Here is a 55,517-nt window from a genome sequence, read left to right as displayed (position 1 = left end):
TGCAATCTCTGCGTCAACGTTTGCCCGGTGGAAAACTGCATCACGTTGGAGCCGATGGCACCCGGTACGACCGACCCGCGCACCGGGCTTGTGGTTGAGCCCGGCTATGCCAATTGGACGACGCATCCCAACAACCCGAGTGCCGTCGCGGCCGAATGATCAGGGTGCGATCCAGCCACCCGTGAACCCATCGTCGCGCCGGAAGATCGCGCGCCGATGGATATCACCAAGGTGCAGGGTTTCGATGCTGTCGATGATACCGGACAGCACAGCGAACCTGTCGCGGTTCGGGGTGTAGGTGTGGTCGTCAGGGGTGAGCAGCGGTGTCCCGGGCGGCGGTGTTCCGCCATAGGCGCGGCGTGGGCCGTCCGGGATCGCGGTCCAACGATCGGCCACTTCAGCACCCGCCAGAACGGTGAACCGGGCCCGCAGTCGGATCTGCATCTGCGCCTCGGGCAACCAGAACAGCAGTGTCGCGCGGGGTTCGGCGCGCAGTTGCGCCACCTTGGCCGCCGCAAGATCGCTGTGCACCTCGACCGTCCAAGGGGTAAAGGCGCGCAAGATTACCATCCGCGCCGCACCACCATCGCCCACCGTGGCAAGAACCGCCTGCCGGCAGGGCGCGCGGCGGTCGTCAACATCATCGCCCAGAGCCTTGCAAACGAAGGATAAAGTACGGGGAAGGGTGGTCGGATCACTCATATCCGGTCATCTCAAGATACCCCCGCCCGGAATGCGTGCCTTTGATTGTTACCGGCCCTTCCCAGTAAGGCACCAACGTGTCCATCCACGCGTCGCGGTTGATCGCAGAAATCGTCACATCGATTCCACGCTCGGGCAATTCCACCCGCCAGACCACCGGCACGCGCCGTCCGGCAACGCGGTGCCGCTCTTGCGCGGTGAGCCGCAGCGCGCCATCGCCGAAAGGCGCCGCCGTGCCATCCGCCGCAATCCATGTGCCGGATGTAAATCCGTCCGACCCATCGCGCAGCACAAAGCCCATCAGCTTTTCGCCACTGTCGAAATGCAGCGAAATCCAGTCCCAGCCCTGTTGATCGGCATTCAAAAGTTGTGACGACCATTCGCGGTCCAGCCATGCCTGTCCGGTGACGGAAACATCGCCCTCTGGCAGGGTCACAGTGCCCGAAACAGTATAGAACGGCTGTGAATAATACCGGCTGGCCTGACCTGCTGCGGATTTGACCGAAAATCCCCCGTCGCCCTGCGCGACCAAGGGGCCCTTTGCCGCTAGCTTAAGATCATAAGCGAAATCAACGCCTTGTGCGAACATCCTTACGTTGTCTGGCGTTGGCCCGGACAGCTCCCATTCATCGACCCATGCGGCGAAAGGCCGTGCCGTCACCCCGGATTGGCCGGTGCCGTCGCGCCCCAACCGTTCGGCCAGAAAATGCTGCGTCGGGGACGTCAGCGCCGCATGGGCCATCCAGACCTGTGGCCCGTCTGGGCCGAGGGCCGAGCGGAATAATGTCCATTGTGCGCCATAATCCGTACCATTCGCATCCTGCAGATTGGCGGTTACATACCACCATTCGATGCGAAATCCCGGATGCGCCCCATGATCGGCGGGAAAGTCGAAAGGCCCCGGTTGCACCTCGGCAAATCCATCTGCCCCGGTGCCAAGCCCCGCGAACCCCTGCGCCAAGGCCGGTTGCAGCCAGACCAGCGCCAGCAGGCAAAGCACCAGGGGCCAGAATTTCCGCCGCTCACCGTTCATGGGCAAACACCCCCAGCAATCGCGCGGGCGGCATCCGCGCCATGTTTATCGCGGGCCACAGCGCCGCCAGCCCCGCCGCCAGCAATGACAGCACGCCCAGAACCAGCCAGTCGCCCGGGAACAGGAACATCGGCAGACGCCACCCGAAGGCTTCGACGTTGATCACCGAGAGCAGCACCCATGCCAGCAGCAGCCCCACCGGCAGCGCGCATAGCATCGTCAGCCCGGCCAGAACCAACGCCCGCAACAACTCCAGCCGCGCCAATTGCCCCCGTGTGACCCCCAGCGCCCAGACCGGTGCCAACTGCGGCAGCCGCATGGCGGCCAGTGTCAAAAGGCTGGTCAGGATCGCGAAGCCGGCGACCGCCAGTGTCAACACGTTCAGGGCGCGTGAGACGGTGAAGGTTCGCTCAAAGATCTGCAACGAGAATGCCTTGATCGACGCCTGATCCACCATATTGTCGGCGGGAAGGCCAAATTCAGAGCCAAGAGCGACCATCAGCGGCCCGACCTCTTCGGGCGGCAGGCGCAGGCTGAATTGCAGCCGCTCGGCCGTCGGGAAAAGGGCTTCCAGCGTATTCAAATCCATCAGGACCTGACCCAGAGGATTGCCATAATCGCTGTACACGCCCAGCACCGGCGCCTCCTCCCATCCGGGCAATGACAGGGTGTCGCCGGGCCAGATCACCTCTCGCCGGGCCAGTTGTTCGTTGATCAGCACGCCGTCGCCAGCCGCAATCCTGTCCCAGACCTGTGGCAGGGCGGCAATCAGCGGCCAGTGATCGCGATAGGTCGGATGATCGGCCAAACCGAAGATCTCACCGGGCAGACCGGCAATCCGTGCCGAAGCCCTCCGGATCGGCAGCACAGCATCCACCCTTGGGGTCACCCACTCGACCAGCCGCAGGGCCTGTTCGGGGGTTTCGGCGGTGACGTAAAGCTCGCTCGCCAGCCGCTGATCCAGCCAGCCGGTAAAGGTCAGGCGGAACGACGACACCATTGTGCCGACGCCGATATTGGCGGCCAGCGCCAAAAGCAGCGCCATCAGAGCAAGACTGAGACCGGGAAGCTGTTGCCGGGTGTCGGCCCAGAACCATTGCGCCAGTGGCCCGCGCGACAGCCGCGCCCCCAGCGCCATCGCGCCATAAAGCACGACCGGCAGCGCCAAAGCGGCGGCCACCAGCAATGCGCCCAGCATCACGAAGGCGGCAAACAACCCGCTGCTCCAGACCATCAGCCCGAGCGATGCAACCGCCAGAGCCAGCGCCGTAATCCCCTGCCAAACCACCGCGCGTTCCGATGCCCGCGCCCAGGCCCGCGGCTGTGCCGGGGCCAGAAGCGGCAGCCGCGCCACCTGCCAAAGTGACCCGATCCCGGCCAGCGCCGTGCCCAGAACCGCAATGGCCAGCCCGCCAGCCCACCAAACCGGTCGGATCGACAGCGCCCCATCCACCGAAGCGCCGTAAAGCCCGCGCAGGGTGGCCGCCACGTCGGGGATCAGCAGGCTGGCCACACCATACCCCATGACAATCCCCAGGATGCCGGAGATCAGCGCCAGCACCAACAGCTCCCCCATCAGCAGCGCCAAAAGCGCCCGGGCGGGCAGACCCAGCGCGCGCAGGGTGCGAAACACCGTCCGGCGCTGTTCAAACGCCAGCCCGATGGTGCCGCGCACGATGAACAGCCCCACGGCAAAGGACAAAAGGCCAAAGGCAGTCAGGTTCAGGTGAAAACTGTCGGTCAGGCGCGCCATATCGGCATTGTCGCGGCGCGGTTCCTCAAGGGTCAGGCCGGGGGCGATCTCGGACAACGGTGGGCGGTTCAACGGCTGATCGTCCAGCAGAATCAGCCGGTCAAACCTGTCGGGCCGATCCAGCAGCCTCTGCGCCAGCGCAATGTCGGCATAGGCGATCCCCGGCGCGACTCCGTCCACTGTGACAAGCGGTGGCAATCCGGCCTCACTCAGTTGCGCGGCGGTGCCGGGGGAAACAATCAGCCGACCGGGTTCGCCCAGAAATGCAGCATCAAAAGTCGCCGTTTCGCCGCCCTTGGGCAGATCCCCGGCAGGGAGGGTGAAGGGATCAATGCCGAATATCCGCAGCGGACCTGTCGGCGTGGCCAGCCTGCCTTCAACCACCGGCGTCACCATCCAGCCCGCCCGGCGCATGTGCACATATGTGGCCATGGACAGGGGAACATCGCCCTCGCTGATCAGGTACGGGCGGGGTTTTGGCCCCAGAACCATGGCTGCCCGGTCATAGCTGTCGCGGGCCTCGGCGTTGATCGCCTGTACCCCCGACCACAGGCCGGTGGCAGTCGCCAATCCCAGCACCAGCGTCAAAAGCTGGAACGGACGTCGGCGCCAATGGGACAACAGGGCGTGCAGTGCGGCGCGGTACATCAGGCGTTCACGCGGATAAGTCCGCGCTCCAGATGCAGCCGGCGGTCGAGACGGGCGGCCAGACGCTGGGAATGTGTGACCATCAGCAGCGCGGCACCGGTATCGGCGGCCAGTTCCTGCATCAGGGTCAACACCCGTGCACCGGTTTCCTCATCCAGATTACCGGTGGGTTCGTCAGCCAGAACCAAGGCGGGGCGCGCCGCCAGAGTGCGCCCGATGGCGACCCGTTGTTGCTGACCGCCCGACAGTTGTTCGGGGTATTTGCGCAAATGATCCGCCAGACCCAAGCGCTCGGCCAGCGTTGCGCACCACGCGCGGTCATGCCGCCCGCCCAGACGCGCCTGAAATGCGATGTTGTCGGCGATGGTCAGCGACGGGATCAGGTTGAACTGCTGAAACACCGTACCGACCCGGGTGCGCCGCAGCGCCGCGCGCCCGGCGTCGTCCAGTTGCGTCACCTCGGCGCCATCAAACAGGATCGAGCCGCCATCGGCACGGTCAAGTCCTGCGATCAGATGCAACAGCGTGCTTTTACCCGATCCGCTTTCCCCGGTCAGCGCCAAGGTTTCGCCCGCAGCAAGGTCAAGACTGACGCCGCGCAGAACATGCACCGGGCCATCGCCACCGGGAAAGGATTTTGTCAGATCGCGAACTGTCAGCACACCGGTCTCCATTTGCCCCTAACTAGCATGGCGGGACCAAAGGGACAGGGGGCGCGGCGACGTGTCTTGGGGGATGACGGCGGGTTATGGAGTGAGCGTCAGGGACGGCGCATGACGCCGTGTCAGCCGACTGTCGCCATCGCGCCGTATCGCCCGCCCGCGAACAACAAGGGGGCGCCGTCGCCATGGGCGGCATGCAGAACCCTGCCGACGATAATCGCGTGATCGCCGCCATCGTGCACCGCATGCCGGACACATTCGAACTGCGCCAGACAGCCCTCTATCAGGGGCGCACCGGTCTTGCCCGGCGCCCAGACCAGATCTCCGAAGGCCGCGCCGTCACTCACGAAGGCCTCGCAGACCGAGCGCTGATCGGCGGACATGATGTGGATGGCGAAATGCTCGGCTGTGACAAAGGGCGCAAACCGCCCCGCGGCCCGTGCCGGCGACCACAGAACAAGCGGCGGATCAAGAGACACGGCGGCGAAACTGTTCGCGGTGATCCCCAGCGGACCGTCCGCTGTTTGTGTCGTCACCACGGTGACCCCCGTCGCAAACCGGCCCAATGCGGCGCGAAATTCGCGGCTGGTGTCGGGGCCGGGGGTGAAAGGGCGCAGGGCGGGACCAAAGGAATCGCCGGACGGACCGTCAGAAGAACCCATATCAGGCGACCTCGCGCCCCAGAGCGTGGGTGTAGAGTTCGAACCATGTCTGCCGATCGATTTCTACATCAAACGCATCCGACAACGCCTTGATCCGGTTCAGGTTATTTGTGCCCATCACCGGAATGATACGCGCTGGGTGGGCCAGCAGCCAGGCGACCGCGATGGCAGCCATATCGGTGTTGCGCTCTTTCGCCATGGTGGCCAGTGTGGTGCGCAGGGCGCCGTGCCCGCCTTTGCCGGTCATCAGGCTGCCACCGCCCAGCGGTGACCAAGCCATAGGCGCAATGCCGTTTTCCTGAAGAAACCCCAGATCGCCATTGGAAAACGGTTCAACATGGCCAAGGCTCAGCTCGATCTGATTGGTGACCAGCCGGGTTTGCAATGCGGATTGCAGCAGCGTCAAATCGTGCGGTTTGAAATTGCTGGCACCGATGGCGCGCACCTTGCCCGATTTCACCAGCCCATCCAGCGCCGTGCCGGTTTCATGGTGGTCCATGAAGGGATCGGGACGGTGGATCAGCAACAGATCGATGCGATCAGTGCCCAAGAGTCGCAGCGATGCATCGACCGAGGATTCGATATGCGCGCGGGATGTGTCGTAATGCTTGATCCTGGCGTCCGAGTGGCGACCGGTGGGGGCGACAATGCCGCATTTCGTCACGATTTCGATCCGATTGCGCAGCGAGGGTGTCAGCGCGGCGCCCATGATCTCTTCGGCCATGTAACCGCCATAGATATCGGCCTGATCCACCGTGGTGATGCCCTGATCCAGACAGGCTTCGAGCTTGGCGCGGATGTGTTCGGGCGAGGTGTCGCCACCATCGCCCGAGCGCCACATCCCATAAACGATGCGCGACAGGCTTAAAACGGGGTTCAGGTCGATACGTTTCAACGGCGGTCTCCTGTACCAAGCCGGGTAGCGGGCGAGGTTTCTGGCACACTGCCATAAACATAGGGCAAGGAACAGGTTTTCAACCGGAGCAGAACCCGCTGAGCGAAGGATATGCATTCACCCATATGGGTATAGCCCGAAATGATCAAGCTTCGGATGCCAAGTCTCTAGTATCTTTCAATCTTTCTCAGAACCTGATCCGTCGATCCGATCGGTGCCGCCCGCACCCCGCAAGTGCGCGACCGATGCCTGTCCACAGATGCCAAACCGATCGGCCACATCACGCGCCCGCGCCTGATGGCAGAGCAAGAGCGTTTCAAAGAACCTTGCTATGATCCCGCCGGCGAGCATTTTTGCGAGAAGTCCCAATTATGGAGAAGGTTGAGGACAAGCCCAGTCCGTTTCGGTCAGGGTGAATTGCGCCGGCAGGCGATGGGTGATGACCGTGCCGGCATTGGGCAGATCATTCTCGCGCACCTTGGCAAAGGCGGCTTCACTGTCCATCCCTTGCTGGCGCCAACGCTGCATCAGCCGCTCGCGCAGGGTCTTTTCGGGCACGTCAAGAAACACGGACAGCGACCAGAGCGCGGCCAGATCACGCCAGACCGGTGCATCAAACAGCAGGTAATTGCCTTCAACAATCACCAGTTCCGTGTTTGCTGCAAGTTCGCCAGCCCCCGCAACGGCCAGATCGCGATTGCGGTCGAACAGCGGATAGATGACCGCGCCGCCCTTTGCGATATCCTGCATCAGCCGGACAAAACCGCGTGCGTCGAACGTATGTGGAGCGCCTTTGCGCGCCCTGTCACCACGGGAATCCAAAAGCGCGTTGTCCAGATGAAACCCGTCCATCGGCACCACCTGCGCCCTGCGTCCGATCTGGGTGAGATCTCGCGCCAGCGTTTCGGCAAAAGTCGATTTACCGCTGGCAGGTGCTCCGGCGACCGCGATCAGGTGGCGTCCGGGCGCCAGGTTCAAGGCCGCGCGCTGGATGTCGCTGACGGTGGTCATCGGGCACCTATCACTTCCGGCCTGTCCGCATGGCCGGGTCGCGGCAGGCTGTCCGGCAAGGCATTCCGCCTGACCGGATCTGTGCCGGAGTAAGTAGGGTGCACGTCGTTCATACCGAAACCTTTTTCCAGTTTTGCCGAACCTTTTGCCGGATCGGCTGTTGCAATATATTGACACCTTTTGCGCCAGCCCGTCCACGGTCTCTGTCAGGCAGCTATTCTCGATGGCTATCGAAATGTGAGACGGGCGGTTTGATCAGCCCCGGTGCCTGTTTTTCGATCTGCCTTCAGTGTTTCCTGATTCCGACTGGACGCGCATTTTTGCATCCATCGGCACCTGATGAAGCCAGAGAACTGCATTTCGGGGGCTGGTCCGCGACAGTTGAGATTGAATGAGCCCGGTTCGGAAACGGGCGGGGTTGAACATCCTTGGCGGGCGCTTACCATTGGCAACAACACCGCCTGTCAGGGCGGCATGAAAATGCGGGACGTGCAGCGCACGGTTCCTGAAAGGCGTAGAATGACCCAGACCCTGCCCGATGCGGCAACCGTCGATCTGTTCATCATTGGCGGCGGGATCAATGGCACTGGAATTGCGCGCGATGCGCAGGGCCGGGGCCTGTCTGTGGCGCTGGCCGAGATGAACGACCTTGCGTCGGCAACCTCAAGCGCGTCGACCAAACTGTTTCATGGCGGGCTGCGGTATCTTGAGTTTTTTGAGGTCGGTCTGGTGCGCAAAGCGTTGATCGAACGCGAGACATTGCTCTCGGCGATGCCGCATATCAGTTGGCCTATGCGGTTCGTTTTGCCCTATTCGCCCGACATGCGGTTCGAGGGGGAAACGCCGACATCAAGGCTGCTGAACCTGTTCATGCCATGGATGAAGGGGCGTCGCCCGGCATGGCTGATCCGCTTCGGGCTGTTCCTTTATGACAATCTGGGCGGGCGAAAGTATCTTCCCGGGACCCGGACCCTGAATCTGAGAACCGCACCCGAGGGCGGGCCGATTCAGGAGCGTTTTGCCAAGGCGTTTGAATATTCCGATTGCTGGGTCGAGGATGCACGTCTTGTGGTGCTGAACGCCCGCGATGCGGAACAGCGCGGTGCGAGGATCATGACGCGCACAAAAGTCGTATCGGCCCATCGTGAAGAAGGGCGTTGGCATGTCACGGTCGAACGCGACGGCGCGCAAGAGGTGATCGTCGCGCGTGCTCTGGTCAACGCAGGCGGGCCATGGGTCGAAGAGGTGATCCGCAACGCGATCCGGATCAACAGTTCCGAAGGCGTTCGTCTGGTGCGCGGCAGCCATATCGTGACCAAACGACTGTATGACCACGACAAGGCGTATTTCTTTCAGGGTGAGGACGGAAGGATCATCTTTGCAATCCCTTACGAGACGGACTTCACCCTGATTGGGACCACCGACAAGGATCATGGCGGCGATCCGTCGCGCCCGGCAGTATGCACTCAGGAAGAGGCGGATTACCTTCGCGCCTTCGCGTCAAATTATTTCCGCAAGCCAGTGACGCGCGAAGATGTGGTCTGGACCTATTCCGGCGTGCGCCCGCTGTATGACGATGGCGCGAAATCGGCGACGGCGGCGACGCGCGACTATGTGCTTTCGCTGGACGCCGGGCCGGCGACAGATGGAGGCGTGGGGAGCGAGCCGCCGCTGCTCAATGTGTTTGGCGGCAAGATCACCACCTATCGCAAACTGGCCGAACAGGGCTTTGCCCGGCTGCGGCCGTTTTTCCCGCAAGCCGGAGGTGACTGGACGGCAGGGGTCGCATTGCCCGGCGGCGATTTCCCGGTTGACGGAGTGGCACGGTTGACAGAAAAGTTGAAGGCCGCGCACCCCTGGTTGGACGATTATTGGGCCGGGAGGCTGATCCGCGCCTATGGCACCGAGGCGATGACCGTTCTGGGAAATGCCGGTTCCGCCGCAGATCTGGGGCAGGGATTCGGCGGCACTCTGACCGAAAGGGAGGTGCGATGGCTGATGGACCGCGAATATGCGCGCACCGCCGAAGACGTGGTCTGGCGCCGGTCCAAACTGGGACTGCGGATGAGTGCAGACGAGATTGCCTTGCTGGACCAATGGATGACTGCGCAAACAGGGGCCGAAAACTTTTAAAGCAAAAGTTTTTCACGATTTCCGTTTTCGGAAATCGGTGTCGCGACGGGAGGAACACCAAATGAGCCATATTCTGGCCATCGATCAGGGCACAACATCCAGTCGGGCGATTCTGTTCGATGCCAAGATGAGGATCGCGGGCAGTGCGCAGGAAGAATTCGCGCAGTATTATCCCGCTTCTGGATGGGTTGAACACGATCCCTCCGATCTGTGGTCAACCGTTGCTGGTACCTGCCGCGCGGTGATTGAAAAGACCGGCGTGGACGCGGTCGACATCGCCGCCATCGGTATCACCAACCAACGCGAAACAGTCGTTGTCTGGGACCGGATAACGGGCCAGCCCATTCACAACGCCATCGTCTGGCAGGATCGTCGCACCTCGGATACCTGCCACTCGCTCAAGGCCGACGGCCACGAAGAGATCGTGACCGCGCGGACCGGACTGCTGCTTGATCCGTATTTCTCGGCGACCAAACTGAAATGGATCCTCGATCATGTGGATGGTGCGCGCGATCGCGCCAAAAACGGCGAACTTCTGTTTGGCACGGTCGACAGCTTTCTGATCTGGAAACTGACCGGCGGCGCATCCCATGTCACCGATGCCACCAACGCCTGTCGCACCATGCTGTACGACATTCACAAGGGGCGTTGGTCGACGACAATCGCTGCGCTGCTGGATATCCCGATGGAGATGCTGCCCGAAGTGCGCGATTGCGCCGCGGATTTTGGCATGACCCGGCCCGACCTGTTCGGGCGTGAAATACCTATTTTGGGTGTAGCCGGCGATCAGCAGGCAGCGACGGTGGGGCAGGCCTGTTTCGCGCCGGGTATGTTGAAGTCTACTTATGGCACCGGTTGTTTTGCTTTGCTGAACACCGGGAGTACTCCGGTCCGATCGACCAATCGCATGCTGACCACGATTGCTTATCAATTGGACGGCGTGCCGACCTATGCCCTTGAAGGATCGATCTTTATCGCCGGTGCGGTCGTCCAATGGTTGCGCGACGGGCTGAAGATCATCCGCGAGGCAAAGGAGACCCAGGCGCTGGCCGAGGCGGCGGATGCCGGGCAGGGCGTGATCATGGTGCCTGCCTTTACCGGGTTGGGCGCGCCTTACTGGAACGCTGAATGTCGCGGCGCAGTCTATGGTCTGACCCGCAATTCGGGGCCCGCCGAATTTGCCCGTGCGGCGCTTGAATCAGTCGGCTATCAGACGCGTGACCTGCTGACGGCGATGCAGGCCGACTGGAGTGATAGCGGCGACGCGACCCAAGATATTGGCGGCAACGCTACCCTTAAGTTCGACCGTAATCCGACCCTTAGGGTCGATGGTGGAATGAGCGCGAGCGACTGGACGATGCAGTTCCTGTCCGACATCATCGGTGCGCCGGTGGATCGGCCGCAAGTGCTTGAAACCACTGCATTGGGTGTGGCCTGGTTGGCGGGTATGCGCGCTGGTATCTATCCCGATCAGGCGGAGTTTGCTGCGGACTGGGCGTTGGAGCGACGGTTTGAACCGGCAATGGATAGCACGACCCGCGAGGCGAAGGTGGCGCGGTGGAGCCGTGCGGTTCAGGCAACGCTTTCTGTCTGATCGGGACTGGCATTTGTACCGGCATCGAAGTGGTCGCGCGCCAGATCGGCCAGATCGTCCTGACGCAACGATTGCCCGCAAACGCCTTGAGCGCCGAATTTCATCGAATTCCGCCGTCAGGCAGCAGGAATTCTTCGGCACGATTGCGCGCTGATTTCCCCGCCTCCCTTGCGGCCCCCCGGGCGCGACACTAAGACTCTTGCAAGCAGTTTCACGATATTTCCCGGCAACACGAAAAACAGGCAGGCCCAGATGCGAGACCCAGTCGACTTTTACACCAACAACCTTGTTCCCATGGTTGTCGAACAAACCAGCCGGGGCGAACGGGCTTATGACATTTTTTCGCGCCTGTTGAAGGAGCGGATCATCTTCGTCAACGGCCCGGTCCACGACGGGATGAGCCAGCTTGTCGTCGCGCAGCTTTTGCACCTTGAGGCGGAGAATCCGACCAAGGACATCAGCATGTACATCAACAGCCCCGGCGGCGTTGTGACCGCAGGCCTGTCGATCTATGACACGATGCAGTATATCAAACCCAAGGTCAGCACGCTGGTCATCGGGCAGGCGGCATCCATGGGGTCGGTCCTGTCGGTGGCGGGAGAAAAAGGCATGCGGTTCGCCCTGCCGAACGCGCGTATCATGGTGCATCAGCCAAGCGGCGGATATCAGGGTCAGGCGACGGATATCATGATCCATGCGGCCGAGACTCAGAAGGTCAAGGAACAGCTGTACAAGATCTATGTCAAACACACCGGTCAAACGATGAAGGCTGTGGAAAAAGCGCTGGAGCGTGATTATTTCATGAATCCACAAGAGGCCAAGGACTGGGGTCATATTGACGAAATCGTCGAAAATCGCGTCAAGACCGACATCGCTCCCTGACTTATGGGAGGCAGGATGTGATCTTGCGTGACAAGATTCGGGCCAATTTGGCGTTGTGCCCGAAAATTCTCTGCCCTAGGCTGGCGCCCGAGGGCAGAGAGACCGGCACAGGCGCAGATGTCGGCAAAGGCCGGGGCGTTCGTGCGGAACGGTCCACGGTGAAATCCACGACGGGCCCCGGGCCCAGAGGTTAGATGATGGCAAACAATTCAGGCGACAGCAAGAATACGCTCTACTGCTCCTTTTGCGGCAAGAGTCAGCATGAGGTGCGCAAACTGATCGCCGGACCCACTGTGTTCATCTGCGACGAATGTGTCGAATTGTGCATGGATATCATCCGCGAAGAAACGAAAAGCGCATCTCTCAAATCCAGCGATGGCGTACCGACGCCAAAAGAAATCTGCGACGTGCTGGACGATTATGTCATCGGTCAGATCCATGCAAAACGGGTTTTGTCAGTGGCGGTGCACAACCACTACAAACGTCTGAATCACGCGGACAAAACGGATATCGAGCTGAGCAAATCGAACATCCTGCTGATCGGCCCCACCGGCTGTGGCAAGACATTGCTGGCACAGACACTGGCGCGGATCCTTGATGTGCCGTTTACCATGGCCGATGCGACTACCCTGACCGAGGCCGGTTATGTGGGCGAGGATGTGGAAAACATTATCCTCAAGCTGTTGCAGTCGTGCGAATACAACGTCGAGCGGGCGCAGCGCGGGATTGTCTATATCGACGAGGTCGACAAGATCACCCGCAAGTCCGACAACCCCTCGATCACCCGGGATGTTTCGGGCGAGGGTGTGCAGCAGGCGCTGCTGAAGATCATGGAAGGCACCGTCGCTTCCGTGCCGCCTCAAGGCGGGCGCAAGCATCCGCAGCAGGAATTCCTGCAGGTCGACACGACGAACATCCTGTTCATCTGTGGTGGTGCATTTGCCGGCCTGGAAAAGATCATCGCCATGCGGGGCAAGGGCAGCGCAATGGGATTTGGCGCTGACGTCAAGGACAACGACAGCCGCGGCGTGGGCGAGATGTTCGGCGAGCTTGAGCCCGAGGATCTGCTGAAATTCGGATTGATTCCCGAATTCGTCGGCCGTTTGCCGGTGATCGCCACTCTGACTGATCTCGACGAAGAAGCTCTGGTCACCATTCTGACCCAGCCGAAGAACGCGCTGGTGAAACAGTATCAGCGCCTGTTCGAGCTTGAGGATGCGAAACTGTCGTTTACCGAAGACGCGCTGCAATCCATCGCCAAACGTGCGATCGCAAGAAAGACGGGTGCGCGGGGGTTGCGTTCAATCATGGAGGACATCCTGCTGGATACGATGTTCGATCTGCCGGGATTGGACAGCGTCGAAGAGGTTGTCGTCAATGACGAGGCAGTAAATTCCGGAGCTGCACCGCTGATGATTCACTCGGATGCCAAGAAGAAACCGGTGACCACGGCAGGCTGATCCCTTGCATTTTACCCGCGGGAAATCAGCATTTCACCGCAACGCTGCGATGATTCTGCGGTTTGGGAAATACGGGCTGGCGGCACCGGTGCTGAATGCACTGGTCCGCCACACACCGCTGCTGGACGGTGACGGGCAGGGCGCACCACCCCGCGCGATCAACTATTCCGCAGACGGGCAGTTCATCATTCAAGGCGATCTGCTGGTTGGCGACATCTCACGCCGGACACCTCTCGATCCCGGGCTGCGAATTCTTGATATCGGTTGCGGCATCGGACGACTGGCGACGGCGCTGCACCGGCATCGCCCGGGTGTGATCTATACCGGTTTTGACGTGGTGCGGTACGGGATCGAATGGTGCCGCAAGCGGCTGCGCGATGCGCCGGATTTCCGATTCGATCATGTGGATGTGCGCAATCGATTCTATAATCCGTTGGGTCGGATCAATGCGGAATCATTTCATTTCCCCTATGACGACAACAGTTTCGATCTGGCCGTCGCCATTTCGGTGTTCACTCATCTGTTGGAAGACGACACGCGGCGGTATTTCGCTGAAGGCATCCGGACATTGCGCCCCGGTGGCCGAGCCTATTTCACCACATTCCTGCCACCTGACACGATTCCGCAGGCGGCCCATTTCGAATTTCGCCACAGGATCGGTGCGGCCATGGTCGAGCGTCTGGAGGAGCCTGAGATGGCCGTCGGTTATCCGCTTGAGTTCTGGGAGGGGCTGGCGGCAGAACACGGGGCGCGTATCGCGTTTCTGGATCGCGGCAGTTGGACCGGCCAGGCCGGGTTGCCGGATTATCAGGATGTGCTGATTTTCGAGAAACTTCGGTGAGACGGCTGATCACCACCGGGTCGCCGTTTGAGGAACAGATCGGATATTCCCGCGCAGTGGTTTGTGACGGCTGGATCTTTGTCGCCGGAACCACTGGATTCGACTATGATCAGATGATCCTGCCCGAGACGATTGAAGAGCAATGTGGCAATACGCTGGCCACCATCGGGCGTGCATTGGCTGAGGCTGGTGCGGGGTTCGATGATGTTGTGCGGGTGCGTTATATTCTGCCAGAGCGGAATGACTGGCCAGCCTGCTGGCCGCTGGTATCGGCAGCTTTCGGCACCGCGCGTCCGGCGGCGACGATGATTGTCGCGGGCCTGCAGGATCCGGCAATGAAAATCGAGATCGAAGTGACCGCGCGTTTGCCGGCCTGAGGGTTGCGCCGCGCTTGCGCGCGTCGCGAGACGCGCCCGACCCCTTGCGGGGGCGGGCGCGATTTTGAGTATTTATGCAAAGAAGAAGCCGTTAGCTGGCGGCGGCGCCGGCTTTGGCGCTGCGCTTGCGTTCGTGGGGGTCGAGAAAGCGTTTGCGCAGGCGGATCGCGTTCGGCGTCACTTCGACCAGTTCATCGTCGTCGATATAGGCGATGGCTTGCTCGAGCGACATCGTGATCGGGGTGGTCAGGCGCACGGCTTCGTCGGTACCGCTGGCCCGGACGTTGGTCAGCTGTTTACCCCTGATCGGGTTCACCTCAAGATCGTTGTCGCGGCTGTGTTCGCCGATGATCATCCCGGTATACACGGCTTCCTGCGCGCTGATGAAGAACTTGCCACGGTCCTCAAGCTTCCACAGGGCATAGGATACAGCGACACCGTTTTCCATCGAGATCAGAACGCCCTGACGGCGTCCGGGGATCGGGCCCTTATGCGGTGCCCAGGAGTGGAACACGCGGTTCAGAACGCCGGTGCCGCGGGTATCGGTCAGGAATTCGCCGTGATAGCCGATCAGACCCCGCGAGGGCACATGGGCGATGATCCGTGTCTTGCCGACGCCGGCTGGTTTCATTTCGACCAGCTCGCCTTTGCGAAAGCCGGTGATTTTTTCGATCACGGCGCCGGAATATTCATCGTCGACGTCGATCGTCGCCTCTTCGATCGGCTCATTCACCACGCCGTTGATTTCGCGCAACAGAACCTGTGGACGTGACACCGACAGTTCAAAGCCCTCGCGGCGCATGTTTTCGATCAACACGCCCATCTGGAGTTCGCCGCGGCCCGCAACCTCGAAGGCTTCGCCGCCGGGGGTGTCAGTGACCTTGATCGCGACGTTCGATTCCGCCTCTTTCATCAGGCGTTCACGGATCACGCGCGACTGCACCTTTTTGCCATCCTTGCCGGCAAGCGGGCTGTCGTTGATGCCGAAGGTGACGGTGATCGTCGGCGGATCAATCGGGCGCGACGGAAGCGGTTCATCCACCGCCAGCGCGCAGATGGTGTCGGCAACGGTGGCTTTGGTCATGCCGGCCAGGGACACGATATCGCCTGCGGTCGCTTCTTCGATGTCCTGGGAAACCGGGCCGCGGAAGGCTGAGATCTTGGTGACGCGGAATTGCTCGATCTTTTGACCGATGCGCGACAGCGCCTGAACCGTCGCACCGACCTTGATCGTGCCGGATTCCACCCGTCCGGTCAGGACGCGCCCGACAAACGGGTCTGCCGACAGGGTGGTGGCCAGCATGCGGAACGGATCGTCCTTGTGTTTCATCTGGGCGGGGGGCGGCACATGGCGCAACACCAGATTGAACAGCGCATCCAGATTCTTGCGTGGCCCGTCCAGTTCGGCGTCACACCAGCCATTCCTGCCGCTTGCATAAAGATGCGGGAAATCCAGCTGGTCGTCGTCGGCGTCGAGGTTGGCGAAAAGATCGAACACCTCGTTCAGCGCGCGGTCGGGTTCGCCGTCGGGTTTGTCGACCTTGTTCAGCACGACGATCGGCCGCAGCCCCAGGGCCAGCGCCTTGGATGTCACGAATTTCGTCTGCGGCATTGCGCCTTCTGCGGCATCGACAAGCAGGACGACACCGTCGACCATCGACAGGATACGCTCCACCTCGCCACCGAAATCGGCGTGGCCGGGTGTGTCGACGATGTTGATCCGTGTGCCTTTCCACTCAAGGCTGGTGGCCTTGGCTAGAATAGTAATGCCACGCTCACGCTCCAGGTCATTGGAATCCATCATCCGTTCGGCGACAGCCTGATTGGAGCGGAATGAGCCTGATTGTTTCAAAAGCTCGTCCACCAAAGTGGTCTTGCCGTGGTCGACGTGGGCGATGATAGCGATGTTTCGCAGGTCCATGAGTAGCGCAGCCTTTTTCGGGGTTGACGCGCTTTACCGTGCAGACGCAGAAAATACCAGAGGTAATGCGCGCGCAGCGTCAGTGCCCCGACGTGAAAAAGCCCCCGGCGTGCACCGGGGGCTTTTTCGTTCGTTTACATCGATCAGAAGCTGCGGAAGCCCGCGAACAGCCGTCCTTCGTCGCGATGACGTCCGCCAACCGCTGCACCCCAGATGGCGGCCGCTGCGGCAATCAACAGAGCAGCAGCAAGGGCAAACCCTGACAGAACCGCAGCTGTGCGCGCCGCATCTGCGGCTTCGCGTGCAGTTGCTTCGACCTCGTCAATCTTGGCTTGTGCCGTGTCGCGCAGGGCGACAACTTCGGCGGCGGCCTGATCGACACGCGCTTCGGCCTCGGTCTGGCTGAGGTTCGAATTCGCGGCCAGCGTCGTTGCCAGATACGCCCTGTCGTCTTCGGTGATCTCACCCGTGCGGGCGACATCGCCAAGAACGGCCATTGCGCCATCGGGCAGGGTCGGATCGTTGTCAAGCTGAACACCGGTTCCACGCAACAGACGGTCGTTAACGATCTGCAGGGGATTGATGTTCATCCCATCGACCGCGCCACGCGCTGCGCCAGCCGCGCCGCCGATTCCCTGAACCGCGCCACCAACTGCACTGGCGGCACCCTGTGCCACGTCCCCGGCCACTTTGGCCGCAGACCCAAGCGCACTTGCGGCCAGAAACGCGCTGAGCAGGACGCCAAGACCCCAGACAACCGCGCCGTGCATGCTGTCACGGGCCGCGACCTCATCCGCCTTTGCGGCGGCGTCCATCCGGCGGCGCATCCGCCCGGCAATATAGCCGCCCGCGCCATAGGCGGCGACCGTCGTGATCAACAGCCAGGCACCGACGATGATCAGTGCGAAGCCGCCCGATCCCTCTCCGGACAGCGGCGAAACGGCGGACAAGCCGACCGCAGCACCAAAGCCCGAGAACAGAATGCCGATAGCCGCTGCGACCACAGCACCGCCGAACATGGCGGGCCAGTCGAAATAGCTGCCTTGATGATTGGATGCCGGTGCCGAAGCATCGGTCAACGCTTGTGTGCGCTCAACCATTTCAGCCAAGCCCCAAAAGCGACAGGATCGCCAAAACGATCACAATCAGCCCCACGAGATAAATAATACCGCCCATCTTCAGTCCTCCGGTTTTGAATTGACCCGACGCTCCATCGCCGATCAGCAACGCGCGCCGTGTTCGATGACATAACCGTGTTCAAACCGGAAAGTTCCGGACGGACCGCGTTTCAATGGGTTGCGGTGGAGGAAAATAGATGGATCACAAGGATGCCGATCAGGATCAGCGCCATTCCGATCAATGCGGGAACGTCCAGCCGCTGCCCGAAGACGAAAAATCCAATGGCGGCGATGAACACGATCCCGAGGCCCGACCAGATCGCATAGACAATCCCGACTTGCATCGTCTTGAGCGCAAGCGCCATCAGCCAGAATGATGCGCTATATCCGATCACGACAATGATCGAGGGCCAGAGCCGGGTGAATTGGGCGCTGGCTTGCAAAGCCGTGGTGCCGATGGTCTCGGTCAGGATGGCGAAGAACAGATAGATGTAATGGGCGGGCATGGGAGCGCTTTCAATTGTCGCGCGGTGGTGGTTGCAATGGCGCACCAAGGCAACGGGCGGCGCGCTGTGCCGTCCTTGGGTGCAGGTGAGCCGGGCAACAGCCTGCAATGGTCGTTGCGGGTGGCGTGACCCATTCGGGTCTGACAAGTCACCGGGGGTCCAGGGGCGAAACCGCCCCTGGATAATTGCCTGAAATCAGGTGAGCGCCTTGTTCAGGTTCTCGTCGATCTTTTCAAGGAAGCCTTCGGTCGTCAGCCATTTCTGATCCGGTCCGACCAGAAGCGCCAGATCCTTGGTCATGAAGCCGGCTTCAACCGTATCCACAGTGACCTTTTCCAGCGTTTCGGCGAATTGGATCAGCTGTGTGTTGCCGTCCAGCTTGCCGCGATGCTTGAGACCGCCGGTCCAGGCATAGATCGACGCGATCGAGTTTGTCGATGTCGCCTGACCCTTCTGGTGCTGGCGATAGTGGCGGGTGACGGTGCCATGCGCCGCCTCGGCCTCGACCGTCTGGCCGTCGGGGGTCATCAGAACGGATGTCATCAGGCCAAGGCTGCCGAAGCCCTGAGCAATCGTGTCGGACTGGACATCGCCGTCATAGTTCTTGCAGGCCCAGACATAGCCGCCGTTCCATTTCATCGCGCAGGCGACCATATCGTCGATCAGACGGTGCTCATAGGTGATGCCGGCTGCCTTGAACTTGTCCTCGAACTCTTCCTCAAAGACCTTCTGGAACAGCTCCAGGAAGCGGCCGTCGTATTGCTTGAGAATCGTGTTCTTGGTGGACAGGTACACCGGCCAGCCGAGGTTGAGACCATAGTTCATGCTGGCGCGGGCGAAGTCGATGATCGACTTGTCCAGGTTGTACATCGCCATGACAACGCCAGAATCGGGCGCGTCGAAAACTTCATGTTCGATCTCGGTACCGTCCTCACCAACGAATTTGATCGTCAGCTTGCCTGCACCGGGGAATTTGAAATCGGTCGCGCGGTACTGGTCGCCAAAGGCGTGGCGACCGACGACGATTGGTTTCGTCCAGCCGGGAACAAGGCGCGGCACGTTCTTGCAGATGATCGGCTGGCGGAAAATCACGCCGCCCAGAATGTTGCGGATCGTGCCGTTCGGGCTGCGATACATCCGCTTGAGGCCAAACTCTTCGACCCGCGCCTCGTCCGGAGTGATCGTGGCGCATTTGACGCCGACGCCGTATTTCTGGATCGCATGGGCGGCATCGACGGTGATCTGGTCGTCCGTCTCGTCACGGGCCATGATCCCGAGATCATAATATTTCAAATCGATGTCGAGGTAAGGCAGGATCAGCTTTTTCTTGATGAAATCCCAGATAATCCGGGTCATTTCATCGCCGTCCAGCTCGACAACGGGGTTTTCGACTTTGATCTTAGACATCTTGCGGCCCTCAGATGGATTCGGTTGACGGTGGTGTAGCCTACCGCGCCGTTGGGGGAAAGATGTATGCGAGAGTATACTGAAACGCCGAGCGGAAGTCGCGCGCGCCGTTTCAGGTGATTCTTGAAAACGGCCGGGCCTGAACAGCCCGGCCGTTCTATCAGCGGGTGGTTTCAGTGAGGCGGCGCTTCACATAGGTTTCGACTTGGCCGATCATCTGTTCCATATGCGGATCTTCAAAGAAGTGCCCGGCGCCCTCAATCTCGGAATGGGTGACCGTGATGCCTTTCTGCTCGTGCAACTTGTCAACCAGAGTGACCGTATCACGGGGCGGCGCCACGCGGTCGGCGGAACCGTTGATCACAAGACCCGACGCGGGGCAGGGCGCAAGAAAGCTGAAGTCATACATGTTCGCCGGGGGCGATACCGAGATGAACCCCGAGATTTCGGGACGCCGCATCAGCAGTTGCATGCCGATCCACGCACCAAATGAAAACCCGGCGACCCAGCAATGTTTGGCGTTCTGGTTCATCGACTGCAGATAATCCAGCGCGCTGGCCGCATCGGAAAGTTCGCCGATCCCTTGATCGTATTCCCCCTGCGACCGCCCGACGCCACGGAAATTGAACCGCAGAACGGTGAACCCCATGGCGTGAAACGCATAGTGGAGGTTGTAGACGACGCGATTGTTCATCGTGCCACCGAACTGCGGATGGGGATGCAGAATGATGGCGATTGGGGCGTCGGATCTCTTTTGCGGGTGGTAACGACCTTCCAGGCGGCCCTCTGGACCGGGAAAAATGACTTCGGGCATGACGCTCCCTGACGATTGGCAGGCCCGGACCGCTCCGCCATGTTGACGGTGACGGCCAGAGACCTTAGAAAGATTCTAATCTACGGTGGGATACCGGATTCCCTCGTGACGTAGTTGTCCGGACCCCTGCCGTCAACTGTCCTGCGCTTTTGGCGCACGGACTTCCGGAATGGATGGCTCGCGATGAAGCTGAGTACGAAGGGCCGATACGCGATGGTGGCGCTGAGCGATCTGGCGTTGGCAGAGGTCGGCACGCTGGTTTCCCTGAGCGAGCTGAGCCGTCGCCAGGACATATCGCTGCCCTATCTGGAGCAGCTTTTTGTCAAGCTGCGGCGGGCGGGTCTGGTCGAATCGGTGCGCGGTCCGGGCGGTGGTTACCGGCTGGCGCGTATTCCAAGTGAGATTCGCGTGGCCGACGTTCTGGTTGCGGTGGACGAAACAGTGAGTGCGATGCATACCGGAGCGGGGGCCAGCGGCGGTGTGTCAGGCAGCCGGGCGCAATCCCTGAACAACCGTCTGTGGGAGGGGCTTTCGGCCCACGTTTATGTCTTTTTGCACCAGACGCGGCTGTCGGATGTGGTCGAGAACGCGCTTGTGCCGTGCCCGGCAGTGCCAAGCCTGTTCGAGATGGTGGATGAAACATGAACGCAGCCTGCACATCGCCTGTGTCTGCGCCGGGCCGGGATTTTAAGCATCAGGATGGGACGTGACGTGAGCCATACCGGACGTGTCTATCTTGACTGGAACGCGACCACGCCCCTTCGCCCCGAAGCGCGTGCCGCGATGATTGCGGCGATGGATGTTGTGGGCAATCCCTCGTCGGTTCACGGCGAAGGCCGTGCGGCACTGTCGTTGATCGAGCGGGCGCGGGCGCAGGTCGCCAAGGCTTGCGGTGCGACGGCGGCGGATGTGGTGTTTGTCTCATCGGCGACCGAAGGCGCGGCGCTGTGCCTTGCCGGTGCCGGAATCAGCTGTGGCGGTATCGAACATGACGCGGTCACAGCCTGGTGTGATTCGGCTCTGCCGGTGACGCGGGATGGGCAGGTCGCGGTGGCAGACCCCGAAAAAACGGCGCTGCAACTGGCCAATTCCGAAACCGGTGTGATGCAGGATCTGCCGCCCGGTCTGGCGTTTTGCGATGCGACACAAGCCTTCGGCAAGGTGCCGTTTGCCTTTGACTGGAGCGGCGCAAATGCGGCGGTGATTTCGGCGCATAAGTTCGGCGGACCAAAGGGTGTGGCGGCGGTTCTGTTGCGCCGCGGCATGGATGTGACCGCCCAAATCCGCGGCGGCGGGCAGGAAATGGGCCGCCGGGCCGGGACCGAGAACGTGATCGGTATCGCCGGAATGGGCGCCGCAGCCGAGGCGGCGGCGCGCGATCTGGACGCCGGAGAGTGGGAGCGGGTTGCACAACTTAGAAATATTCTAGAGAACACTCTGGCATCCGGCGAAAAAGAGACTATTTTTGTCGGACACTCTGGAAGACGTCTGCCGAACACGTCGTGCATCGTTTTTCCCGGCTGGAAGGGCGAGACTCAGGTGATGCGGATGGACCTTGCGGGGTTCGCGATATCAGCGGGTTCGGCCTGTTCCAGCGGCAAGGTACGGGCAAGCCGGGTCTTGCACGCGATGGGGTATGACGACGCAGCGGCCAGCAGCGCGATTCGCGTATCGCTGGGTCCGGATGTGACGCGAGAACAAATTTCGCGCTTTGCCGATTCTTGGCTGGCGCAACAACGGAAATATCGGGCGCATGCTGCCTGAGGGACTTGAGGGGATGACCATGAACGCAATGGATGTCGACGTTAAAGAAGGTGTCGATCGGGAGACGGTCGAAGCGGTGAAATCCCTGTCGGGCACCTATAAGCACGGCTGGTCCACGGATATCGAGATGGAGTACGCCCCCAAGGGTCTGTCCGAAGATATCGTGCGGCTGATTTCGGAAAAGAACGAAGAGCCGGAGTGGATGCTGGACTGGCGTCTCGCTGCCTATCGCCGTTGGGAAAAGATGAAAGAACCCGAGTGGGCGATGGTCCACTATCCCCCGCTGGATTATCAGGATCAGTATTATTACGCCCGCCCCAAAAGCATGGAGGTGAAGCCAAAGTCGTTGGATGAGGTCGATCCAAAGCTGTTGGAAACCTACAAGAAACTTGGGATTCCTCTGAAAGAGCAGATGATCCTTGCCGGGGTTGAGGGTGCCGAAAACGCTGATGAGGGCCGCAAGGTCGCGGTGGATGCGGTGTTCGACTCCGTATCGATCGGCACCACCTTTCAGGACGAGTTGAAGAAGGCCGGCGTGATCTTCTGTTCAATCTCGGAAGCGATCCGCGAACATCCCGAACTGGTGAAAAAATACCTTGGAACAGTGGTGCCAGCGACAGATAACTTCTTTGCCACGCTGAACTCTGCCGTGTTTTCCGACGGTTCCTTTGTCTATATTCCGCCCGGCGTTCGCTGCCCGATGGAGCTGTCGACCTATTTCAGGATCAACGCGGAAAACACCGGTCAGTTTGAACGCACGCTGATCATTGCCGACCGCGAATCCTATGTCTCCTATCTTGAAGGCTGCACCGCACCGATGCGCGACATTGTGCAACTGCACGCTGCGGTGGTCGAGCTGGTGCTGCTGGACGATGCCGAGATTAAGTACTCGACGGTTCAGAACTGGTTTCCGGGCGATGAAGACGGCAAGGGCGGGATCTATAACTTTGTCACCAAACGGGCCGATTGCCGGGGTGACCGCTCAAAGGTGATGTGGACTCAGGTTGAAACCGGGTCGGCGGTGACGTGGAAATATCCGTCCTGCATCCTGCGCGGCGATGATTCGCAGGGTGAATTCTACTCCATCGCGATCGCCAACAACTGGCAGCAGGCCGATACCGGCACCAAGATGGTGCATCTGGGCAAGCGTACAAAATCGCGCATCGTGTCGAAGGGCATTTCGGCAGGTCAGGCGCAGAACACCTATCGCGGGCTTGTTTCGATGCACCCCAAGGCCAAGGACAGCCGTAACTTTACCCAGTGTGACAGCCTGTTGATCGGCAACAAATGTGGGGCTCATACGGTGCCCTATATCGAGGTGCGCAACAACTCGAGCCGCGTGGAGCATGAAGCGACGACCTCCAAGGTGGATGACGATCAGCTTTTCTATTGCCGCTCGCGCGGTATGGACGAGGAAGAAGCTGTGGCACTGGTCGTCAACGGGTTCTGCAAAGAGGTGTTGCAGGCTCTGCCGATGGAATTCGCCATGGAAGCGCAGCAACTTGTTGCAATCTCGCTTGAAGGATCGGTGGGGTGACTTCAGCGGGCGGCATCTGGCGGGGGACGCGGCGCGCGTCTCCGACTGACAGCATCCTTTCCGGGATGATGGTCGGGGGCGCTGTCGGCGTCTGCCACGGTGCTGCCCGTTCTGACCGCGTTCAATCCTTGGCCGTTGCAATGTCGCGGTTCAATGAAAGTGGCAGCGATGACCTTGGATGAGCCAAAACGCCGGAGCCGAATCCGGTTCGGCCATCCATCCCGGATGGCGCCGGAAACGCGTGAGATCACTCTGTTGATCGTCGGGCATTTCATGCTGTTCGCACTGGCCATGAGCCATGATGAAATCGTGGCCGAACTGGTCGCGGATGGCTGGATTTTGGCGCGTTATGGCGAGCGGTTCGAACTGCTGATCGGGCTGGTTCTGTTCCTGTGCTGGAGCGGGCTGACGCTGCGTCTGGCGGGTATCATCAATCACGCACGGGTCGAAAAATGATCGGCGCGGCCATGCTCTTTGCTGCGCTGACCGGTGCAATCTCCGTGACCTTTGTGATCCGGTGTCGCTGATATGGGGGCGCTGTTTGACAGGAAACGGGCGGAAACGCTGATTGACGCGCTTGCGCCGAAACGCCGGACAAGGGTTGTCGAGGTCGGGGCGAATCCGATCAACGCCAACCCTTACGGCGAACTTCTGGCCATGGGGGCCTGCGATGTCTGGGGGTTCGAGCCCGAGGAAAAGGCGTTTGCGCGTCTGACGCCCGGCCCGCACGAGACCTATCTGCAGATCGCGGTGGGCGACGGGAGCGCGGGCGTGTTGCATGTCTGCCGGTCGGTTTCGCTGTCGTCGCTTTTGCCACCCGACCCCGAAACCACGCGGTTTTTCCAGCGTTTGGCAAAGCCGGCGATCGTTGAGCGTGAGGTTGCACTCACGACGGCCCGGCTCGACGATCTGGATGAGATTCCCGATTTCGATCTGCTGAAGATCGATGTGCAGGGGGCAGAATGTCAGGTCTATGCCGGTGCAATGCGGCGGCTGGATCATGTGGCGGCGGTGATATCCGAGGTGGCATTCGTGCCGCTTTACGTCGGTCAACCGCTGCTCGATGCGCAGATGACCGCGCTGCGCGCGCATGGGTTGGACCTGCACAAGTTCCTGTTCCTCAAGGCGTTCTCGCTGCGGGGTGGGATGAACACCGGCCTGCGTAAGAGTGGCCACGGGAATCAACTGCTGGACGGCGATGCAGTGTTCCTGCGGTCGCTGCGCCAGCCTGACAAGATCGGGGATGAAGGGTTGAAGCATATGGCCATCCTCGCCGATACGGTGTTCGAAAGTTTCGATGTGACGGTGCGGTGCCTCGACCTTCTGGTCGGGCGCGGTGCGGTCGGGGAAAATGCAGCACGCGCCTATGTGGCGATGGTGCCAGATCAGGCGGACACAACGGTGGCCGCCAAGGTGAAGAAAGAGAAATAATGCTGAATATCAAAAACCTGCACGTCAAACTTGAAGAAGAGGACAAGCAGATCCTGAAGGGGATCAATCTGTCCATCGGCGCGGGCGAAGTGCACGCCGTCATGGGTCCGAACGGATCGGGCAAATCGACTTTGGCCTATGTCCTGTCGGGACGCGGCGGGTACGAAGTGACCGAGGGATCAGCCGAGTTGCAGGGGCAGGACATCCTTGCGATGGAGCCAGAAGAACGCGCGGCGGCTGGATTGTTTCAGGCGTTTCAGTATCCGGTGGAAATTCCCGGCGTCGGCAATATGACGTTCCTGCGCACCGCGGTGAACGCCCAGCGTAAGGCGCGCGGCGAAGAAGAGATGAGCGCGGGCGAGTTTCTGAAAGTGATCCGCGCCAAGGCCAAGGATCTGCAGATCGACGCAGAAATGCTGAAGCGGCCGGTGAACGTAGGTTTTTCGGGCGGTGAGAAAAAGCGCAATGAAATCCTCCAGATGACGATGCTGGAACCGAAGATGTGTATCCTCGATGAGACCGATTCGGGGTTGGATGTGGATGCGATGCGGTTGGTGTCGGACGGGGTGAACGCGCTGCGCGATGCCGGTCGATCCTTTCTTGTGATCACCCACTATCAGCGGCTTCTGGATCACATCAAACCCGATGTGGTGCATATCATCGCCGATGGTCGTGTCGTGAAAACCGGCGGTCCGGAACTGGCGCTTGAGATCGAACACAACGGCTATGCCGACATTCTTGCCGAGGTGTCCTGATGTCTGTGGCAAATCCCAAGGCCGATACAACGGCGGCGCGGCTGAATGCGCTGACAATGCCAACGGGCGGCTGGTCCGAACCGGCGCGGCGCGATGCGCTGACCCGGGTGCAGGCCATGGGTCTGCCGCACCGGCGTGACGAATACTGGCGCTATACAACCCCCGACAGCCTGAATGCGCCCGAAGCGCCGTCGGCTGCGGTGTTTGACGATGACGAAGCGCCGCTGTTTTCCGCTCACGACCGGCTGAAGCTGGTGTTTGTCGATGGCGTGTTCGATCCGGCGCAATCCGATGACCTGTCCCATGCAGGGGTCGAGATCGGCCGGCTTGCCGATGCCAGCGATCTGCACTGGGCGCGCGATCTTTATGGCGTGCTGGAAGCCCGGGGTCAGGTGCCCGTGGCGCGCCCGCTGGCAGCGCTGAACACCGCCTTTGCGACGGACGGCGTGCTGATCCGGGCAACCGGAACGCCAGAGCGGCCGGTTTCTCTGGTCTATCTGCACAGCGATCCGGAGTCAGACGCGACCCTGCACCATGTCATCCGCGTCGAGGCCGGTGCGTCGCTGACGGTAATGGAACATGGCCCCGCCGCCGCGCGGCTGAACAAGGTGATGGAGGTCGACGTGGCCGATAACGGCGCGTTCCACCATATCCGCGCACAGGGCCGCGATCATGAACGCCGTGCGGTGACGCATATGTTCGCCCGGCTGGGCAGTGAATCGGTGTTCAAATCCTTCACCTTGACGGTCAACGGCGTTCTGACCCGCAACGAATGCGTGATTGAGCTGACCGGCGACGATGCCGTGGCTCATGTGGCGGGTGCGGCGGTGGGTGACGGCGATTTCCACCACGACGATACAGTGTTCATCACCCATGACGCGATGAATTGCGAAAGCCGTCAGGTGTTCAAGAAAGTGCTGAGAAACGGCGCAACCGGCGTGTTTCAGGGTAAGATTTTGGTGAAACAGCAGGCTCAGAAAACTGATGGCTATCAGATTTCCCAGGCCCTGTTGCTGGACGGGGACAGTGTCTTTCTGGCCAAGCCCGAGCTTGAGATTTATGCCGACGATGTTGCCTGTTCGCATGGATCGACCACCGGTGCGATCGATGAAACCGCGCTGTTCTATCTGCGGTCGCGCGGCGTGCCGCGGGCCGATGCCGAGGATCTGCTGGTCCTGTCATTCCTCGCCGAGGCAATGGCCGAGATCGAAGACCCGGTCATTGCCAGTGATCTGACGACCCGGCTGGAAGGCTGGCTGGCAAGGCGGCGCTGACGCGTGGCTTTGACCACTGATATCCTTGCCAGTTATCGCCGGCCCGGTGCTGTTTTGCGGCGTCGGGCCGGTGGCGTTGTGCGCGAGGATCGCGCATTGATTACTCTGATGATGGCCTGTGCCTTGATCTTTGTGGCACAGTGGCCACGATTGTCGCGTGAGGCATTTGTGACCGAACAGGAGCTGAACATGCTCTTGGGCGGTGCTTTGCTTGGGTGGCTGTTTGTTGCACCGCTGGGGCTCTATGCCATTGCGGCGTTCAGCCATCTTGTGGCGCGGCTGTTGGGCGGGCAGGGCACGTGGTATGGCGCGCGGATGGCCCTGTTCTGGGCTTTGCTGGCGGCGGCGCCCTTGTGGTTGCTTTGGGGTTTGGTGGCCGGGCTGATCGGTCCGGGCCCGGCCTTGTCGGCGACGGGCGTGGTGGCATTGGGTGCGTTTCTGGCGATCTGGATCGCCGGGCTTTTTGCGGTGGAACGGGGCGAGCGATGATGAACCTGTCGGTGCTTTTGCCCATGGCGGTGGAAACGGTGCGCGATCCGCGCACGGTTGCCGATCGCCTGATGGGTCTGAATTTGTCACGCGAGATATTGTGGCAGGCGCTTGCGCTGGTCGTCGTGGTGTCGATTTTGCTGGCCGAGGTTGGCAACATATTGCTGACTTCGATGTCCGGCATGTCCGCTCCGGCCTTCTTTGTAAGCCCGTTGCGCATGGGGTTGATCCAGCTTTCGCTGCTGGTTCTGGTGGTTTTCGCGGTGTTCTGGTTTGGGCGGGCCTGTGGCGGAACCGGGCGGTTCCAGGACGGTCTGGTGCTGGTCGTCTGGCTTCAATTCATGATGGTCTGCCTTCAGGTGCTGCAAACTCTGGCGATTCTGGTTTTCCCGGCGCTTGCCTGGATCATCGGTATTTTCGGGCTGGTATTGTTTCTGTGGCTTCTGACCAATTTCATTGCCATCGCACATGGGTTTAAGTCCCATGCGAAGGTATTTCTGATGATCGTGGCAAGCAGTTTCGGCTTTGCCTTCGGACTGTCGCTGATTCTGGCGCTGATCGGCGTCTCTGTCCCCGGCGTGGAGTGAACACGATGTATGACGTCGCAAAGATACGCGCCGATTTTCCGATTCTGGCGCGTCAGGTGAATGGCAAGCCGCTGGTATATCTCGACAACGGGGCATCGGCGCAGAAACCGCAGGTGGTTATCGATGCGATCACCAACGCCTATTCCATGGAATATGCCAATGTGCATCGTGGCCTGCATTATCTGTCGAACCTTGCCACCGATCACTATGAGGCGGTGCGCGGCACCATTGCGCGTTTCCTGAACGCGGCCAGCGAAGATGAAATTGTGATGAACTCGGGCGCGACCATGGGAATCAACATGATCGCCTATGGCTGGGCCATGCCCCGAATGCAGGCGGGTGACGAAATCATCCTCAGCGTGATGGAGCATCACGCCAATATCGTGCCCTGGCACTTCCTGCGCGAGCGGCAGGGCGTCGTGCTGAAATGGGTGGACGTGGACGCCAGTGGTGCGCTTGATCCTCAGGCGGTGCTGGATGCGATCACGCCGAAGACCAAACTGATTGCTGTCACGCATATGTCCAACGTGTTGGGCACCCGGGTCGATATCAAGGCGATCTGCGACGGGGCACATGCCAAAGGCGTGCCTGTGCTGGCCGATGGCTCTCAGGCGGCCGTGCACGGACCAGTGGACGTTCAGGCGCTTGGCGTCGATTTCTATCCAATTACGGGGCACAAGCTCTATGGTCCTTCGGGGTCGGGCGCGATCTATGTCAAAAAGGAGCGGATGGCGGAAATGCGTCCGTTCATCGGCGGCGGCGACATGATCCGGGAAGTTCGCAAAGACGGAATCGACTGGAACGACGCCCCGATGAAGTTCGAGGCGGGCACCCCCGGTATCGTGCAGCAGATCGGGCTGGGCGTCGCGCTGGACTATATGCTGGCGCTGGGGATGGATAATATCGCCGCGCACGAGACGGTCTTGCGCGACTATGCGACCGAGCGTCTGACCGGGTTGAACTGGTTGTCGTTACAGGGAACAACGCCGGACAAGGGTGCGATCTTTTCTTTCACGCTGGACGGTCCGGCCCATGCCCATGACATTTCTACCGTGCTGGACAAACGCGGCATCGCGGTGCGCGCGGGCCAGCATTGCACCGGCCCGCTGATGGAACATCTTGGTCTGACCGCAACCTGCCGCGCGTCCTTTGGCCTGTATAACACGACCGAGGAAGTTGACGCGCTGATTGACGCGTTGGAATTGTGTCGCGATCTTTTCGCCTGAGGACGTCAGTCCAGATCCGCGGCTGAATGACGCTCGGATATCCAGTCGGTGTTGTTGTCCGATGTGCGGTTGATCCGGAGTCCGCGTTTCACCGCGGGGCGCTCGGCGACTGCATCGGCCCAGCGGATCACGTTGGTGTATTCGTGTGCCGACAGGAATTCGACCGCGTCGTAAACCTCACCGCGCACTAGTGCTCCATACCAAGGCCAGATCGCAATATCGGCAATCGTGTATTCATCTCCGGCGATGAAGGCGCGGTCGGCCAGTGTCTTGTTCAGCAGGTCAAGCTGCCGCTTGATCTCCATGGTGAACCTATTGATCGGATATTCATATTTTTCCGGCGCATACTTATAGAAATGGCCAAAGCCACCGCCCAGATAGGGTGCCGAACCCATCTGCCAGAACAGCCAATTCAGGGTTTCGGTACGCGCCGATAGATCCTTGGGCAGTAAGGCTCCGAACTTTTCGGCCAGATACAACAGGATCGAGCCGGATTCGAACACCCGCACGCCGGTCTCGCGATCCAGAAAGGCCGGGATTTTCGAGTTTGGGTTGATTTCGACAAATCCGCTGGAAAACTGGTCACCCTCGCCGATGCGGATCAACCAGGCGTCGTATTCGGCACCGGTATGTCCGGCCGCCAGCAGTTCTTCCAGCATCACGGTCACTTTGATCCCGTTCGGCGTGCCCTGCGACCAGAGTTGCAGGGGATGTACGCCCACCGGCAGGGTCTTGTCATGGGTCGGGCCTGAGATCGGGCGGTTGATGCTGGCAAATTGACCGCCGCTTGGCGCCTCCTCTGTCCAGACCGCGGGGGGCGTATAGATCGGATCGTTCATCTCATCTCTCCTTTTGGCGCGTCGCACCGAGGATAGACATTTCACGCGGCGGCGGGCAGGGCGAAACCACTGCAATTCCGTAAAATTATTGTGCAATTCCTGTGTCGTCGAAAATCTCGGGGGTTTCCTTTGGCCATTTGACCCGCGATCACGGCGCCGTTACTGTTTTTCCGATAGAATGGCATATCGCATTTGCGACGGGGAAACATATGACACTGAGAACGATGGTGAAAACTGCGCTGAGCGCGGCGGCGCTGATTGTGGCGCCGACACTGCTTTCAGCCGGGAATGTCTATCCCTATCCCACTGCCGTCAATTATTGCCCCGCCGGATTGCAGCCGGTGACCGCGAATGGCGTGATCTGCTGCGGCGTGCCGAACCGGAATGTTTCCTATGCCGAAGCGATGCGCCATCCCGTCAAGACGAAAGTTCACAAAGCACGCCGTTCCCATCCCGAGAGGATACCGCGGCAAAAGGGCATTCCTACCGGCAAAGGGCTGGGCGACTGACATCGTTTCGGAGTGATTCGGCGCGGCACCGGTGCGGATGAATGCCGCAGGTTGCGCCGCGCCTGCATTGACTTAAAGCGTTCTAAGATCGCCCGCCGATTGGCGTCCGTCGCGCCCTTCGATCAACTCGTAGCTGACCTTTTGGTCGTCAGCGAGCCCGGAAAGACCGGCGCTTTCAACTGCGGAAATGTGAACGAAAATATCCTTGCCGCCGGTATCGGGCGCAATGAAACCGAACCCCTTTGCGGTGTTGAACCATTTAACGGTGCCAGTAGGCATGCCATCTCTCCTTTGTCGTTGCCCGCGCGCAAAATTGGCACGGATAAGATGCATCCGGCGTCTCTCTGCAAATGCGGCTGCCTCGACCAAGGCGGACGTTCGGAAAGTCGGATGTCATCCGACATTGATACTCCGACATCTGCGGCAAATTTCAAGTGCAACCTTGAAAGCAGCGTTTATCGGGCGTTTTCCGCCAGTTGGGCGTTCAGGCGCGGGGCCGATGACTGGTGCTCTCTGGCGCCGGGCATAGATCCCCGGCGCCCTGTCGCGTCACCCGGTCAGCGCTGATCGGGGGCCTTCGCCTCGGCGGACAGATCGGCGATCACCTGTTCCAGCGAAAGCGTGCGGCTGTGCTTGTCACCCAGCCGACGCATGGAAACGCTGCGCTCTTCAACTTCGCGTGCACCAAGGGCAAGGATCACCGGCACCTTGCCAAGCGAATGTTCCCTCACCTTATAGTTGATCTTTTCGTTGCGGGTGTCCGCCTCGGCCCTGATCCCGGCAGCCTTCAGCGCGGCCACGACTTCGTTGGTATAGCCGTCAACATCCGACACGATCGACGCCACGACAACTTGACGCGGAGCCAGCCAGAACGGCAGCTTGCCCGCCCAGTTTTCAATCAGGATGCCGATGAACCGCTCAAAACTGCCCAGACAGGCGCGGTGCAGCATATAGGGGCGGTGCCTCTGCGAATCCTCACCGATATAGGTCGCGCCAAGCCGTTCGGGCAGATTGGGATCGACCTGAAATGTGCCACACTGCCAGACTCTGCCAATAGCGTCGGTCAATTTGAAATCCAGCTTGGGGGCATAGAACGCGCCTTCGCCCGGTTCCAGTGTGAACTCATGCCCGGTCTTGCGGATCGCGCTTTCCAGCGCGGCTTCCATCTTGTCCCAGCTTTCTTCCGTACCGACCCGTTTTTCGGGGCGGGTGGCGAACATGATCTCGAACTCTTCGAATCCCAGATCCTTATACACCGACGACAGAAATTCGATGAACCCGGCGCATTCCGATTCGATCTGATCTTCGCGGCAGAAGATATGCGCGTCGTCTTGCGTGAAACCACGGACCCGCATGATCCCGTGCAAAGCACCCGAAGGCTCATATCGGGAGCAGGAGCCGAACTCGGCCATGCGCAGGGGCAGGTCACGATAGGATTTCAGACCCTGATTGAAAATCTGCACATGGCAGGGGCAATTCATCGGCTTCAGGGCGTTGATCGATTTTTCGCGGGCGTGTTCTTCGTCCACTTCGACGATGAACATATGTTCCTGATAGTTGTCCCAGTGGCCGGATTGCACCCACAGTTTGCGGTCGACCACTTGCGGGGTATTCACCTCGACATAGCCGGCCGCACGCTGTTTGCGGCGCATGTAATCCTGCAGCGTGGTATAGATCGTCCAGCCGTTCGGATGCCAGAACACCTGACCCGGCGCTTCCTCCTGCATGTGGAACAGGTTCATCTCGCGGCCCAATTTTCGGTGATCGCGCAACGCCGCTTCTTCCAGCATCGTCAGATGCGCCTTCAGGTCATCGCGACTTTTGAAGGCCACGCCGTAAATCCGTTGCAGCATCGGGCGCGTGGAATCCCCCAGCCAATAGGCCCCGGCGACATTCATCAGCTTGAACCCGTCCGCCGGAACCTGACCGGTGTTTTGCAGATGCGGACCACGGCAGAGATCCTGCCAATCGCCGTGCCAATACATCCGCAGGGGTTCGTCGCCCGGGATGCGGTCGATCAGCTCGATCTTGAAGGGTTCATCCTTGGCCTTGTAATGGGCAATGGCGCGCTCGCGGTCCCAAATTTCGGTTCTGACCGGATCTTTCGCGGCGATGATCTGTTTCATCTTGGTTTCGATCGCGCCCAGATCCTCGGGCGTGAACGGCTCGGCGCGGTCGAAATCATAGAACCAGCCATAGTCGCGCACCGGGCCGATGGTGACTTTGACGTCCGGCCAGAGTTCCTGCACCGCGCGGGCCATGATATGCGCCAGATCGTGACGGATCAGCTCCAGCCCCGGCGCAGTGTCGGCCATGGTGTTGATCGCGATGGCCGCATCATTCTCGATCGGCCAGGCCAGATCCCAGTGCGCGCCGTCCAGATTGGCCGAGACCGCCTTTTTCCCCAATGAGGTGGAGATCGATGCGGCAACTTCGGCAGCGGTGATTCCGGCGTCGAACTGCCGTGCGTTGCCGTCGGGAAATGTCAGGGAAATCTGGGTCATGGCCCATGCTCCTCGTCGTTTTGGCGCCTACGAAACGCCCGGTTGCGGGTTTATGATGCGAATTGATCGGATCATGACATGCAGGGCGGCGCGCAGGCTGTCAAGCGCGCGCCAATCCTTCGCCACTTCGGTGATATCGTTTCTGCCGCCAGCTTCGGGTATGCTGACCGTCAGGTGACAGGCAGAAATACCCGGCGCATAGTCGAGCAGGGTGTGGGCTGCGACCGCCAATGGACCAGTAAGCGAGGCTGCATTGACCAGTTCACTGACCGCAAAAACATTTCGCGCAATTTCGGGGCAGGACGCCGATGCCCGGGGTGTTGCGCCGGGTGAGCCGCGAAACCTGCTGTGTCATGCCGGATCGCTGGCGATGACCAAACTGGCCGATGGACTGATTGATCCTAAACTTGTCTTGTCATGGATGCTGGGACAGTTGGGCACCTCGGCGTTCCTTGTCGGGCTTCTGGTGCCGATCCGCGAGGCGGGGGCGCTGTTGCCGCAGATTTTTACCGCGCCCCGTCTGCCCGCAATGGCGCGCCGCAAATGGGTCTGGGTCGCCGGGTCCGTCGGGCAAGCCGTGGCGGCCGCAGGGATCGTGGCCGCCGGTCTGACGCTGACGGGTGCGGCCGCAGGCATTGCCGTCTGCGTTCTGCTGGCCGTTCTGGCAGTGTCGCGCAGCATCTGTTCGGTCAGCTATAAGGACATTCTGGGCCGCACGGTGGGCAGATCGCGGCGCGGCGCGGCGACGGGATTTGCGAGTTCAGCCGCTTCGGTTGGCGTGATCCTGTTTGCGCTGGCGCTGATGACCGGCGCGGTTGACCGGATGGTTCTGGTGCTGGCCGCGATGACCCTTGCCGCCGCTCTGTGGCTGGCCGCGGCCGCATTGTTTTCAACGCTGAACGAAGAGGCCGATCCGGGGGAAACCACAGATACGCCTTGGTCGCAATTTCGGCTGCTGCGCGAAGAACCGCAACTGGTACGGTTTATTGCGACGCGCGGATTGTTGACCGGATCAGCGCTTGCACCGCCATATCTGGTGCTGCTGGGGCAAGAGGCCGGGCAGGGCGGGTTCGACCGTCTGGGGGCGCTGGTGCTCGCCTCGGCGCTTGCATCGTTGCTCAGTTCCTGGGGCTGGGGGCGGTTGTCGGACCGTTCCAGCAGGCGGGTGCTGCAACTTTGCGGCCTGGTGACGGCGCTGGCGCTGTTTGGGGCGGTGGCGTTGCATCTGGCGGGGCTGAGCAGCAGGCTTTGGGCGCTGCCGCTGGTGCTGTTTGTGCTGATGGTGGCCTATCACGGGGTACGACAGGCGCGTTCAACCTATCTGGTCGATATGGCCCCCGCCGAGCTGCGCGCCCCCTATACGGCGGTGACCAATACGGTGATCGGTGTGATCCTTTTGGGGTCCGGGATATTCGGCGCGCTGGCATCGCTTGCGGGGGTCATGGTGACGCTGGTGGTCTTTGCGGTGATGGCACTGGCGGCGGTTTGGATCGGTCAGGGGTTGAACGAGGTGGAGCAGGGGTTCTGATCGCCGATTGCATCCGCGCCGCCCGCACGGCACGATGGGTGCAAAAGGGGAGCCCATGGTCGATTATCTCGAAACAGCCGCAGGTCGGCGGATCGCTTATGAGCACTCTTCCGGCAAGGGGCCGGGGATTGTGTTTCTGGGCGGTTTCAAGTCCGACATGCAGGGAACGAAGGCGGTGCATCTTCAAAGCTTTGCCCGAGAAATGGGCCGCGCTTTCCTGCGCTTTGACTATTCCGGGCACGGTCAATCGTCGGGTGCATTTGAGGAGGGATGTATCGGCGAATGGGCCGAGGATGCCATGGCCGCGATCGAGGCCCTGACCGAGGGGCCGCAGGTTCTGGTTGGGTCATCCATGGGGGGGTGGATCGCGCTGTTGGTGGCACGGTCGATGCCTGACCGGGTTGCCGGGCTTGTCGGTATCGCGGCGGCGCCTGATTTCACAGAAGACAGTATGTGGGTGGGTTTCAGCGACGACCAGCGCGCGGCACTGGTGCGGGACGGGCGCGTGGAACTGCCGTCCGAATACGATGACGGCCCCTATGTGGTCACGCGAAAACTCATAGAGGACGGTCGCTTGAACCTCGTTCTTCGTGCATCACTTGAACTTCGCGGGCCAGTGCGTCTTTTGCAGGGGACGGCAGATGCCGATGTGGATATGTCGGTGGCGTTGCGGCTGCTGGATCATCTGCAATCGCCGGACGCACGGTTGTTGCTGGTGAAAGGTGCGGATCATCGATTTTCCACGCCCGAATGCCTGGCGATGATCGAGACCGCTGTCGCGGATATCACCTGATGGGGCGCCCCGTCCGATGGTTCATGCGTGGCGGTCTGGCGGTCCTGTTGGCTGTGGTGCTGGTATTTCTTCTGGTCCCGCGCGAGCCGGTGGTGACTGCGGTCACCTTTGACGGCGCATCCATCGGCAAGGATATCGACGCCTATCTTGTCGGTGTGGAAAGTGGCTTTGACGATATCACGCCGGGCGTTGAAAAACGCGTGATCTGGGCGAACGGTGCGGGTGTGCGGACGGATCGGGTGATCGTCTATCTGCACGGTTTTTCCGCCACCTCGGAGGAGATTCGCCCGGTTCCCGATCTCGTGGCGGCCGATCTGGGTGCGAATCTGGTCTATACCCGGCTGGCCGGACATGGGCGCACCAGTCAGGCGATGGCCGAACCCCGGGTGGCGGACTGGATGAACGATGTGGCCGAGGCGCTGGAAGTCGCCCGTCGGATCGGCGACCGGATCATCATCATCGCCACCTCGACCGGCGGCACATTGGCGGCCGTCGCGGCGCAAGATCCGCAACTGTCTCAGGGGGTTGAGGCATTGGTCCTGATCTCGCCGAACTTTGGCCTCGCGGCGCCCGCGTCGATCCTGCTGTCCCTGCCCGGGGTGCGCTGGTGGGCGGCACTGATCGCGGGAGCCGAGCGCAACCTCACACCGCTGAACGCGGACCACGCGAAATACTGGACCACCAGCTATCCAACTGTGGCACTGGTGCCGATGGCGGCCTTGGTGCGCTATGCGCGGGGTCTTGACTACTCGGGGGTGACCACGCCCGCACTGTTTCTGTTTTCGGACGGCGACCGGGTGGTCAACGAGAAACAAACCCGCCGGTTAGCGGCGCGGTGGGGCGGGCCGGTGACGCTCAACCCGATTGATGTGCCGTCGGGCAACGATCCGTTCTCGCATGTGATCGCGGGCGATATCCTGAGCCCGGGCCTTACAGATCCGGTGCAACGGATTGCATCAGATTGGATTGCAAAACTGCCCTGAGAATTCGGGATATGTCCAAATTTTTGATGAACAGGCCTGCTTTGCGCGATATGTTCAGGACGTGGCGTTTTTCCGGTTGCGGCGCAAACCGCCACGGGGGGCATTCGGCGCGAATTGACGGCGTAGGCACGAGAGTTTGGCGACTGCGCTGCTGAGCGCCGATGCCACCGAAATCGACCTGCGCAGGTTCGATGTATTGTCCTTTGCGGCTCACGTCCTCGTCACGACCTGAGCGAACCCGCGCGGGAGTTGAGTGCGCCAGACCATGCCACGGCTGCCTAGCGACGGGGTGAATATCGCCACGTCGAACCGGCTGACAGATGCGGTGGCAATACGTTCGATGGCGGCAATGCGGTTGGCGACAAGGTTATGGTTCATCGCGCCCAGACTTCGCCGACGCAGCAGAGCAGGGTCTTCATATTTTGCAATGCGCCAAGGCGGATAGCGGCCAGGTGAAAAATCCTGTCATCGGGCACCCATGCGCCGCTTGCGACCTGTCCGCAGTGATCCTAGGGTGCGCGGGATGCACAATCCTTCAATCATGACGGCAACTCAGGGCCAGACGGACGGATGAGCGATCCTCTGGTCCTTCTTCCCGGATTCGTGGCCGATGTGCGGGTCTGGGGCGCCCAGATCGAGGCTCTGTCCGCCGATCATCCGTTGTATCTGCCCCGCTATGGCGCGGCGGCCAGCATCGAAGCGATGGCCGAGGCAGCTTTGCAGGGTGCGCCCGACCGGTTTGCGTTGGCAGGGCACGGTATGGGCGGCATGGTGGCCGCCGAAATCCAGCGCCGCGCGCCGGAACGGGTCAGCCGTCTGGCGCTGCTTTGCACCAATTGCCTTGCCGAAACCCCGCCCGGTGCCGCGCAACGGGATCTGCGGATCGCTCGTGCCAAGGCCGGGCGCCTGAATGACGTTTTGGCCGAAGAACTGCCGGATGAGTGTTTCGCAGCCGGGGAATACCGCGTGATGATCGGTGAATTCGCCCGCCAGATGGCAAAGGATCTGGGGGCGGAGACTTATCTGCGCCATGCGGCGGCACTGCAACGACGGCCCGATCAGCAGCGCACGCTGCGCGGCGTCAAGGTGCCGACCTTGGTGTTGTGCGGTGCCGCAGACACCCTGTATCTGCCGCGCCGCCACGAATTCATGGCGGGTCTGGTGCCCCGCGCCCGGCTGGTGGTGGTCGAGGGTGCCGGGCATCTGCCGATGGTCGAACGCCCCGATACAGTGACCGAGGCGTTGAAGAGTTGGCTGAGCGACGGAGTGCCGTCGCGGCTTCTGGGCTGAGCGGTTATTTCGCTCGCTTTGTCTTGGCGCGCTTTGATTGTTTTGTCGGAGCCGTTGCGCGAGCCGTGGAAACGTCGGCCTTTGCCGGGCTTGCCACAACTTCAGCCGAAACCGGTTTTGCCGGACTGTCGGCTTTGACCGGAGTTTCAGCCTTTTTCGGATTTACCGGCGTGTCGATATTGGCCGGTTTTTCGGCCTTCACAGGGGTTGGTGGAATATCCGCTTGCGTCGGCTTTGCCGGAGCTTCGGCCTTGGGGGCGGCAGGCGCGACTTTAGGGGTCGCCGGACTTTCCTGAACTTCGGCAGTCGAAACTGATGTCTGGTCGGATCTTGCGGCGACCGGTTGGGCGGCATTCGGCTGGGCCGGGGTCGTTTTGCTGTTTCTATCGATAAAATCGAGCACCAGCGGGCGGATGTTGTTGCGCCAGCTTTTGCCTGCAAAGATGCCATAGTGTCCGGCACCGGGCTCCAGATGGCTGAACTTTTTCGAATCCGGCAGGCCAGTCAGCAGCGGCAAGGCCGCAAGGCACTGACCGGGCGCGGAGATATCGTCATTCTCGCCCTCGACAATCTTGACCGCCACATCGGTGATCTTGCCAATGTCGACCACGCGCCCGGCAACCGTGAAATCGTTGCGTGCGATATCGCGGCTTTTGAACACCCGCTCGACGGTTGAAAGATAGAACTCCGCCGTCATGTCCATAACGGCAAGGTATTCGTCATAGAATTTGTTGTGCTTGTCGTGTTCGCCTGCCTCGCCCTGGGCTATCTTCATGATCTGATTGGTAAACGCCTGCGCATGGGTTTCCGTGTTCATCGAAATGAACGACGACAGTTGCAGCAGACCCGGATAGACCAGCCGCCCTGCGCCCGCGTGGTTGAACCCGACACGCTGAATCACGTACCTCTCAAGTTGACCCATGGTGACGCGACGCCCGAAATCGGTGACATCGGTATCTGCCGCGTCGGGATCAATCGGTCCGCCGATCAGGGTCAGGGTCGCGGGCTGCGCCTCGGGCGAATCCTCGGCCAGCATGGCGGTGGCGGCCAGCGCAAGCGGCGCGGGCTGACAGACGGCGATCACATGGGTGTCGGGGCCCATGTGCCGCATGAAATCGACCAGATACTGAGTGTAATCCTCGACGTCGAACTTGCCCTCGCTGACCGGAATGTCACGGGCATTGTGCCAGTCGGTGATCCAGACATCGGCGTCGGGCAGCAGGCTGACCACGGTGGAACGCAACAGCGTGGCATAGTGCCCCGACATTGGTGCCACCAGCAGGATGCGCCGGCTGCGCGCGGGGCGGCCCGACACATCAAAGCGGATAAGATCGCCAAACGGCAGTCTGAGTTCGGGCTTGGCGGTGACCACCATGTCGCGGCCATCAAAATTGAGAATGCTGTCGATGTCCCAATCAGGCTTGGCCACCATACGCGAGAAGGCGCGTTCGGTCACTTCGCCCCAAGCAGCCAGCATCCGAAAGAACGGATTAGGTACAAGGCCCGTCGCGGGGTTGCTGCCGATCGCCGTTGCCGTCGCGCCCAGCCATTGGTTGGTGTTGCGCATCGTTTCCATGATATCGTAAGTCGGCGTATACCGCATGTTACTCCTTGATACCGGCATGGCCGGTCGTGCTTGTCGGGGACATATTCATCGCTTTTGCACCATCGACCCAAGACAGCTATGATGGAGACATGCGATTTATGCTGCTGTGCAGCAAACTAGGGCGGAAAACTCAACATGACAACAAATGATTCCGGGACCGACGGGCAGAGTGGCGGGCACGAGCACAGCGAACTGCTCACCCGGAACCTTGTCAAGGTCGAAGAACTTTCCAAGCGTCTGCTCGCGGCGATGTCCGATAAACGTCAGGTCCCCAAGGCGTTGCAAGGTCCGGGACAGGATTTGTTTCAAAAGACCGCAGCCGCCTATATCTCTGAAATCATGTCCAACCCGGCCAAGATTTTTGAGAGACAGGTGGGATATTGGGCCCGCACGATGCAACATTACGTAGAGGCACAACAGACTTTGGCGTCGGGAAAGATTGCCGCGCCGGTCGATACCGGCCCCAGCGACAGACGATTTTCGAATCCGATGTGGGACTCACACCCCTATTTCAACTTTCTCAAGCAGCAGTATCTTTTCAATGCCGATGCCATGAGTGAGGCGGTGGCGTCGCTGGATGGGCTGAGCGATGGCGACCGGCGCCGCATCGGTTACTTTACCCAGCAGATCGCGGATATGTTCAGCCCGACGAATTTTCTCGGCACCAATCCCGAGGCGCTGGCCAAGGCGGTGGAGACCGAAGGTCAGTCATTGGTCGACGGGTTGGAGAACCTTGTGCGCGACATCGAGGCGTCGGATGGTGAACTGCTGGTCAGTCTGGCCGACAAGAAGGCGTTTCGCGTGGGCGAAAACATCGCGACTGCCGAAGGCTCGGTTGTGTACCGCAACCGGTTGTTCGAACTGATCCAATATGCCCCGACCACGGAAAAAGTGCGCAAGACTCCCTTGCTGATCTTTCCGCCCTGGATCAACAAATTCTATATCCTCGATCTGAAACCCGCCAACAGCCTGATCCGCTGGATCGTCGATCAGGGCTATACCCTGTTCGTGGTCAGTTGGGTGAACCCCGATCCGTCCTTTGCCGAAACCGGGCTGGGCGACTATATCGAAGAGGGATATCTGACCGCCATCGACCAGGTGAAACAGATCACCGGACAGGATCAGACCAACGTTGTGGGGTATTGCATTGCGGGCACCACCCTGTCGCTGACGCTGGCGCTGATGGAAAAGCGTGGCGATACATCGGTCAAATCCGCCACCTTCTTTACCACGCTTACCGATTTTTCGGATCAGGGCGAGGTGGGCGTCTTCCTGAACGACGATTTCGTCGATGGGCTTGAGGCCGAGGTGACGCGAAAAGGCATCCTTGAGTCATTTTATATGTCGCGCACGTTTTCCTATCTGCGCAGCAACGACCTGATCTATCAGCCAGCGATCCGCAGCTATATGCTGGGCGAAGCGCCGCCGGCGTTCGATCTGTTGTTCTGGAACGGTGACGCCACCAACCTGCCGGCCAAGATGGCGATGGAATATCTGCGCGGGCTGTGTCAGCGCAACGAATTCGCGTCTGGCGGGTTTGATCTGCTGGGCGAAACGTTGCATCTGTCCGAGGTCAAGGTGCCGATCTGCGCCATCGCCTGCGAAACCGATCACATCGCCGCGTGGCCTTCGAGCTATGCCGGGATGCGCCAGATGAGCAGCCGGTCGAAGACGTTCATCCTGTCCCAGTCGGGCCATATCGCCGGGATCGTCAATCCGCCGTCGAAGAAGAAATACGGCCACTATACCAACAGCGCCTGGCCCGAGGATCACGCCGCATGGCGCGCTGACGCCGAATTCACCCCGGGATCATGGTGGCCACGTTGGGAGACATGGCTGCGCAAACGCTCTGGCGCACAGGTCACGGCACTGATTCCCGGCGCTGACGGGCGCGAAATTCTCGCCGCCGCACCGGGAACATATGTGACGTCCGGGACAACCGGCTGATATTCAAAGCCATTCTGCATTGCCGCAAATTTTTATGCTGCGGTGCAGAATAATACTTGAAATGCTGCGCTGCAGCATGCATATTCTCCTTAGAACGACAACGCGGCACAGGCCGCAAGAAGGAGAGTTGATATGGTTACGAAAACACAAGACTACGCAAAGACGATGCAGGACATGATGGGCGCAATGCCAATCGACATGTCGGCCTTCCAGGACGGTTTCAAGTCCTATGCAGCCTTCGGCGAGAAACTGTCGAAAGTGGCGCTGGAAGCCGCTGAAAAGTCGACCGAAATCTCGACCGCTTGGACCAAGGCGACTTTGGCCAAGATGGGCGACGTTTCCAAGCTCAAGACCGAGCCTGCCGAATACGGCCAGTCGGTAAGCGATTTCGCTTCGGCTCAGGCTGAAATGACCAGCGAATCCATGGCCGCTTTCGCCGAAGTTGCGAAAAAAGTGCAGATGGAAACCGTCGAAGTCATGATGGCCGCTGGCAAAGACGCTCAGCAGGACATGTCGACCGCCGCCAAGAAAATGGGCGACGACATGAGCACGGCCGCCAAGAAAGCGACCACTGCAAAGTGATCTGACGATCTGTTCAAGGCTCCTCCCTGCCGAGGACAGGTCTGGGCGAGTGCACTGCACTCGCCCTTTCTTTTTGTGCAGCACTGCCATACGCTGACGCTGCACCGCAAAAACCGGGAGACTTCCTTGGCCGATACATCTTCGCCGCTGCTGATCAAGCGCTATGCCAGCCGCCGCCTCTATAACACCGAGACGAGCGATTACGTCACGCTTGAAGATATTGCCAGGTTCATCCGGGCAGGGCGCGAAGTTCGGATTGTCGACCTGAAATCGGGCGATGACCTGACCCGGCAATACCTTCTTCAGATCATCGCCGAACACGAATCCAAGGGCGAAAACGTCTTGCCGTTGGGCGTGCTGACCGATCTTGTCCGCAGCTACTCGACGCAGGCGCAATCCGTGGTGCCACAGTTTCTGGCAATGAGCTTCGACATGCTGCGCAACGGCCAGTCCAAAGTGATGGAGAACGTCTTGAATCCGATGTCCAGCATGCCGGGTTATGAGGCGATGCGCACGCAGCAACAGGCGTTTATCAAGGCGATGACCGGCGGCATAATCGGAAATGCATCCGCCGAGCCTGCCGAAGAACCGACCAGCGCGACCGAGTTGCAGGAAATCCGCAGGCAACTGGCTGAAATGCAGGCGAAACTGTCAAAGATCGACAAATAGGGCTGTCGCGATACGGGCCTGCACCGCCGACGGCGTTCAGCCCGTGGCATCGTCGCGCAGGGCGCGGCGTTCTTCCTCAAGCGATCCGGTGAAGGGCGCGCGCCCAGCCTGGCGATACCAATAGGCGGCATTTGCATTGTCGCCCTCGGCACGGTGCAGATGCGCATGGAGCCAAGCGGCCAACGCCCCGGATTCATCCTGAGCGATGGTATGGGCGGCTTCCCAATCGCCGGCCTCCAGCTTGTCCAACGCGACGGTTATTGCCTTTGGCATTGCGTCCTCCTGTTTCGCGCCCGGGGTCAACCGACCTCAGGAAACACCTGTTTCAACGCCGCTTCCAACCGTCCGAACATCTGGTCCATCTCGGCGGGTGTCATCACAAAGGCAGGGCACAGCACGATGGCTTGACCCAGCGGACGACAGATCAACCCGTGATCGGTACAGGTGTTGGCGATCCGTTCTGAAACGCTCAGATCACTGTCGAAGGGCGTCTTGGTCGCCTTGTCGTTGACCGCCTCAAGCGCACCCATCAGACCCTTGCCGCGCGCCTCGCCGATGTTGTCCATCTGCGCCAGATGGTTCAGCCCGGCCTCGAACTGCGGTATCAGCGCGCGCACTTGGTCCAGCAACCCGTTTTCCACCAGATCGATTGCCTTCAGCGCGATGGCGCATCCGACGGGGTGGCCCGAGGCGGTGAACCCGTGGGGGAATTCCTCGATCGCCTCGGCGGCGGCCTGCATCCGGTCCGACAGATCGGGGCCAAGAATGACGGCACCCATCGGGAAATATCCCGCAGTCAGCGCCTTGGAGGAAATGATAGCGTCGGGCACGAAATCGTAGGCCTCACTGCCCCACATTTCGCCGGTGCGCCCGAATCCGGTGATCACCTCATCGGCCACCAGCGGGATGCCATGTTTCTTTAGGATCGGCTGGATCGCCTGAAAATAGCCCTTGGACGGCGGAATTACTCCACCGGCCCCCATCACCGGCTCAGCAACGAAAGCGGCGATGGTATCGGCACCTTCGCGGGCGATCATGTCTTCCAGCTCTTGCGCGAGCCGAGCGGTGAACTGCGCCTCGGATTCTCCGTCGCGCCCTTCACGCCAATAATGCGGGCAGGTCAGGTGCAAAAACCCATCCAAAGGCAGACCGAACACCGAGTTATAAGGTTTGCCGGTCATGCTGGCCGATACAATGGTGACCCCGTGATAGCCATTGATCCGGGTGATGATCTTTCGCTTTTGCGGCTGACCTTCGGACGCGCCAAGGAACCACAGCATCTTGACCAGGGTGTCATTCGCCTCGGACCCCGAGTTGGTATAAAAGACCCGGCCCCGGGAAAACGGCGAGACCTGAATCAGCTTTTCCGACAGCATGACCGTCTGGTCCGACATCCGGCCAAAAAATGAATGATAACCCGGAAAGCGATCATACTGCGCCTTCGCGGCGGCAGCCAATTCGGGATGATCAAAGCCGGCGACCATATTCCACAGCCCAGAATTTGAATCGAGGTATTCGCGGCCATGCACATCATAGACGTACGGTCCTTTGCCGTGGGTCAGAACCACGGTGCCGCGTTGTTCCACCGAGGGAAGATCGGTGAAGCCATAGAATGTGTTCGCTTCGGCGCGGGCTTCCCAGCTGTTGGGGGCCCAGGATTTGGCGTCGTCGTGCATGATTTTGCTCCTGTCGGATGTGCAGTGACGCTAGCTCTGTGCGCCGCCGGGTGCAATCTCTTCCCTTGCGGCGCGGTCGGTGCCATCACCGGTTTCTGACGGCTTGCACGCCGCTTGCGCGCCGCCTAGTCTGTGCAAAGTCTTGCAACCGGTGACCCATGCATATTGGCATTCTTCAGACCGGGCTTGCCCCGGACGCCCTGAAACCCGTGACAGGCGATTATCCCGCCATGTTTGCCCGTCTTCTGAAAGGGCACGATTTCACCTTTTCCACTTATCTTGTCTGCGATGGGCAGATGCCTGCGTCGATGGATGACGCCGATGGCTGGCTGATCACCGGATCGCGCCACGGCGCTTATGAGGATCACGACTGGATCGCGCCGCTGGAGCGGTTCATTTGCGATGTTCACGCGGGCGGACGGCCCATGGTCGGCATCTGTTTCGGCCATCAGATCATCGCGCAGGCCTTGGGGGGGCGGGTTGAAAAGTTCTCTGGTGGCTGGGCCGTGGGGCGCACCGCCTATGATTTTGATGGACGCGATGTGGTGATGAACGCCTGGCATCAGGATCAGGTGGTCACTTTGCCGCCCGGCGCGCGGGTTCTGGGGCGTAATGACTTCTGCGAATATGCGGCCCTTGGCTATGGTGACACGATCATGACCGTTCAGGCACATCCGGAATTCGACAATGATTTCATCGGTGGGCTGATCGAACATCGCGGCCGCGGTGTGGTGCCCGATCCGCTGCTGGAACAGGCAATGGCGGTGTTGCACGAACCGGTCGACAACGGGGCGGTCGGCCTGATGCTGGCGCAATTTCTCAAGGCGGCGGCACATGAACAGGCCTGACACCGAATGGACAAGCCAAATCCCCCGGGCCGCGCAGGAGTTTCTCGAAGGGCGGCGTCTGGACGAGGTTGAATGCATCATCTCCGACATCCCCGGAATCGCCCGGGGCAAGGCGATGCCCGCCAGCAAATTCGCGCGGCAAAAGCAGTTTTTCCTGCCCAATTCGATCTTCTTTCAGACAATCACCGGCGGCTGGGCCGAGGCGGCGGGGGCCGAGGGCTTTACCGAGCCCGACATGATCCTGACACCGGATTATTCCACCGCCACAGCCGCGCCATGGACGGCGGACTGGACGTTGCAGGTGATTCACGACGCCTATCTGCAAACCGGTGAACCGGTGCCGACCGCGCCGCGCAACGTGCTGAAACGGGTGATGCAGGCCTATCACGCCAAGGGCTGGAAACCGATCATCGCGCCGGAGATGGAGTTCTATCTGGTCGCCCGCAACATTGATCCCGGTCAGGTGATCGAACCGATGATGGGGCGCACCGGGCGGCGTGCTGCGGCGCGGCAGGCCTATTCCATGTCGGCGGTCGATGAATACGGCCCGGTGATCGACGATATCTATGACTATGCCGAGGCGCAGGGTTTCGAAATCGACGGCATCACGCAGGAAGGCGGCGCGGGGCAGTTGGAAATCAACCTGCGGCACGGCAATCCGGTCAAGCTTGCCGATGAAGTCTTCTATTTCAAACGCCTGATCCGTGAGGCTGCGTTGCGTCACGACTGTTTCGCCACCTTCATGGCGAAACCGATCGAGAATGAGCCGGGCAGTGCGATGCACCTTCACCACTCGGTCGAGGATCTGGTGACGGGAGAGAACATCTTTTCCGATGCCGATGGGGGCGAAACACCGATCTTCCGGCATTTTCTGGGCGGAATGCAGCACCATCTACCTTCCGTCATCGCAATGCTGGCACCCTATGTGAACAGTTACCGGCGCTATGTGAAAGACCACTCTGCGCCGATCAATCTGGAATGGGGGCGCGACAACCGCACCACCGGAATCCGGATTCCGATTTCGGACGCGCAGGGGCGGCGGGTTGAAAACCGTCTGGCGGGCATGGATTGCAACCCCTATCTGGGAATCGCGGCATCGCTGGCCTGCGGATACCTGGGTATGGTGCAAAAGCTTGAACCGACACCGGAATTCGCCGGTGATGCCTATGCCGCGGAAGAGGCAATCCCCCGCGGCATGTTCGACGCGCTTGATCTGTTCGATGACGCGACCGATCTGCACGAACTGCTGGGACATGAATTCGCCCGGGTCTATTCGATCGTGAAACGCAGTGAATACGAAGAATTCCTGCATGTCATTTCACCTTGGGAACGCGAACATCTCTTGCTGAACGTGTGACGGTTTACGCCGCCATCGTGGCTGTATCGCGCTGTTGCGTCCGCCTGAGCGATGCGCGCGCGCCGCAGCGTTCAATCCAGTCGCGGATCACGGGAATGTCCGGCGTGATCTGCGGCATCCACAGATAGGCCGAGACGACGATCAGATCGGCCGCAGTAAAAGTATCGCCCAGCAGATAGGGTTTTTTCGACAGCGCCGTTTCAATCTGCCCGGTCATCTCATCCGTGCCGCCAAAGGTTTTCGCGAGCAACGGATTTTCGACTCCAACCGCATTCATCACCAGAACCGGCTCCATCACGTTGCCGTACCACGCCATCCAGGCCAGGAACGCGCCGCGCGTCGCGTCGCCCGGTTGTGGCGCAAGCCCGGCTTTGGGGAACATTTCGCACAGATACTGCATGATCGCGTTGGATTCGCGGATGCCGACCCCGTCGTGCACCAGATAGGGCACCTTGCCTTCGGGGTGGGGGTTGTTCGGATCGCGCCCGCCACTGCCGTCTTGCCGGCGGATCGTCACCACTTTGACATCCACCTTGTCGAGCGCGCCCAATTCGTCAAGCAGCGTCAGGATGCGTGACGAACGGCTAAGCGGTGCGTGATAGAGGGTCAGCATTTCGTATCCTTTCATATTGACATGCCGCATTTATAGACCGCCACTGCTGACAGTTTCCGTCAGGAGCGTTCATGGCACGATCCGACCGACTTTTGCGGCTTCTTCAGGCACTGCGCAGTCTGCCCGCCCCGGTCACTGCCGCGCGTCTGGCCGATGAAACCGAGGTGTCTGCGCGCACGCTGTACCGCGATATCGACAGCCTGCGCGCGGCGGGGGCGGTGATCGACGGTGCACCGGGCTATGGATACCGCCTGACCGAAGATCCGGCACTGCCACCGCAAAGCTTTACCCGGACCGAAATCGAGGCATTGGCCTTTGGTCTGGCCGAGGTGGGGGCGCGGGGCGATCCTGAACTGGCGAAGGCGGCGGAATCGGCCCTGTCCAAGATCATCGCCACTCTGCCCGAACGCGCCCAGCAACAGGCCGTTCATGCCGTGGTCAAGGTGCATCGTTTCGATCGCCCCCCGGTCGCGTCGATCAATCTGTCGATGCTGCGCCGGGCCTGTTGGGATGAACGCGCGATTGATCTTGGTTATGGCGATGCGAACGGGGTGCAGACCCAGCGGCGGGTGCTGCCGTTGTCCATTGTCTATACCGACCGGGCAGTTGTTTTGCTGGCGTTCTGCCAGCTCAGACAGGATTTCCGCCAGTTTCTCACCGACCGGATACTGTCGTCCGATCTGACGGATGAGACGTTCCGCCCGCGCCGAGCGTCCCTGCTGCGCCAGTATATCGGGTTGCTCCAGCGGTCGGGGCCGCGCTGATCTGGCTGTCAGGCGGCGGAAACCGTTTCGACGCAAAGGATGGCAGGCAGGTGGCGGGCGATCTCGCGCCAACTGTCGCCGCTGTCCTTTGTGGCAAAGACGCTGCCGGTGTTGGTGCCGAAATAGACCGCTCCGGGGTTCGCAGGGTCTGCGACCATCCCTTGCCGCAGGACGGTAAAGAAACAATCCTGCTGCGGCAGGCCATTGCCACAGCGCGCCCATGTGTCGCCGCCATCGCTGGACCGCCAAATGGCGGCCGAGGCATCGGGAGGGAAACGCCCGGCGCTGTCGCCGTTCAATGGCAAGACCCACAGGGTGTCCGGGTCTTCGGGATGCACCGCCACGGGAAAGCCAAAGGTCGATGGCAGACCAGCGGTGATATCGTCCCATGTGCGCCCGCCATCCCGGCTGCGATAGGTGCCGTGGTGGTTTTGCTGGTACAACCGGTCGCCCGGGGAAAGAGCCAGATTATGCACGCATAAACCGGTCTGATTGCCGCAGGGGGCAGCGGGGTGGCTGTGCGTGTCGGGCGGCACCGCGTTCGACAGTCGGTTGCGCCTGTCCCACGTCGCGCCACCATCTTCGCTGGCGAACACTCCGGCGGCGGAAATGCCGATCCACAGTTTCGCCGGATCGCCCGGATCGGACAGGATCGTGTGCAATGTCAGACCCGCCGCGCCCGGCTCCCACCCATCCGAGGATGGGTGATCCGACAGACCCTGCACCCGATTCCATGTTTCTCCCCGGTCCTGACTGGCAAAAAGGGCGGCCGGTTTCGCCCCGGCATAAAGTGTTTCGCCCGTCCGTCCCAGCGACCACAGGTTTACAACTTCGCCGCTGAACGGTGCTGGAGGTGCCGGCGTCATGCCCAGTTGTTCGGCCAATTCGGGGCTTGCCGTCAGCCATTCGTCGGCCTGACCGTTGGCCAGTTTCGACAGGGTCCAGGTGTCGCCCCCGTCGCGTGATCGCCAGACACCCGCGCCCTGCCATTCTCCGCCGCCTGCCGCCCAGAGATCGCCGGTTTCCGGGTCGCCGATCATATGGTTGATCGGCCAGCCGTCGCAAAGCGGCCCTTGCAGGGACCGAACCGCGCCGGTTCTGTCACTGTTAAGAATGAATGCACCTTTGGTGGTGCCGATCAGCACGCGGGTTGGTTCGCCCATCGCATTCTCCGTTTCGTCGAAGAATATCACGATTTCGCGGTTCGGGCGAGCTTGCCGTGAGGGGGAGTGCCGTCTATCTGGCCGGGATGGACCTGTTGACCGCCAATGACCGCCCCGGTGTATATCCGGCAAGCTGGTATGCCGAGACCACGCCGGAGCTGCCGGTTTTTGCGCCGTTGCAGGGGGCGGCGCGGGCCGATGTCTGCGTCATCGGTGGCGGATATACCGGGCTGTCGGCGGCGTTGTATCTGGCACAGGCAGGGTTCTCGGTGACCCTGCTTGAGGCGCAGCGCGTCGGCTTTGGCGCATCGGGGCGCAACGGCGGGCAGGTGGGCAGTGGCCAGCGGCAGGATCAGAACTGGCTGGAGCGTCATGCCCCGGGCGATGCCCGCGCCCTGTGGGAGATTGCCGAGGCGGCCAAGGATACGGTGCGCCAGTTGATCGCAGAACATTCCATCGACGCCGGGTACCGCCCGGGCGTCGCCCATGCGGTGCGCGGCGCAAAGGCGGCAGATCACGCCCGCCGTCAGGCCGACCGGTTGGCGCGCGATTACGGCTATGATCTCTGTACCCCGCTGGACCCTGCCGGGGTCGGTGAACTGACCGGTTCTGCTGCATTCACAGGCGGTATTCTGGACCGGGGGGCCGGACATCTCCATCCGCTGCGGTTCTGTCTCGGGCTGGCGCGGGCGGCGCAGGCGGCGGGGGTTGGTATCTGCGAAAACAGTACCGTGCGCCGCATCCTGCCGGGACCGCGTCACCGTGTTGAGACTGATGCCGGCCATGTTGAGGCAGACCATGTGGTTCTGGCCTGCAACGGATATCTGGGCGGGCTGGACGGGCAGGTGGCGGCGCGGGTGATGCCGATCAATAATTTCATCATCGCGACCGAACCTTTGGACAACCCCGAGATCCTGCCCGGCGATGTGGCCGTGGCCGATGACCGGTTTGTGGTGAATTACTGGCGGATGAGCGCGGATCGCCGGTTGCTGTTTGGCGGCGGCGAAAGCTATGGCTATCGTTTTCCCAAGGACATTGCCGGGCTTGTCTCGCAGCCGATGCTGGCAATCTATCCGCAGCTGAATGGCGTGAAGATCACCCATGCCTGGGGGGGCACGCTGGCCATCACGATGAACCGGATGCCGTATTTTGCGCGTCGCGACCGGGTGTATACCGCGTCGGGATATTCCGGTCATGGGGTTGCCATGGCGGTGATGGCGGGCCGGATGATTGCGGCGGTGGTACAAGGTGATGCGGCGCAGTTTGACACCATGGCCCGGATTCCGGCGCGGCGGTTTCCGGGTGGGGCGGCACTGCGCGCGCCGCTGCTGGCGCTGGCGATGACGTGGTACGGACTGCGCGACCGGCTAGGGGTCTGAGGCAGGTTTGGGCGGAGGCTCTAAACCGTATCCAGATACAGCTCGATTTGTTCGTCGTCGGTCAGTTCGGCCAGATAATGCAGTTCCTGCCGCTTGGTCAGCACGAAGTTTGTGATCAGGCTTTCGGGCAGGATACGTCGCATCAGCGGATCTGCCTCGAAGGCCTCGATTGCGCTTTCCCATGTGGTGGGCATGCGGGGCAGGTCCAGCAGATAGGCGTTCCCGTCGATCGGCGGCGGTGGCATCACGCCGTCCTCGATCCCGTTCAGCGCCGCACCAAGGACACTGGCCAGCATCAGATAGGGGTTCACATCGCCGCCCGCGACACGGTGTTCGATCCGCCGGGCCTTTGGATTGCCGCCGGGCACACGGATCGCAGCGGTGCGGTTTTCATAGCCCCAGGCGATTGCCGTGGGCGCATGCGCACCTGGCACGAACCGGTCATAGCTGTTGCCATGGGGCGCGAACAGCAGCGTCGATCCCGGCATCGCGGCCATGCAGCCAGCGATGGCATGATGCAACAGAACCGAGCCTTCGGGACCGCCATTATCGAAGACATTGTTTCCGTCCCGATCAAGCAGCGAGAAATGCGTATGCATGCCGTTGCCGCTGAAATCGGGATAGGGTTTGGCCATGAAGGACGCGGCGAACCCGTGTTTGCGGGCCATGCCACGCACCAGCATCTTGAACAGGTAGGCGTCATCGGCGGCCTTCAACGGGTCGGCCACATGGGTCAGGTTGACTTCGAACTGGCCGGTTCCCGCCTCGGAGATCACGGTTTCAGCCGGAATATCCATCGCCTCGCAGGCGTCATAAAGATCGGTAAAGAACACATCCCAGGCATCGAGTGCGCGCAGCGACAGGATTTCAGCGCCCGAGCGGCGTTTGCCCGACCGGGGCGCCTTGGGGGCGCGCAGATCCTTGCCTGAATCGTCGATAAGGTAAAACTCAAGCTCGGTCGCGACCACGGGTGTCAGCCCCAATTCGGCAAACCGTCGCTGCACGCCCGCCAGAGCATGGCGCGGATCGCCTGCAAAGGCGCTCCCGTCCTCGTGAAACATCCACATCGGCAGAAGCGCGGTCGGCGCCTCCAGCCAGGGCATTGGGATCCATCCACGTTCAGTGGGAAACAGCACACCGTCAGGATCGCCCGACTGGAACACCAAGGGGCTGTTGTCGACGTCTTCGCCCCAGATATCGAGAAACATCACCGAAAGCGGAAACCGCGATCCTTCCTCCATCATTTTGGAGGCCATGCGGGCGGGCATCCGTTTGCCCCGTGGTTGCCCGTTCAGATCGGACGCGCCGACGCGGATCGTGCGGATTTCGGGATGGTCGTCAAGATTCATCGGATTACCTGTGGGCGAAACCGCAGCTTTGTGCGGCGGTCTTGTGGCAGATGACGGTTCAGGCGTTTGTTCACAAGCCCGAAGATGCCGATCACGCAGAGCGTCAGCAGGATGAAATATCCGGCCAGTATCGGATAGGGAATGAACGGGTTGAAGGTTTTGTCGGCGAAATATCGGGCGTAATACAGGGCATCGCCGCGCTGCTGCCAGGCCGGAAAGCCGCTGAAATAAACCAGCGTGGTCGCGTGAAACAGGAATATCGCCTCGTTCGTATAGGCGGGCCAGGCGAGGCGCAGCATGGTCGGCCATGTGATCCGCCGAAAGCGCGCCCAGCCCGACAGCCCATAGGCATCCGCCGCGTCGATATCGCCCCGGGGGACCGAACGCAGCGCGCCAAAGAAGATCTCGCCGGAATAGGCGGCGGTGTTCAGGAACAACACGATCAGCGCGCCCGCCCATGCCTTGGTCAGAAACCCGGTGGTCAGGGTGATTTCGGTGAACCCCAAGTTCAGGTCATATCCCAGTTTCGGCAGCAGCACGAAGGTTTCATAGGCCAGAAAGAACTGGATGAACAAAGGCGAGCCGCGAAACAGGAAGACGAACCAATCCGCAGGTTTGCGGATCAACGGGTTGCGTGCCGCCTTGCCCAGAGCCACGGCCGTGGCAAGGAAAAATCCGAAGGCAAGCGCGACGATGCCGAAATAGATGTTCCAGATCATCCCCGACCCGATCAGGGTGAACTGATCGCACAGGGTAAAGTCGCTGCGCGGCAACAGACGTTCACCGAACCCGATCGAGCGGAAGGCATAGGCCTGAATGGTGTCAAGACAACTCATGCCGCGCGCCTTTGCGCTTCGCCCGCAAGCGTGGCCTGCCCATGCGAAAGGCGCGTGGTCAGACGGGCCAAAACGATTTCAGAAACTTTTGTAAGTGCGAGATAAAACACCAGGAGCGCCAGAAAATAATACAGCCGCCAGTCGGAGTGCGGATAGTCGTAAACCTGAATTTTCGAACCGCCCAACTCGCGCGCCCAATAGACGATATCCTGAACCCCCAGAAGAAACAGCAGCGGCGTTGCCTTGATCAGGATCATCCACAGGTTCGACAGGCCGGGCAGGGCAAAGATCCACATCTGCGGCACAAGGATACGCCAGAACGTCTGACCGCGCGACAGCCCATAGGCCTCGGCGGTTTCGATCTGGCCCTTGGGGACCGCGCGCATTGCACCATAAAGTACATTGGCCGCAAAAGCGCCGAACACGATGGCAAAGGTAAACACCGCAATGGCAAAGCCATAGGCCTCGTGCACCCATTGCGCACTGTTCGACAGGGGCATCTTGGCCTGTGTGCAAACGACAAAGTCATTGCCCTGACGGATCGGCATATCCCAATCCGGGCATTTGATCTGGTGACGCAGCCATTCGATGCCCTGATCCACCGCGATCACGAAGAACAGGAAAAACGCAATATCAGGTACGCCGCGCACAATGGCAGTGTAACCCTTGCCGAACCAGCGCAGCGGGGCAATCGGCGACCGCGCCGCCATCGCGCCTGCAAAGCCGAAGATCAACGCGGCCGGCGCGGTCACGGCCAGCAGCAACAGCACCGTTCCAAAAGAGCCATAGAACGCCATATGCTTGCCGGTGGTCAGATAGCAGGCAAGCCAGTGCAGACCTTCAAGGGTCTTTGGGTCGGTGCAGGAAAAGATCGGCGGTCACCATTTTGCGGCGTTGAATTTGAGTATTTATACAAAGAAGAAACCGGGGCCGCGTGATCTGGCGGCCCCGGCGCACTTGTTGATCAGAAGGTGAGAGCTTCTTCGCCAAACCATTTGGTGATCATGGTGTTGAGAGTGCCGTCGGCCTTCATTTCACCAATGATGGCGTCAAATGTCTGCTTCAGCTCGGTGTCGGATTCCCGCACTCCAAGGCCGATGCCTCCGCCCAGCATGACATCGTCGCCCATCAGCGCCACATCTTCGCCTTCGTCGGCCACCGGCACGAGGAACGCCTTGTCGGCCAACACCGCGTCCGCCTCACCGTTGCGCACGGCGGCGACGGTTTCATCGGGGGTGGCGAATTCGACCAGTGTCTTGCCCTCCATCGAGGCGACGTGGGAGGCCTGAATCGTGCCGGTCTGGGCCGCGATCACGACGACATCATCCATCATCACGCCTTCCATGGCCAGAAAGGCCGATGGATCGGGCGGCAGATAGTTCTGGGTGAAATCGAGCACCTCGTCCCGCTCAGGGGTGATGCTCATCCCCGCGATGATCGTGTCATAGTTGCCCGACACGAGGTTGGGGATAATGCTGTCCCAGTCGTTGGTAACCCATTCGCAGGTCAGTTTTGCACGGGCGCACATTTCATCGCCCAACTCACGCTCGTATCCGTCGACCTCGCCGGCATCGTTGATGAAGTTATACGGAGGATAGGCGCCCTCGGTGCCCATGCGGATGGTTTTGGAATGGGCATCGGCCATGACCATACCGGCGGAAAGGGCCAGTGCGGCGGTGGAAAGGATGAGTTTCTTCATTGGTTGCTCCCTGATTTAACCTTTTACTCTGTATGATTGACCGGTCAGGCGGCCTGACCGGCTCTGAGAAACTTTTGCAGGCGCGTGCTGGACGGTGCCCCGAAAAGCGCCTCGGGCGGGCCCTGCTCTTCGATTTTTCCAAGATGCAGGAAAACCACGTGATCCGAGACGTCGGCGGCCAGTTTCATGTCGTGGGTGACCAGCAGCATTGTGCGCCCCTCGTCGGCCAGCGCCTTGATCACCTTGACCACTTCCTGCTCAAGCTCGGGGTCGAGCGCGGAGGTGGGTTCGTCGAACAGCAGGGCGCGGGGCTCCATGCAAAGGGCGCGGGCAATCGCCGCGCGCTGTTGCTGGCCGCCCGACAGCATCGCGGGCCAGGCATCGCATTTGTCGCCGATGCCGACCTTGTCGAGATATTCTCGGGCCTTCGCCTCGACCTCGACGGGATTGCGTTTCAGCACCGTCACCGGCGCCTCCATCACATTTTGCAGGATTGTCATGTGCGACCACAGGTTGAACTGCTGGAAGACCATGGACAGGTTGGTGCGGATCCGCGTGACCTGTGCACGGTCGGCGGGGTGACGGTCGGCGCCCGTACCACGCCAGCGGATCGGTTCACCCTCGAACAGGACATCGCCCTGTTGGCTGTCCTCAAGCAGGTTGGCACAGCGCAGAAGTGTGGATTTACCCGACCCCGAAGATCCGATCAGCGATACGACATGGCCGCGTGGTGCGATCATGTCGACGCCTTTCAACACCTCAAGCGCACCATAGCTTTTGTGCAGGTCGCGGATTTCGATGACAGGCGGAGGGGTCAAGGTGGATGCGGTCCGTTCGGTACAAGTTGGCCGCAAGTAGGGCGGATCGTCGCCGGGATTGCAATCCAGAAACGTCGGATGACGCAAGGGAACCGCCAGAGTCTTGCCACCCGGGCCCCCGGAGCGGGGTCAGGACCGGCGCGCTTCGACCCGTTGGCGCGCCAGATTGCTGTCACGGTCGTTCAGCCCCAGCATCGGAGCGACAAGCCGCAGCAGCGCGTTTTCGTCATCGTCGCGCACCCCGTCGGCCAATACGATGTCCCAAAGCGCCTCGACCACGCTG

Annotated in this window: 58 protein-coding genes and 1 pseudogene (2 of these 59 running past the window's edge); 29 read left to right on the top strand and 30 right to left on the bottom strand. The window is 60.8% G+C overall.

Annotation, left to right across the window (positions count from 1 at the left end; all coding sequences use genetic code 11):
- Window positions 1–159, top strand: partial view of an NAD-dependent dihydropyrimidine dehydrogenase subunit PreA gene (gene preA / locus FQ320_RS00790; protein WP_148469065.1) — the final stretch only. Its footprint begins 1,146 nt before the window's first position; the window shows 159 of its 1,305 coding nt (coding positions 1,147–1,305); its start codon lies beyond the left edge, outside the window; its stop codon occupies window positions 157–159.
- On the opposite strand, the gene FQ320_RS00785 is transcribed toward preA, so the two are convergent.
- From FQ320_RS00785 to FQ320_RS00755, 7 genes are all read right to left on the bottom strand, one after another.
- A complete protein-coding gene (locus FQ320_RS00785) occupies window positions 160–702 on the bottom strand; it encodes a pyridoxamine 5'-phosphate oxidase family protein (protein ID WP_148469063.1) in 543 nt (180 codons plus the stop codon).
- Window positions 695–1,735: a lipocalin-like domain-containing protein gene (locus FQ320_RS00780; protein ID WP_148469061.1), complete on the bottom strand. Its 1,041-nt coding sequence runs from the start codon at window positions 1,733–1,735 to the stop codon at window positions 695–697. Before FQ320_RS00780 ends, FQ320_RS00785 begins: the two co-directional genes overlap by 8 nt.
- Window positions 1,725–4,136, bottom strand: coding sequence for an FtsX-like permease family protein (locus tag FQ320_RS00775; RefSeq protein WP_148469060.1), 2,412 nt, complete (start codon window positions 4,134–4,136; stop codon window positions 1,725–1,727). Before FQ320_RS00775 ends, FQ320_RS00780 begins: the two co-directional genes overlap by 11 nt.
- Entirely contained in the window at window positions 4,136–4,810 is a 675-nt protein-coding gene (locus FQ320_RS00770) for an ABC transporter ATP-binding protein (protein ID WP_148469058.1), read from the bottom strand. The genes FQ320_RS00775 and FQ320_RS00770 overlap by 1 nt, the downstream gene beginning before the upstream one ends.
- A gap of 110 nt (window positions 4,811–4,920) precedes the next feature.
- Window positions 4,921–5,460 (bottom strand): flavin reductase family protein, encoded by a 540-nt coding sequence (locus tag FQ320_RS00765; protein ID WP_148469056.1) that lies wholly within the window; start codon window positions 5,458–5,460, stop codon window positions 4,921–4,923.
- A gap of 1 nt (window position 5,461) precedes the next feature.
- Window positions 5,462–6,355 carry an aldo/keto reductase family oxidoreductase gene (locus FQ320_RS00760; RefSeq protein ID WP_148469054.1) on the bottom strand — a complete coding sequence of 298 codons (894 nt, stop codon included), beginning with the start codon at window positions 6,353–6,355 and terminating at the stop codon, window positions 5,462–5,464.
- A gap of 369 nt (window positions 6,356–6,724) precedes the next feature.
- Window positions 6,725–7,366, bottom strand: a complete 642-nt coding sequence (locus FQ320_RS00755) for an AAA family ATPase (RefSeq protein WP_148469052.1) — start codon at window positions 7,364–7,366, stop codon at window positions 6,725–6,727.
- Window positions 7,367–7,885: 519 nt separating this feature from the next.
- Here FQ320_RS00755 and glpD point away from each other — a divergent pair.
- Window positions 7,886–9,499: a glycerol-3-phosphate dehydrogenase gene (gene glpD, locus FQ320_RS00750; protein WP_148469051.1), complete on the top strand. Its 1,614-nt coding sequence runs from the start codon at window positions 7,886–7,888 to the stop codon at window positions 9,497–9,499.
- A 61-nt stretch (window positions 9,500–9,560) separates the two neighbouring features.
- Window positions 9,561–11,093 (top strand): glycerol kinase GlpK, encoded by a 1,533-nt coding sequence (glpK, locus tag FQ320_RS00745; RefSeq protein WP_148469049.1) that lies wholly within the window; start codon window positions 9,561–9,563, stop codon window positions 11,091–11,093.
- Here glpK and FQ320_RS26265 read toward each other — a convergent pair.
- Window positions 11,072–11,197 (bottom strand): hypothetical protein, encoded by a 126-nt coding sequence (locus tag FQ320_RS26265; protein WP_255509323.1) that lies wholly within the window; start codon window positions 11,195–11,197, stop codon window positions 11,072–11,074. The two genes, glpK and FQ320_RS26265, sit on opposite strands and share 22 nt — an antisense overlap.
- Before the next feature lie 148 nt (window positions 11,198–11,345).
- Here FQ320_RS26265 and FQ320_RS00740 point away from each other — a divergent pair, with 148 nt between their 5' ends.
- From FQ320_RS00740 to FQ320_RS00725, 4 genes are all read left to right on the top strand, one after another.
- The gene (locus tag FQ320_RS00740; protein ID WP_148469047.1) at window positions 11,346–11,975 is read left to right on the top strand and encodes an ATP-dependent Clp protease proteolytic subunit; all 630 of its coding nucleotides are present in this window, start codon (window positions 11,346–11,348) and stop codon (window positions 11,973–11,975) included.
- 197 nt (window positions 11,976–12,172) lie between these two features.
- Window positions 12,173–13,435: an ATP-dependent Clp protease ATP-binding subunit ClpX gene (gene clpX, locus FQ320_RS00735; RefSeq protein ID WP_148469045.1), complete on the top strand. Its 1,263-nt coding sequence runs from the start codon at window positions 12,173–12,175 to the stop codon at window positions 13,433–13,435.
- Window positions 13,436–13,484: 49 nt separating this feature from the next.
- A complete protein-coding gene (locus FQ320_RS00730; RefSeq protein ID WP_148469043.1) occupies window positions 13,485–14,276 on the top strand; it encodes a class I SAM-dependent methyltransferase in 792 nt (263 codons plus the stop codon).
- A complete protein-coding gene (locus FQ320_RS00725) occupies window positions 14,273–14,653 on the top strand; it encodes a RidA family protein (RefSeq protein WP_148469041.1) in 381 nt (126 codons plus the stop codon). Before FQ320_RS00730 ends, FQ320_RS00725 begins: the two co-directional genes overlap by 4 nt.
- A gap of 91 nt (window positions 14,654–14,744) precedes the next feature.
- On the opposite strand, the gene typA is transcribed toward FQ320_RS00725, so the two are convergent.
- The 6 genes from typA to FQ320_RS00700 form a co-directional block, all read right to left on the bottom strand.
- Complete coding sequence (typA, locus tag FQ320_RS00720; RefSeq protein WP_148469039.1) at window positions 14,745–16,574, bottom strand: translational GTPase TypA; 1,830 nt, start codon at window positions 16,572–16,574, stop codon at window positions 14,745–14,747.
- A gap of 143 nt (window positions 16,575–16,717) precedes the next feature.
- A complete protein-coding gene (locus FQ320_RS00715; RefSeq protein WP_148469037.1) occupies window positions 16,718–17,674 on the bottom strand; it encodes a hypothetical protein in 957 nt (318 codons plus the stop codon).
- Window position 17,675: 1 nt separating this feature from the next.
- Complete coding sequence (locus tag FQ320_RS26260; protein WP_255509322.1) at window positions 17,676–17,801, bottom strand: hypothetical protein; 126 nt, start codon at window positions 17,799–17,801, stop codon at window positions 17,676–17,678.
- Window positions 17,802–17,862: 61 nt separating this feature from the next.
- The gene (locus FQ320_RS00710; RefSeq protein ID WP_148469035.1) at window positions 17,863–18,198 is read right to left on the bottom strand and encodes a multidrug efflux SMR transporter; all 336 of its coding nucleotides are present in this window, start codon (window positions 18,196–18,198) and stop codon (window positions 17,863–17,865) included.
- Between the two features lie 195 nt (window positions 18,199–18,393).
- Complete coding sequence (locus FQ320_RS00705; protein ID WP_148469033.1) at window positions 18,394–19,605, bottom strand: NADP-dependent isocitrate dehydrogenase; 1,212 nt, start codon at window positions 19,603–19,605, stop codon at window positions 18,394–18,396.
- Window positions 19,606–19,765: 160 nt separating this feature from the next.
- A complete protein-coding gene (locus FQ320_RS00700) occupies window positions 19,766–20,419 on the bottom strand; it encodes an alpha/beta hydrolase (RefSeq protein ID WP_148469031.1) in 654 nt (217 codons plus the stop codon).
- Window positions 20,420–20,602: 183 nt separating this feature from the next.
- On the opposite strand from FQ320_RS00700, the gene FQ320_RS00695 reads away from it, so the two are divergent.
- From FQ320_RS00695 to FQ320_RS00650, 10 genes are all read left to right on the top strand, one after another.
- Window positions 20,603–21,064: an Rrf2 family transcriptional regulator gene (locus FQ320_RS00695; RefSeq protein WP_148469029.1), complete on the top strand. Its 462-nt coding sequence runs from the start codon at window positions 20,603–20,605 to the stop codon at window positions 21,062–21,064.
- Between the two features lie 66 nt (window positions 21,065–21,130).
- Window positions 21,131–22,183 carry a cysteine desulfurase family protein gene (locus tag FQ320_RS00690; protein WP_255509321.1) on the top strand — a complete coding sequence of 351 codons (1,053 nt, stop codon included), beginning with the start codon at window positions 21,131–21,133 and terminating at the stop codon, window positions 22,181–22,183.
- A gap of 19 nt (window positions 22,184–22,202) precedes the next feature.
- A complete protein-coding gene (gene sufB / locus FQ320_RS00685; RefSeq protein ID WP_148469493.1) occupies window positions 22,203–23,720 on the top strand; it encodes a Fe-S cluster assembly protein SufB in 1,518 nt (505 codons plus the stop codon).
- A gap of 168 nt (window positions 23,721–23,888) precedes the next feature.
- Window positions 23,889–24,176 (top strand): hypothetical protein, encoded by a 288-nt coding sequence (locus tag FQ320_RS00680; RefSeq protein ID WP_148469025.1) that lies wholly within the window; start codon window positions 23,889–23,891, stop codon window positions 24,174–24,176.
- A gap of 72 nt (window positions 24,177–24,248) precedes the next feature.
- Window positions 24,249–25,151, top strand: coding sequence for an FkbM family methyltransferase (locus FQ320_RS00675; RefSeq protein WP_148469023.1), 903 nt, complete (start codon window positions 24,249–24,251; stop codon window positions 25,149–25,151).
- Entirely contained in the window at window positions 25,151–25,906 is a 756-nt protein-coding gene (sufC, locus tag FQ320_RS00670; protein WP_148469021.1) for a Fe-S cluster assembly ATPase SufC, read from the top strand. Before FQ320_RS00675 ends, sufC begins: the two co-directional genes overlap by 1 nt.
- Window positions 25,906–27,180 carry a SufD family Fe-S cluster assembly protein gene (locus FQ320_RS00665; RefSeq protein ID WP_148469019.1) on the top strand — a complete coding sequence of 425 codons (1,275 nt, stop codon included), beginning with the start codon at window positions 25,906–25,908 and terminating at the stop codon, window positions 27,178–27,180. The genes sufC and FQ320_RS00665 overlap by 1 nt, the downstream gene beginning before the upstream one ends.
- A gap of 3 nt (window positions 27,181–27,183) precedes the next feature.
- Window positions 27,184–27,669, top strand: coding sequence for a YIP1 family protein (locus tag FQ320_RS00660; protein ID WP_148469017.1), 486 nt, complete (start codon window positions 27,184–27,186; stop codon window positions 27,667–27,669).
- A complete protein-coding gene (locus FQ320_RS00655) occupies window positions 27,666–28,256 on the top strand; it encodes a Yip1 family protein (RefSeq protein ID WP_148469015.1) in 591 nt (196 codons plus the stop codon). The genes FQ320_RS00660 and FQ320_RS00655 overlap by 4 nt, the downstream gene beginning before the upstream one ends.
- A gap of 5 nt (window positions 28,257–28,261) precedes the next feature.
- The gene (locus FQ320_RS00650; protein ID WP_148469013.1) at window positions 28,262–29,482 is read left to right on the top strand and encodes a cysteine desulfurase; all 1,221 of its coding nucleotides are present in this window, start codon (window positions 28,262–28,264) and stop codon (window positions 29,480–29,482) included.
- Window positions 29,483–29,487: 5 nt separating this feature from the next.
- Here the strand turns inward: FQ320_RS00650 and yghU are convergent, their stop codons facing one another.
- Window positions 29,488–30,321 (bottom strand): glutathione-dependent disulfide-bond oxidoreductase, encoded by an 834-nt coding sequence (yghU, locus tag FQ320_RS00645; protein WP_148469011.1) that lies wholly within the window; start codon window positions 30,319–30,321, stop codon window positions 29,488–29,490.
- A 209-nt stretch (window positions 30,322–30,530) separates the two neighbouring features.
- On the opposite strand from yghU, the gene FQ320_RS00640 reads away from it, so the two are divergent.
- Entirely contained in the window at window positions 30,531–30,830 is a 300-nt protein-coding gene (locus FQ320_RS00640; protein WP_255509318.1) for a hypothetical protein, read from the top strand.
- Between the two features lie 72 nt (window positions 30,831–30,902).
- On the opposite strand, the gene FQ320_RS00635 is transcribed toward FQ320_RS00640, so the two are convergent.
- From FQ320_RS00635 to FQ320_RS00625, 3 genes are all read right to left on the bottom strand, one after another.
- The gene (locus tag FQ320_RS00635; protein ID WP_148469009.1) at window positions 30,903–31,109 is read right to left on the bottom strand and encodes a cold-shock protein; all 207 of its coding nucleotides are present in this window, start codon (window positions 31,107–31,109) and stop codon (window positions 30,903–30,905) included.
- 278 nt (window positions 31,110–31,387) lie between these two features.
- Window positions 31,388–33,334, bottom strand: a complete 1,947-nt coding sequence (gene thrS / locus FQ320_RS00630) for a threonine--tRNA ligase (protein ID WP_148469007.1) — start codon at window positions 33,332–33,334, stop codon at window positions 31,388–31,390.
- A 27-nt stretch (window positions 33,335–33,361) separates the two neighbouring features.
- Window positions 33,362–33,565 (bottom strand): hypothetical protein, encoded by a 204-nt coding sequence (locus tag FQ320_RS00625; RefSeq protein WP_148469005.1) that lies wholly within the window; start codon window positions 33,563–33,565, stop codon window positions 33,362–33,364.
- 22 nt (window positions 33,566–33,587) lie between these two features.
- Between FQ320_RS00625 and FQ320_RS00620 the strand changes: the two genes are divergently transcribed.
- From FQ320_RS00620 to FQ320_RS00610, 3 genes are read left to right on the top strand one after another with little or no spacing between them, the layout of a single operon-like run.
- Entirely contained in the window at window positions 33,588–34,862 is a 1,275-nt protein-coding gene (locus FQ320_RS00620) for an MFS transporter (protein ID WP_148469003.1), read from the top strand.
- Window positions 34,863–34,917: 55 nt separating this feature from the next.
- Complete coding sequence (locus FQ320_RS00615) at window positions 34,918–35,655, top strand: alpha/beta fold hydrolase (protein WP_148469002.1); 738 nt, start codon at window positions 34,918–34,920, stop codon at window positions 35,653–35,655.
- Complete coding sequence (locus FQ320_RS00610) at window positions 35,655–36,638, top strand: carboxylesterase (protein ID WP_148469000.1); 984 nt, start codon at window positions 35,655–35,657, stop codon at window positions 36,636–36,638. Before FQ320_RS00615 ends, FQ320_RS00610 begins: the two co-directional genes overlap by 1 nt.
- A 210-nt stretch (window positions 36,639–36,848) precedes the next feature.
- On the opposite strand, the gene FQ320_RS25460 is transcribed toward FQ320_RS00610, so the two are convergent.
- The gene (locus tag FQ320_RS25460; RefSeq protein WP_187393728.1) at window positions 36,849–37,016 is read right to left on the bottom strand and encodes a hypothetical protein; all 168 of its coding nucleotides are present in this window, start codon (window positions 37,014–37,016) and stop codon (window positions 36,849–36,851) included.
- 192 nt (window positions 37,017–37,208) lie between these two features.
- Here FQ320_RS25460 and FQ320_RS00605 point away from each other — a divergent pair, with 192 nt between their 5' ends.
- On the top strand, window positions 37,209–37,928 hold the full coding sequence (locus tag FQ320_RS00605) for an alpha/beta fold hydrolase (RefSeq protein WP_148468998.1): 720 nt from the start codon (window positions 37,209–37,211) through the stop codon (window positions 37,926–37,928).
- A gap of 346 nt (window positions 37,929–38,274) precedes the next feature.
- On the opposite strand, the pseudogene phaZ reads toward FQ320_RS00605, so the two are convergent.
- Window positions 38,275–39,531, bottom strand: a pseudogene (phaZ, locus tag FQ320_RS00600) (polyhydroxyalkanoate depolymerase); the annotation flags it as partial.
- Between the two features lie 138 nt (window positions 39,532–39,669).
- Between phaZ and phaC the strand changes: the two are divergent.
- The 3 genes from phaC to phaR all read left to right on the top strand — a co-directional run bounded on the left by phaC (window position 39,670) and on the right by phaR (window position 42,732).
- Window positions 39,670–41,481, top strand: coding sequence for a class I poly(R)-hydroxyalkanoic acid synthase (gene phaC / locus FQ320_RS00595; RefSeq protein ID WP_148468994.1), 1,812 nt, complete (start codon window positions 39,670–39,672; stop codon window positions 41,479–41,481).
- A 132-nt stretch (window positions 41,482–41,613) separates the two neighbouring features.
- Window positions 41,614–42,063, top strand: coding sequence for a Phasin (locus FQ320_RS00590; protein ID WP_148468992.1), 450 nt, complete (start codon window positions 41,614–41,616; stop codon window positions 42,061–42,063).
- Window positions 42,064–42,189: 126 nt separating this feature from the next.
- Window positions 42,190–42,732: a polyhydroxyalkanoate synthesis repressor PhaR gene (gene phaR, locus FQ320_RS00585; protein WP_148468990.1), complete on the top strand. Its 543-nt coding sequence runs from the start codon at window positions 42,190–42,192 to the stop codon at window positions 42,730–42,732.
- 36 nt (window positions 42,733–42,768) lie between these two features.
- On the opposite strand, the gene FQ320_RS00580 is transcribed toward phaR, so the two are convergent.
- Together FQ320_RS00580 and FQ320_RS00575 are read right to left on the bottom strand one after the other, a co-directional pair.
- Entirely contained in the window at window positions 42,769–43,005 is a 237-nt protein-coding gene (locus FQ320_RS00580; RefSeq protein ID WP_148468989.1) for a hypothetical protein, read from the bottom strand.
- Between the two features lie 26 nt (window positions 43,006–43,031).
- On the bottom strand, window positions 43,032–44,408 hold the full coding sequence (locus tag FQ320_RS00575) for an aminotransferase (protein ID WP_148468987.1): 1,377 nt from the start codon (window positions 44,406–44,408) through the stop codon (window positions 43,032–43,034).
- A 158-nt stretch (window positions 44,409–44,566) separates the two neighbouring features.
- On the opposite strand from FQ320_RS00575, the gene FQ320_RS00570 reads away from it, so the two are divergent.
- Both FQ320_RS00570 and FQ320_RS00565 read left to right on the top strand, forming a co-directional pair.
- Window positions 44,567–45,256: a type 1 glutamine amidotransferase gene (locus FQ320_RS00570; RefSeq protein ID WP_148468985.1), complete on the top strand. Its 690-nt coding sequence runs from the start codon at window positions 44,567–44,569 to the stop codon at window positions 45,254–45,256.
- Complete coding sequence (locus FQ320_RS00565) at window positions 45,243–46,613, top strand: glutamine synthetase family protein (RefSeq protein WP_148468984.1); 1,371 nt, start codon at window positions 45,243–45,245, stop codon at window positions 46,611–46,613. Before FQ320_RS00570 ends, FQ320_RS00565 begins: the two co-directional genes overlap by 14 nt.
- Window positions 46,614–46,617: 4 nt before the next feature.
- Here FQ320_RS00565 and FQ320_RS00560 read toward each other — a convergent pair whose 3' ends face one another.
- Window positions 46,618–47,226 carry a glutathione S-transferase family protein gene (locus tag FQ320_RS00560; protein WP_148468982.1) on the bottom strand — a complete coding sequence of 203 codons (609 nt, stop codon included), beginning with the start codon at window positions 47,224–47,226 and terminating at the stop codon, window positions 46,618–46,620.
- A gap of 71 nt (window positions 47,227–47,297) precedes the next feature.
- Between FQ320_RS00560 and FQ320_RS00555 the strand changes: the two genes are divergently transcribed.
- Window positions 47,298–47,990: a YafY family protein gene (locus tag FQ320_RS00555; RefSeq protein WP_148468980.1), complete on the top strand. Its 693-nt coding sequence runs from the start codon at window positions 47,298–47,300 to the stop codon at window positions 47,988–47,990.
- Between the two features lie 8 nt (window positions 47,991–47,998).
- Here the strand turns inward: FQ320_RS00555 and FQ320_RS00550 are convergent, their stop codons facing one another.
- Window positions 47,999–49,153 (bottom strand): sialidase family protein, encoded by a 1,155-nt coding sequence (locus FQ320_RS00550; RefSeq protein WP_148468979.1) that lies wholly within the window; start codon window positions 49,151–49,153, stop codon window positions 47,999–48,001.
- An 86-nt stretch (window positions 49,154–49,239) separates the two neighbouring features.
- Here FQ320_RS00550 and FQ320_RS00545 point away from each other — a divergent pair, with 86 nt between their 5' ends.
- On the top strand, window positions 49,240–50,532 hold the full coding sequence (locus tag FQ320_RS00545) for an FAD-binding oxidoreductase (protein WP_148469490.1): 1,293 nt from the start codon (window positions 49,240–49,242) through the stop codon (window positions 50,530–50,532).
- A 20-nt stretch (window positions 50,533–50,552) separates the two neighbouring features.
- On the opposite strand, the gene FQ320_RS00540 is transcribed toward FQ320_RS00545, so the two are convergent.
- The 6 genes from FQ320_RS00540 to FQ320_RS00515 all read right to left on the bottom strand — a co-directional run.
- The gene (locus tag FQ320_RS00540; RefSeq protein WP_148468977.1) at window positions 50,553–51,881 is read right to left on the bottom strand and encodes a glutamine synthetase family protein; all 1,329 of its coding nucleotides are present in this window, start codon (window positions 51,879–51,881) and stop codon (window positions 50,553–50,555) included.
- Window positions 51,878–52,717, bottom strand: coding sequence for an ABC transporter permease (locus FQ320_RS00535; RefSeq protein WP_148468976.1), 840 nt, complete (start codon window positions 52,715–52,717; stop codon window positions 51,878–51,880). Before FQ320_RS00535 ends, FQ320_RS00540 begins: the two co-directional genes overlap by 4 nt.
- Entirely contained in the window at window positions 52,714–53,589 is an 876-nt protein-coding gene (locus tag FQ320_RS00530) for an ABC transporter permease (protein ID WP_148468974.1), read from the bottom strand. Before FQ320_RS00530 ends, FQ320_RS00535 begins: the two co-directional genes overlap by 4 nt.
- Before the next feature lie 92 nt (window positions 53,590–53,681).
- Complete coding sequence (locus tag FQ320_RS00525) at window positions 53,682–54,416, bottom strand: transporter substrate-binding domain-containing protein (protein ID WP_148468972.1); 735 nt, start codon at window positions 54,414–54,416, stop codon at window positions 53,682–53,684.
- Window positions 54,417–54,460: 44 nt separating this feature from the next.
- The gene (locus FQ320_RS00520; RefSeq protein ID WP_148468970.1) at window positions 54,461–55,234 is read right to left on the bottom strand and encodes an ABC transporter ATP-binding protein; all 774 of its coding nucleotides are present in this window, start codon (window positions 55,232–55,234) and stop codon (window positions 54,461–54,463) included.
- Window positions 55,235–55,363: 129 nt separating this feature from the next.
- A protein-coding gene (locus FQ320_RS00515) for a TerB family tellurite resistance protein (protein WP_148469488.1) crosses the window boundary here: on the bottom strand, window positions 55,364–55,517 show its final stretch. 290 nt of this gene lie beyond the right edge of the window; only the last 154 of its 444 coding nucleotides appear in the window; its start codon lies beyond the right edge, outside the window; its stop codon occupies window positions 55,364–55,366.

Source organism: Oceaniovalibus sp. ACAM 378, from assembly GCF_008085915.1.
Lineage (GTDB): Bacteria > Pseudomonadota > Alphaproteobacteria > Rhodobacterales > Rhodobacteraceae > Oceaniglobus.
Note: the sequence above shows the minus strand (reverse complement) of the source record. Positions and strands in the feature narration are given on the sequence as shown.

What these genes read in the sequence shown, in the direction of transcription:
- FQ320_RS00785 (WP_148469063.1), bottom strand. Translation starts at nt 702, where the DNA reads ATGAGTGATCCGACCACCCTTCCCCGTACTTTATCCTTCGTTTGCAAG.
- FQ320_RS00780 (WP_148469061.1), bottom strand. Translation starts at nt 1,735, where the DNA reads ATGAACGGTGAGCGGCGGAAATTCTGGCCCCTGGTGCTTTGCCTGCTG.
- FQ320_RS00775 (WP_148469060.1), bottom strand. Translation starts at nt 4,136, where the DNA reads ATGTACCGCGCCGCACTGCACGCCCTGTTGTCCCATTGGCGCCGACGT.
- FQ320_RS00770 (WP_148469058.1), bottom strand. Translation starts at nt 4,810, where the DNA reads ATGGAGACCGGTGTGCTGACAGTTCGCGATCTGACAAAATCCTTTCCC.
- FQ320_RS00765 (WP_148469056.1), bottom strand. Translation starts at nt 5,460, where the DNA reads ATGGGTTCTTCTGACGGTCCGTCCGGCGATTCCTTTGGTCCCGCCCTG.
- FQ320_RS00755 (WP_148469052.1), bottom strand. Translation starts at nt 7,366, where the DNA reads ATGACCACCGTCAGCGACATCCAGCGCGCGGCCTTGAACCTGGCGCCC.
- glpD (WP_148469051.1), top strand. Translation starts at nt 7,886, where the DNA reads ATGACCCAGACCCTGCCCGATGCGGCAACCGTCGATCTGTTCATCATT.
- glpK (WP_148469049.1), top strand. Translation starts at nt 9,561, where the DNA reads ATGAGCCATATTCTGGCCATCGATCAGGGCACAACATCCAGTCGGGCG.
- FQ320_RS26265 (WP_255509323.1), bottom strand. Translation starts at nt 11,197, where the DNA reads ATGAAATTCGGCGCTCAAGGCGTTTGCGGGCAATCGTTGCGTCAGGAC.
- FQ320_RS00740 (WP_148469047.1), top strand. Translation starts at nt 11,346, where the DNA reads ATGCGAGACCCAGTCGACTTTTACACCAACAACCTTGTTCCCATGGTT.
- clpX (WP_148469045.1), top strand. Translation starts at nt 12,173, where the DNA reads ATGGCAAACAATTCAGGCGACAGCAAGAATACGCTCTACTGCTCCTTT.
- FQ320_RS00730 (WP_148469043.1), top strand. Translation starts at nt 13,485, where the DNA reads ATGATTCTGCGGTTTGGGAAATACGGGCTGGCGGCACCGGTGCTGAAT.
- typA (WP_148469039.1), bottom strand. Translation starts at nt 16,574, where the DNA reads ATGGACCTGCGAAACATCGCTATCATCGCCCACGTCGACCACGGCAAG.
- FQ320_RS00715 (WP_148469037.1), bottom strand. Translation starts at nt 17,674, where the DNA reads ATGGTTGAGCGCACACAAGCGTTGACCGATGCTTCGGCACCGGCATCC.
- FQ320_RS00710 (WP_148469035.1), bottom strand. Translation starts at nt 18,198, where the DNA reads ATGCCCGCCCATTACATCTATCTGTTCTTCGCCATCCTGACCGAGACC.
- FQ320_RS00705 (WP_148469033.1), bottom strand. Translation starts at nt 19,605, where the DNA reads ATGTCTAAGATCAAAGTCGAAAACCCCGTTGTCGAGCTGGACGGCGAT.
- FQ320_RS00700 (WP_148469031.1), bottom strand. Translation starts at nt 20,419, where the DNA reads ATGCCCGAAGTCATTTTTCCCGGTCCAGAGGGCCGCCTGGAAGGTCGT.
- FQ320_RS00695 (WP_148469029.1), top strand. Translation starts at nt 20,603, where the DNA reads ATGAAGCTGAGTACGAAGGGCCGATACGCGATGGTGGCGCTGAGCGAT.
- sufB (WP_148469493.1), top strand. Translation starts at nt 22,203, where the DNA reads ATGAACGCAATGGATGTCGACGTTAAAGAAGGTGTCGATCGGGAGACG.
- FQ320_RS00680 (WP_148469025.1), top strand. Translation starts at nt 23,889, where the DNA reads ATGACCTTGGATGAGCCAAAACGCCGGAGCCGAATCCGGTTCGGCCAT.
- FQ320_RS00675 (WP_148469023.1), top strand. Translation starts at nt 24,249, where the DNA reads ATGGGGGCGCTGTTTGACAGGAAACGGGCGGAAACGCTGATTGACGCG.
- sufC (WP_148469021.1), top strand. Translation starts at nt 25,151, where the DNA reads ATGCTGAATATCAAAAACCTGCACGTCAAACTTGAAGAAGAGGACAAG.
- FQ320_RS00665 (WP_148469019.1), top strand. Translation starts at nt 25,906, where the DNA reads ATGTCTGTGGCAAATCCCAAGGCCGATACAACGGCGGCGCGGCTGAAT.
- FQ320_RS00655 (WP_148469015.1), top strand. Translation starts at nt 27,666, where the DNA reads ATGATGAACCTGTCGGTGCTTTTGCCCATGGCGGTGGAAACGGTGCGC.
- FQ320_RS00650 (WP_148469013.1), top strand. Translation starts at nt 28,262, where the DNA reads ATGTATGACGTCGCAAAGATACGCGCCGATTTTCCGATTCTGGCGCGT.
- yghU (WP_148469011.1), bottom strand. Translation starts at nt 30,321, where the DNA reads ATGAACGATCCGATCTATACGCCCCCCGCGGTCTGGACAGAGGAGGCG.
- FQ320_RS00640 (WP_255509318.1), top strand. Translation starts at nt 30,531, where the DNA reads ATGACACTGAGAACGATGGTGAAAACTGCGCTGAGCGCGGCGGCGCTG.
- FQ320_RS00635 (WP_148469009.1), bottom strand. Translation starts at nt 31,109, where the DNA reads ATGCCTACTGGCACCGTTAAATGGTTCAACACCGCAAAGGGGTTCGGT.
- thrS (WP_148469007.1), bottom strand. Translation starts at nt 33,334, where the DNA reads ATGACCCAGATTTCCCTGACATTTCCCGACGGCAACGCACGGCAGTTC.
- FQ320_RS00615 (WP_148469002.1), top strand. Translation starts at nt 34,918, where the DNA reads ATGGTCGATTATCTCGAAACAGCCGCAGGTCGGCGGATCGCTTATGAG.
- FQ320_RS00610 (WP_148469000.1), top strand. Translation starts at nt 35,655, where the DNA reads ATGGGGCGCCCCGTCCGATGGTTCATGCGTGGCGGTCTGGCGGTCCTG.
- FQ320_RS25460 (WP_187393728.1), bottom strand. Translation starts at nt 37,016, where the DNA reads ATGAACCATAACCTTGTCGCCAACCGCATTGCCGCCATCGAACGTATT.
- FQ320_RS00605 (WP_148468998.1), top strand. Translation starts at nt 37,209, where the DNA reads ATGAGCGATCCTCTGGTCCTTCTTCCCGGATTCGTGGCCGATGTGCGG.
- phaC (WP_148468994.1), top strand. Translation starts at nt 39,670, where the DNA reads ATGACAACAAATGATTCCGGGACCGACGGGCAGAGTGGCGGGCACGAG.
- FQ320_RS00590 (WP_148468992.1), top strand. Translation starts at nt 41,614, where the DNA reads ATGGTTACGAAAACACAAGACTACGCAAAGACGATGCAGGACATGATG.
- FQ320_RS00580 (WP_148468989.1), bottom strand. Translation starts at nt 43,005, where the DNA reads ATGCCAAAGGCAATAACCGTCGCGTTGGACAAGCTGGAGGCCGGCGAT.
- FQ320_RS00575 (WP_148468987.1), bottom strand. Translation starts at nt 44,408, where the DNA reads ATGCACGACGACGCCAAATCCTGGGCCCCCAACAGCTGGGAAGCCCGC.
- FQ320_RS00570 (WP_148468985.1), top strand. Translation starts at nt 44,567, where the DNA reads ATGCATATTGGCATTCTTCAGACCGGGCTTGCCCCGGACGCCCTGAAA.
- FQ320_RS00565 (WP_148468984.1), top strand. Translation starts at nt 45,243, where the DNA reads ATGAACAGGCCTGACACCGAATGGACAAGCCAAATCCCCCGGGCCGCG.
- FQ320_RS00560 (WP_148468982.1), bottom strand. Translation starts at nt 47,226, where the DNA reads ATGCTGACCCTCTATCACGCACCGCTTAGCCGTTCGTCACGCATCCTG.
- FQ320_RS00555 (WP_148468980.1), top strand. Translation starts at nt 47,298, where the DNA reads ATGGCACGATCCGACCGACTTTTGCGGCTTCTTCAGGCACTGCGCAGT.
- FQ320_RS00550 (WP_148468979.1), bottom strand. Translation starts at nt 49,153, where the DNA reads ATGGGCGAACCAACCCGCGTGCTGATCGGCACCACCAAAGGTGCATTC.
- FQ320_RS00545 (WP_148469490.1), top strand. Translation starts at nt 49,240, where the DNA reads ATGGACCTGTTGACCGCCAATGACCGCCCCGGTGTATATCCGGCAAGC.
- FQ320_RS00540 (WP_148468977.1), bottom strand. Translation starts at nt 51,881, where the DNA reads ATGAATCTTGACGACCATCCCGAAATCCGCACGATCCGCGTCGGCGCG.
- FQ320_RS00535 (WP_148468976.1), bottom strand. Translation starts at nt 52,717, where the DNA reads ATGAGTTGTCTTGACACCATTCAGGCCTATGCCTTCCGCTCGATCGGG.
- FQ320_RS00525 (WP_148468972.1), bottom strand. Translation starts at nt 54,416, where the DNA reads ATGAAGAAACTCATCCTTTCCACCGCCGCACTGGCCCTTTCCGCCGGT.